This is a genomic window from Sivoneniella epilithica UHCC 1019, assembly GCF_040830845.1.
GTDB lineage: Bacteria > Cyanobacteriota > Cyanobacteriia > Leptolyngbyales > Leptolyngbyaceae > ULC077BIN1.
Genome location: NZ_JBFPDP010000010.1, coordinates 21691 through 79361, shown reverse-complemented (window position 1 = coordinate 79361; position 57671 = coordinate 21691). Strand labels below are relative to the sequence as shown.

51 protein-coding genes are annotated in these 57671 nt (G+C 48.0%); 29 read left to right on the top strand and 22 right to left on the bottom strand.

Translation table 11 applies throughout. From position 1 onward, the window contains the following. Positions 1 to 68 precede the first annotated feature (68 nt). Both AB3R30_RS08780 and AB3R30_RS08775 read left to right on the top strand, forming a co-directional pair. Complete coding sequence (locus AB3R30_RS08780) at positions 69 to 293, top strand: hypothetical protein (protein WP_458648797.1); 225 nt, start codon at positions 69 to 71, stop codon at positions 291 to 293. Next, positions 262 to 540: a type II toxin-antitoxin system RelE family toxin gene (locus AB3R30_RS08775; RefSeq protein ID WP_458648796.1), complete on the top strand. Its 279-nt coding sequence runs from the start codon at positions 262 to 264 to the stop codon at positions 538 to 540. The genes AB3R30_RS08780 and AB3R30_RS08775 overlap by 32 nt, the downstream gene beginning before the upstream one ends. Before the next feature lie 6 nt (positions 541 to 546). Here AB3R30_RS08775 and AB3R30_RS08770 read toward each other — a convergent pair whose 3' ends face one another. Both AB3R30_RS08770 and AB3R30_RS08765 read right to left on the bottom strand, forming a co-directional pair. Then, positions 547 to 690: a hypothetical protein gene (locus tag AB3R30_RS08770; RefSeq protein ID WP_458648795.1), complete on the bottom strand. Its 144-nt coding sequence runs from the start codon at positions 688 to 690 to the stop codon at positions 547 to 549. Between the two features lie 90 nt (positions 691 to 780). After that, positions 781 to 957, bottom strand: coding sequence for a hypothetical protein (locus tag AB3R30_RS08765; RefSeq protein ID WP_458648794.1), 177 nt, complete (start codon positions 955 to 957; stop codon positions 781 to 783). 69 nt (positions 958 to 1026) lie between these two features. On the opposite strand from AB3R30_RS08765, the gene AB3R30_RS08760 reads away from it, so the two are divergent. Continuing rightward, a complete protein-coding gene (locus AB3R30_RS08760) occupies positions 1027 to 2193 on the top strand; it encodes an MFS transporter (protein ID WP_458648793.1) in 1167 nt (388 codons plus the stop codon). A 96-nt stretch (positions 2194 to 2289) separates the two neighbouring features. On the opposite strand, the gene AB3R30_RS08755 is transcribed toward AB3R30_RS08760, so the two are convergent. The 3 genes from AB3R30_RS08755 to AB3R30_RS08745 all read right to left on the bottom strand — a co-directional run bounded on the left by AB3R30_RS08755 (position 2290) and on the right by AB3R30_RS08745 (position 5620). Further along, positions 2290 to 4020, bottom strand: coding sequence for a sensor histidine kinase (locus tag AB3R30_RS08755; protein ID WP_458648792.1), 1731 nt, complete (start codon positions 4018 to 4020; stop codon positions 2290 to 2292). A 276-nt stretch (positions 4021 to 4296) separates the two neighbouring features. After that, positions 4297 to 4848, bottom strand: coding sequence for a peroxiredoxin-like family protein (locus AB3R30_RS08750; protein WP_458648791.1), 552 nt, complete (start codon positions 4846 to 4848; stop codon positions 4297 to 4299). 175 nt (positions 4849 to 5023) lie between these two features. Further along, positions 5024 to 5620, bottom strand: a complete 597-nt coding sequence (locus tag AB3R30_RS08745) for a peroxiredoxin (RefSeq protein ID WP_458648790.1) — start codon at positions 5618 to 5620, stop codon at positions 5024 to 5026. Between the two features lie 504 nt (positions 5621 to 6124). Here AB3R30_RS08745 and AB3R30_RS08740 point away from each other — a divergent pair. Continuing rightward, on the top strand, positions 6125 to 6940 hold the full coding sequence (locus AB3R30_RS08740; protein WP_458648789.1) for a Tic22 family protein: 816 nt from the start codon (positions 6125 to 6127) through the stop codon (positions 6938 to 6940). Between the two features lie 63 nt (positions 6941 to 7003). Further along, positions 7004 to 7945 carry a peptide chain release factor N(5)-glutamine methyltransferase gene (prmC, locus tag AB3R30_RS08735; RefSeq protein WP_458648788.1) on the top strand — a complete coding sequence of 314 codons (942 nt, stop codon included), beginning with the start codon at positions 7004 to 7006 and terminating at the stop codon, positions 7943 to 7945. A 14-nt stretch (positions 7946 to 7959) separates the two neighbouring features. On the opposite strand, the gene AB3R30_RS08730 is transcribed toward prmC, so the two are convergent. After that, complete coding sequence (locus AB3R30_RS08730) at positions 7960 to 8745, bottom strand: class I SAM-dependent methyltransferase (protein WP_458648787.1); 786 nt, start codon at positions 8743 to 8745, stop codon at positions 7960 to 7962. Between the two features lie 50 nt (positions 8746 to 8795). Here AB3R30_RS08730 and AB3R30_RS08725 point away from each other — a divergent pair, with 50 nt between their 5' ends. Together AB3R30_RS08725 and AB3R30_RS08720 are read left to right on the top strand one after the other, a co-directional pair. Further along, the gene (locus AB3R30_RS08725; protein ID WP_458648786.1) at positions 8796 to 9362 is read left to right on the top strand and encodes a zinc ribbon domain-containing protein; all 567 of its coding nucleotides are present in this window, start codon (positions 8796 to 8798) and stop codon (positions 9360 to 9362) included. 311 nt (positions 9363 to 9673) lie between these two features. Next, positions 9674 to 10303 carry a TMEM165/GDT1 family protein gene (locus tag AB3R30_RS08720; RefSeq protein WP_458648785.1) on the top strand — a complete coding sequence of 210 codons (630 nt, stop codon included), beginning with the start codon at positions 9674 to 9676 and terminating at the stop codon, positions 10301 to 10303. Here AB3R30_RS08720 and AB3R30_RS08715 read toward each other — a convergent pair. After that, the gene (locus AB3R30_RS08715) at positions 10296 to 11198 is read right to left on the bottom strand and encodes a tetratricopeptide repeat protein (protein WP_458648784.1); all 903 of its coding nucleotides are present in this window, start codon (positions 11196 to 11198) and stop codon (positions 10296 to 10298) included. The two genes, AB3R30_RS08720 and AB3R30_RS08715, sit on opposite strands and share 8 nt — an antisense overlap. Before the next feature lie 196 nt (positions 11199 to 11394). Between AB3R30_RS08715 and AB3R30_RS08710 the strand changes: the two genes are divergently transcribed. The 5 genes from AB3R30_RS08710 to AB3R30_RS08690 all read left to right on the top strand — a co-directional run bounded on the left by AB3R30_RS08710 (position 11395) and on the right by AB3R30_RS08690 (position 15890). Continuing rightward, positions 11395 to 12501 carry a molybdopterin-dependent oxidoreductase gene (locus AB3R30_RS08710; RefSeq protein ID WP_458648783.1) on the top strand — a complete coding sequence of 369 codons (1107 nt, stop codon included), beginning with the start codon at positions 11395 to 11397 and terminating at the stop codon, positions 12499 to 12501. Between the two features lie 202 nt (positions 12502 to 12703). Next, positions 12704 to 13564, top strand: a complete 861-nt coding sequence (gene crtA / locus AB3R30_RS08705) for a cyanoexosortase A (RefSeq protein WP_458648782.1) — start codon at positions 12704 to 12706, stop codon at positions 13562 to 13564. Beyond that, entirely contained in the window at positions 13557 to 14234 is a 678-nt protein-coding gene (locus AB3R30_RS08700) for a cyanoexosortase A system-associated protein (protein ID WP_458648781.1), read from the top strand. The genes crtA and AB3R30_RS08700 overlap by 8 nt, the downstream gene beginning before the upstream one ends. A 63-nt stretch (positions 14235 to 14297) precedes the next feature. Further along, entirely contained in the window at positions 14298 to 14981 is a 684-nt protein-coding gene (hpsJ-A, locus tag AB3R30_RS08695) for an HpsJ-like protein, cyanoexosortase A-associated (RefSeq protein ID WP_458648780.1), read from the top strand. Positions 14982 to 15131: 150 nt separating this feature from the next. Further along, a complete protein-coding gene (locus AB3R30_RS08690) occupies positions 15132 to 15890 on the top strand; it encodes an SDR family NAD(P)-dependent oxidoreductase (RefSeq protein WP_458648779.1) in 759 nt (252 codons plus the stop codon). Between the two features lie 3 nt (positions 15891 to 15893). On the opposite strand, the gene AB3R30_RS08685 is transcribed toward AB3R30_RS08690, so the two are convergent. Both AB3R30_RS08685 and glmS read right to left on the bottom strand, forming a co-directional pair. Next, complete coding sequence (locus AB3R30_RS08685) at positions 15894 to 16466, bottom strand: Uma2 family endonuclease (protein WP_458648778.1); 573 nt, start codon at positions 16464 to 16466, stop codon at positions 15894 to 15896. 17 nt (positions 16467 to 16483) lie between these two features. Continuing rightward, a complete protein-coding gene (glmS, locus tag AB3R30_RS08680) occupies positions 16484 to 18418 on the bottom strand; it encodes a glutamine--fructose-6-phosphate transaminase (isomerizing) (RefSeq protein ID WP_458648777.1) in 1935 nt (644 codons plus the stop codon). Between the two features lie 264 nt (positions 18419 to 18682). Here glmS and hslO point away from each other — a divergent pair, with 264 nt between their 5' ends. The 6 genes from hslO (at position 18683) to AB3R30_RS08650 (ending at position 25135) form a co-directional block, all read left to right on the top strand. Then, positions 18683 to 19588 (top strand): Hsp33 family molecular chaperone HslO, encoded by a 906-nt coding sequence (hslO, locus tag AB3R30_RS08675; RefSeq protein ID WP_458648776.1) that lies wholly within the window; start codon positions 18683 to 18685, stop codon positions 19586 to 19588. 326 nt (positions 19589 to 19914) lie between these two features. Then, positions 19915 to 20691 (top strand): hypothetical protein, encoded by a 777-nt coding sequence (locus tag AB3R30_RS08670; protein WP_458648775.1) that lies wholly within the window; start codon positions 19915 to 19917, stop codon positions 20689 to 20691. Between the two features lie 136 nt (positions 20692 to 20827). Next, positions 20828 to 21955: an ABC exporter membrane fusion protein gene (locus AB3R30_RS08665; RefSeq protein WP_458648774.1), complete on the top strand. Its 1128-nt coding sequence runs from the start codon at positions 20828 to 20830 to the stop codon at positions 21953 to 21955. Between the two features lie 11 nt (positions 21956 to 21966). Continuing rightward, complete coding sequence (devC, locus tag AB3R30_RS08660; protein ID WP_458648773.1) at positions 21967 to 23124, top strand: ABC transporter permease DevC; 1158 nt, start codon at positions 21967 to 21969, stop codon at positions 23122 to 23124. Between the two features lie 147 nt (positions 23125 to 23271). Beyond that, on the top strand, positions 23272 to 23751 hold the full coding sequence (locus AB3R30_RS08655) for a Dps family protein (RefSeq protein WP_458648772.1): 480 nt from the start codon (positions 23272 to 23274) through the stop codon (positions 23749 to 23751). Positions 23752 to 24004: 253 nt separating this feature from the next. After that, positions 24005 to 25135: a fatty acid desaturase family protein gene (locus AB3R30_RS08650; RefSeq protein ID WP_458648771.1), complete on the top strand. Its 1131-nt coding sequence runs from the start codon at positions 24005 to 24007 to the stop codon at positions 25133 to 25135. A 78-nt stretch (positions 25136 to 25213) separates the two neighbouring features. Here the strand turns inward: AB3R30_RS08650 and AB3R30_RS08645 are convergent, their stop codons facing one another. The 5 genes from AB3R30_RS08645 to AB3R30_RS08625 all read right to left on the bottom strand — a co-directional run bounded on the left by AB3R30_RS08645 (position 25214) and on the right by AB3R30_RS08625 (position 33282). Then, positions 25214 to 25855: a Uma2 family endonuclease gene (locus AB3R30_RS08645; protein ID WP_458648770.1), complete on the bottom strand. Its 642-nt coding sequence runs from the start codon at positions 25853 to 25855 to the stop codon at positions 25214 to 25216. Then, positions 25798 to 26931, bottom strand: coding sequence for a PepSY-associated TM helix domain-containing protein (locus AB3R30_RS08640; RefSeq protein ID WP_458648769.1), 1134 nt, complete (start codon positions 26929 to 26931; stop codon positions 25798 to 25800). Before AB3R30_RS08640 ends, AB3R30_RS08645 begins: the two co-directional genes overlap by 58 nt. A 22-nt stretch (positions 26932 to 26953) precedes the next feature. Further along, positions 26954 to 29473, bottom strand: a complete 2520-nt coding sequence (locus AB3R30_RS08635) for a TonB-dependent siderophore receptor (RefSeq protein ID WP_458648768.1) — start codon at positions 29471 to 29473, stop codon at positions 26954 to 26956. Positions 29474 to 29614: 141 nt separating this feature from the next. Next, positions 29615 to 30742: a PepSY-associated TM helix domain-containing protein gene (locus AB3R30_RS08630; protein ID WP_458648767.1), complete on the bottom strand. Its 1128-nt coding sequence runs from the start codon at positions 30740 to 30742 to the stop codon at positions 29615 to 29617. Positions 30743 to 30744: 2 nt separating this feature from the next. Beyond that, entirely contained in the window at positions 30745 to 33282 is a 2538-nt protein-coding gene (locus AB3R30_RS08625; RefSeq protein ID WP_458648766.1) for a TonB-dependent siderophore receptor, read from the bottom strand. 479 nt (positions 33283 to 33761) lie between these two features. Between AB3R30_RS08625 and AB3R30_RS08620 the strand changes: the two genes are divergently transcribed. The 7 genes from AB3R30_RS08620 to AB3R30_RS08590 all read left to right on the top strand — a co-directional run bounded on the left by AB3R30_RS08620 (position 33762) and on the right by AB3R30_RS08590 (position 41859). Then, positions 33762 to 34400 carry a MotA/TolQ/ExbB proton channel family protein gene (locus AB3R30_RS08620; protein ID WP_458648765.1) on the top strand — a complete coding sequence of 213 codons (639 nt, stop codon included), beginning with the start codon at positions 33762 to 33764 and terminating at the stop codon, positions 34398 to 34400. Beyond that, complete coding sequence (locus tag AB3R30_RS08615) at positions 34393 to 34815, top strand: ExbD/TolR family protein (RefSeq protein ID WP_458648764.1); 423 nt, start codon at positions 34393 to 34395, stop codon at positions 34813 to 34815. Before AB3R30_RS08620 ends, AB3R30_RS08615 begins: the two co-directional genes overlap by 8 nt. Before the next feature lie 119 nt (positions 34816 to 34934). Further along, positions 34935 to 36188 (top strand): energy transducer TonB family protein, encoded by a 1254-nt coding sequence (locus tag AB3R30_RS08610; protein WP_458648763.1) that lies wholly within the window; start codon positions 34935 to 34937, stop codon positions 36186 to 36188. Positions 36189 to 36195: 7 nt separating this feature from the next. Further along, positions 36196 to 37215: a FecCD family ABC transporter permease gene (locus AB3R30_RS08605; RefSeq protein WP_458648762.1), complete on the top strand. Its 1020-nt coding sequence runs from the start codon at positions 36196 to 36198 to the stop codon at positions 37213 to 37215. A 12-nt stretch (positions 37216 to 37227) separates the two neighbouring features. Continuing rightward, positions 37228 to 38019: an ABC transporter ATP-binding protein gene (locus AB3R30_RS08600; protein ID WP_458648761.1), complete on the top strand. Its 792-nt coding sequence runs from the start codon at positions 37228 to 37230 to the stop codon at positions 38017 to 38019. Between the two features lie 407 nt (positions 38020 to 38426). After that, positions 38427 to 40934, top strand: coding sequence for a TonB-dependent hemoglobin/transferrin/lactoferrin family receptor (locus tag AB3R30_RS08595; protein WP_458648760.1), 2508 nt, complete (start codon positions 38427 to 38429; stop codon positions 40932 to 40934). 34 nt (positions 40935 to 40968) lie between these two features. Then, positions 40969 to 41859, top strand: coding sequence for an ABC transporter substrate-binding protein (locus AB3R30_RS08590; protein WP_458648759.1), 891 nt, complete (start codon positions 40969 to 40971; stop codon positions 41857 to 41859). A 36-nt stretch (positions 41860 to 41895) separates the two neighbouring features. Here the strand turns inward: AB3R30_RS08590 and AB3R30_RS08585 are convergent, their stop codons facing one another. Continuing rightward, positions 41896 to 44826: a PAS domain-containing sensor histidine kinase gene (locus AB3R30_RS08585; RefSeq protein ID WP_458648758.1), complete on the bottom strand. Its 2931-nt coding sequence runs from the start codon at positions 44824 to 44826 to the stop codon at positions 41896 to 41898. A gap of 247 nt (positions 44827 to 45073) precedes the next feature. Next, a complete protein-coding gene (locus tag AB3R30_RS08580; protein WP_458648757.1) occupies positions 45074 to 46282 on the bottom strand; it encodes a M20 family metallopeptidase in 1209 nt (402 codons plus the stop codon). Positions 46283 to 46487: 205 nt separating this feature from the next. Between AB3R30_RS08580 and AB3R30_RS08575 the strand changes: the two genes are divergently transcribed. After that, positions 46488 to 47456 (top strand): bestrophin family protein, encoded by a 969-nt coding sequence (locus tag AB3R30_RS08575; protein WP_458648756.1) that lies wholly within the window; start codon positions 46488 to 46490, stop codon positions 47454 to 47456. Between the two features lie 34 nt (positions 47457 to 47490). Here AB3R30_RS08575 and AB3R30_RS08570 read toward each other — a convergent pair whose 3' ends face one another. After that, positions 47491 to 48138: a (2Fe-2S) ferredoxin domain-containing protein gene (locus AB3R30_RS08570; RefSeq protein WP_458648755.1), complete on the bottom strand. Its 648-nt coding sequence runs from the start codon at positions 48136 to 48138 to the stop codon at positions 47491 to 47493. A gap of 52 nt (positions 48139 to 48190) precedes the next feature. After that, positions 48191 to 48439: an Asr1405/Asl0597 family protein gene (locus AB3R30_RS08565; RefSeq protein WP_458648754.1), complete on the bottom strand. Its 249-nt coding sequence runs from the start codon at positions 48437 to 48439 to the stop codon at positions 48191 to 48193. A 398-nt stretch (positions 48440 to 48837) separates the two neighbouring features. Here AB3R30_RS08565 and AB3R30_RS08560 point away from each other — a divergent pair, with 398 nt between their 5' ends. From AB3R30_RS08560 to AB3R30_RS08550, 3 genes are read left to right on the top strand one after another with little or no spacing between them, the layout of a single operon-like run. Then, complete coding sequence (locus AB3R30_RS08560) at positions 48838 to 49260, top strand: DUF1824 family protein (RefSeq protein ID WP_458648753.1); 423 nt, start codon at positions 48838 to 48840, stop codon at positions 49258 to 49260. Positions 49261 to 49274: 14 nt separating this feature from the next. Then, positions 49275 to 50012 carry a VanW family protein gene (locus tag AB3R30_RS08555; protein WP_458648752.1) on the top strand — a complete coding sequence of 246 codons (738 nt, stop codon included), beginning with the start codon at positions 49275 to 49277 and terminating at the stop codon, positions 50010 to 50012. A gap of 37 nt (positions 50013 to 50049) precedes the next feature. Next, positions 50050 to 52281: an ATP-dependent helicase gene (locus tag AB3R30_RS08550; RefSeq protein ID WP_458648751.1), complete on the top strand. Its 2232-nt coding sequence runs from the start codon at positions 50050 to 50052 to the stop codon at positions 52279 to 52281. 163 nt (positions 52282 to 52444) lie between these two features. Here the strand turns inward: AB3R30_RS08550 and AB3R30_RS08545 are convergent, their stop codons facing one another. From AB3R30_RS08545 to queG, 4 genes are all read right to left on the bottom strand, one after another. Further along, positions 52445 to 53083, bottom strand: coding sequence for a histidine phosphatase family protein (locus tag AB3R30_RS08545; RefSeq protein ID WP_458648750.1), 639 nt, complete (start codon positions 53081 to 53083; stop codon positions 52445 to 52447). Between the two features lie 373 nt (positions 53084 to 53456). After that, entirely contained in the window at positions 53457 to 56006 is a 2550-nt protein-coding gene (locus AB3R30_RS08540) for a glycogen/starch/alpha-glucan phosphorylase (RefSeq protein WP_458648749.1), read from the bottom strand. Between the two features lie 246 nt (positions 56007 to 56252). Next, entirely contained in the window at positions 56253 to 56384 is a 132-nt protein-coding gene (locus AB3R30_RS08535; RefSeq protein WP_458648748.1) for a hypothetical protein, read from the bottom strand. Between the two features lie 111 nt (positions 56385 to 56495). Beyond that, positions 56496 to 57434 carry a tRNA epoxyqueuosine(34) reductase QueG gene (gene queG, locus AB3R30_RS08530; RefSeq protein ID WP_458648747.1) on the bottom strand — a complete coding sequence of 313 codons (939 nt, stop codon included), beginning with the start codon at positions 57432 to 57434 and terminating at the stop codon, positions 56496 to 56498. Positions 57435 to 57671 lie beyond the last annotated feature (237 nt).

Below are 57671 nucleotides of genomic sequence, written 5' to 3'. Positions count from 1 at the left end.
CGCGATCGCCCCAAATACCATAGCCGTAATAAAAATGCGAGACTATTGGTGAGTTAAAGTAAAAGAAAATGGAAATTCAAGAGCTAAAAGCCTTAATCAAAGAAAGTGTTCGAGAAGTATTGCGAGAAGAAAGACTGTTGCTCTGTCAGGTTCTCATGCCCTACGTGAGTGATGAAGAACAAGCAGAAATCGAAGCTGAGTTTGGTTCTCCTTCAGAGTACGGCAATGACGAATTAGTTGATATGACAAATTGGGTCAAACATGGCGGTCAAATTTCGCAAGCAGGCAGTTAAGTTTTTGCAGAAGGCGACCCCTGAAGATGCTGCCAGAATTCAAGGTCAACTCAGCCAACTTCTTATCGCCATTGAGGAACAAGGCATTATTCCATTTGCCGATCTCGACATCAAAAAGATGAAGGGAGAATGGGAGGGGTTTTATCGGCTGCGGGTCGGCAAGATTCGAGTTATTTTTACAGTCAGTCTTGATTCTGCTGATCTTGAGATTTACACAATTGGTGCTAGAGGAGATGTCTACAAATAGTGTGGACTACTGCATCAGTTGAGCCGCGATCGCCCAACATCTTAGCAAGGTCTGATATGGCTTCTTCAATTTTGGCGTTGCTGAATCGAGATATGAAATTCGTAGGGGCAATCCCTTGTGGTTGCCCTTCATCTCCGTCAGGGTAGGCACAAGACCTACCCCTACAGTCAAAAATCATGCTTCTATTCAGCAACGCCTCAATTTTCAATCAGCCTTACTGTCTTAATCTTCTAAATAAATTCACAGTCCCCGTGCAGTTTTGGCTAGAGTGCTTGCTGGATTGCCAGCCGCATATCGGGAGATCGCCCCTTCACAAAAAACTGCGATGACCCTACACTCCGCACTCGGTGTTTTCTTGAACTGTACTTGCCCCAGCCACCGTAACTGTATCTGGACAAATTCTGTAGAATTCGGCATGATGGCGGTCTTACTTATTCATCGTGCTAACTCGCGATCGCGTCACCTGTGAACCCAGCTAAAAAAACTGTGCTTCTGCTTGCCCTTTGTCAGGCGATCGCCATGACAGACAGCATTATCTTGTTTACCACTGCGGCATTGATTGGCTCCAGCCTTGCCACCGATAAATCCCTGGCGACTCTACCGCTAGCGATTTTGCAACTGGCAACCATGCTGACTACGATTCCGGCAGCCTTCATTTTGCAGCAGTGGGGACGGAAACTCGGTTTCATGATTGGTGTGCTGATTGGGCTAATGGGCGCAAGTTTGGCAGTCTACGCCATTTTCACAAGTAGCTTTGTCTTATTCAGTGGGGCAACTTTGCTCTATGGCATCTTTAACGGGTTTGTGGGGTATTACCGCTTCACGGCGGCAGATGTGGCAACGGAAGCCTTTCGCAGTCGGGCGATTTCCTTTGTGATTGCGGGAGGCATCATTGCTGCGCTGATCGGTTCTCCCTTGGCAATTTGGACAAAAGACTGGCTACCCGTGACGTTTGCAGGCGGGTTTGTCGCGATCGCCCTGCTCCAAATTCTGACGCTATTGATCCTAAGCCAGATCGATCTGCCACCAGCATCCCGACAAAAACAGCAGGAAGTGGGACGCAGTTTAGGCGCGATCGCGCAACAGCCTGTGTTCGTTGTGGCAGTGTTGGGCAGCATGATCGGCTATGGCGTAATGGCACTGTTGATGACGGCAACTCCATTAACCATGGTTGCGCTACATCATCCCTTTCCCACAGCCGCTTCGGTGCTTCAGTGGCATGTGCTGGGCATGTTTACGCCATCGTTGTTCACGGGATATTTAATTGCTCGGTTTGGTGTGTTGACAATTATTTTGACGGGCATTGGATTCAATGGGCTATGCATTGCCATCAATCTAGCTGGCACTACTGCACCTCACTTTTTTGTAGCACTATTGCTACTGGGCATTGGCTGGAACTTGATGTTTATCGGCTCCACCACATTGCTCACCAAAGCCTACGCTCCTGCTGAACGGGCGAAGACCCAAGCGACCCACGATTTCCTCATGTTTAGTTTTGTGGCATTCACCACGTTTCTGTCAGGCAGACTGCTGAATGAGTGGGGCTGGGCGATCGTCAACTACACTGGATTGGCTCTAATTGGCATTGCCTTGATTGCCTTGCTATATTTGCGGCAACATCACTATGAACAACTCTTAGGGACTAGCAAGTAAATAAGGTATTGATCAGGTCGAGGAAATTAAGATAGCCCATTTAGGCAAGGTTTCAGAACGCTGCCAGTGTTGGCTCTCAAGGTAGTTGTTGGCACTCTATTTTTGAGCGAGTCCCTTGGTTTTAGGATGTTTTAACCAAGTGAAATAGAAAGTTGTTCCCTGATTAGGCTGTGATTCTAGCCAGATAGACCCGCCTTCCGTTTCAATAATTTTTTTGACAATCGATAATCCGATTCCCGTATTTTCTTGCTCATCACGGGCTTTTAAAGTTTGGAAAATCGTAAAAATTCGTTGATGATAGTTCGGATCAATTCCAGCCCCATCATCCGCGATCGCAAACTTATAAACAGACCCTTCATCTTGCACTGAAACAGTCACGCTGCCATCAGCACGAGGATGATGCTTAATCGCATTTCCAATTAAATTAGAAAAAACTTGGCTTAGTAGTAAGCGTTTAGTCGTCAGAGTTGGCATTCCAGGCTCAATTGTGATCTGAAAAGCAGCGGGCGGCGCAAGCGAATCAACAATATCTGCTAATAGTTGTGTAATGTCAACAGGTTCAATCGGCACCTCTTTTCGTCCCGCACGGGAGTATTCTAGAAGCCCATTGATTAAAGCTTCTAATCGATACACGCGAGTTCGCATTAGTTGAAGCTGATGCTGGTTTGCTTCAGGAACTTGATCCCCCAGGTCTTCTTCAACCCACTCTGATAGGTTTGCGATCGCCCGTAACGGTGCTTTCAAATCATGAGACACCACATAGGCAAACTGATCTAACTCTTGATTTCGATCTTTTAGTAAAGCCGTGGTTTGCTCCAACACAGCATTCAGTCGAGTTAGCTCCGTTGCTCGTTCTTGTAATGCCTGTTCAGCGTGTTTGCGGTTTGTCATATCCAAAACCATGCCCACCATCCGGACAGGCTTCCCCGCTGCGTTATATTCTCCCCGCCCAAAGGCATTAATCCAACGCTCCGTGCCATCAGCCAATTGTAAGCGATATTCAAAGCTGTAATCTTCGTGGTTAGCTAAGGCATGATGAACAGCCGCTTCCACCTGTGGCAAATCGTTGGGGTGAACGCGGCTTGCCCAATCGTCGTAGGTATGATTGGGAGTTCCTGTTTCATAGCCAAAAATGAGTTCATGATAGGGAGTCCAGGAAACGTGATTGGTCGTCAGATCCCAATCCCAAGACCCCATTTGGGCGGCGTTCAGGGCTAAGGTGAGTTGATCGGCATAGGTTTGAATTTCAGCTTTAGCACTTTCTGCCTGCGCTCTTGCTTCCTGTTCGCGGTTTAATAAATCTTCCATTTGGCGATTGGAGGCGGCGAGTTGAGCCGTGCGATCGCTGACCAATGCCTCAAGTTGGGTTTGATACTGTCGGAGTTCAGTTTCAATGCCAAGCCGTTCAGAAATTTGAACTTGTAGCGCCTGGTTTGCTTGCTCTAGCTGAGCCGGACTGGGAATCGCCAAAGCAAGGGGAATTATCGGAACGAGTTTAATGGCGGTAAAAACAGACACCAGTGCCGTAATTGCCTTGAGGCTCCCCGCTAGCCAGTAGGTTGGGTGCCACAGCGTCCACACTGCCATTAGGTGAGTCGTGCCACACGCCACAATAAAGCTGCCAAATAGGAGAAAAATCCAATTAAATGGCAAATCACTCCGTCTTCTCACAAAGTAAAGCAGCGTGATCGGAATGGAGTAATAGGCGATCGCGATCAACGTATCCGCAGAGATATTAAGCCAAACTAGACCAGGCTTCCACAGGTAACAGTGTCCATGGGGAATAAACGATCCAGTCCCAAACAAACTACTCCAAAATTCCACCATAACAATTACTATGTTCACGAATAAGAGGATTGCTGAGGCAAAGGGAGAGGGTTATGAAGATTGCTCCTAACGCTGCTTTACCTAACTCTTTAAAAACTAAGCCAAACAAAAAACCTCCCTTTTGTCTACTCTCCTAAGGTATGTCTGTTAGTCCGTGGGAAACTAGCGATCGACACGGGAATCAGACACGGGAAGTATACTTTCAGTCTATCTAACGCGATGTATGACTTTCCTGAAAATTTTGATGTGAGGTCTTTAGTTACTGGGTGAGACATTCTACTGCTTTACTGTCTTTTTAGCTACTTGTAAAAGCGTGTCCACACTGGCATTATGATCCAAAAATGAGAATAAGTGTTTGTAGTGAAGCCGCCCTTGCTGATCAAGCACAAATTGGGCTGGCAATGGTGCCCCTAGTGCTTGCCCAGTATGATATTCCTGAAAAACTTGACAGCCGGGGTTGCTCAGCAAAGGCATTTTTAAGCCGAGATCTTGCGCCACAATTTTGCTTTGATGAAGATCGGTGCTGGTGATCATCAAAAGTTCGATGTTGCGATCGCAAAACTCCTGATAACGATCATTCAAGGCTTTGATGTGGGGAAAGCAAAATGGACAATATTGGTTTTCGGTAAAGATGCGCGTAAACGCTAAAATTATCGGCTTTTGCTGGCGAAAACTGGATAGCTGAATTTCCTGATCGTGGGTCACATTGGGCAGCACAAAATCAGGAGTGAGCATTCCAGTGTTCAAATCATTGCTAGCCGGAATGGGCAAAAAGTTTTTAAAGAAGCGATCGCTGAGCAATCCGCTAAAGTCCGTCGAGGTTAACATGGGGCTAAAGTTTGAGAAAGAGGAAAGCAGCTGGCATTTTCTATTATGCAAAAAACTTTCCGCTGTTAGCATCCAATCATGCCAACTTGTTTTGCGGCAATGAGCGATCGCTGGACAATACACAAAAAGAGGGTAAACAATGCTTACCCTCTTTCCTACATCTAACCCGTCAGTCTTAGACTGCGGCAAAGAATTCTTTAGACTTCACCGGATCAGGATTCATCGTTGCATCACCAGGTTGCCAGCCAGCAGGGCACACTTCATCAGGGTGAGACTGCACATGTTGAAGGGCTTGCAGGGTGCGAAGGGTTTCATCCACACTGCGACCAAACGCAAGATTATTGATGGTGGAATGCTGAACTACTCCGTCTTTGTCGATGATGAACAGACCGCGTAGGGCAATTCCGTCATCGGTCAACACATTGTAAGCGGCACTAATTTCTTTCTTAATGTCAGCTACAAGGGGATAGTTCAAATCGCCCACACCACCCGACTTGCGATCGCTCTGAATCCAAGCGAGGTGAGAAAATTCGCTATCGACTGATGCGCCTAATACTGCAGTATTGATGGCTTTGAATTCGTCGTAGCGATCGCTAAAGGCTGTAATCTCAGTAGGGCAAACAAAAGTGAAATCCAGCGGATAAAAGAACAAAACAACATACTTGCCGCGATAGTCAGACAATTTGATCGTCTTAAACTCTTGATCAACGACTGCCGTTGCGGTGAAATCAGGAGCAGATTGCCCAACTCGCAAGCATCCTTCTTGAGTCATGAGAGGTAGTCTCCTTGAGAGTGCGGTGTTAATTTTGATCAGCCCAGAAACCAAACAGCCAAGCATAGATGCAATATCCACACGCTTGATGACCTGTTCGTTACGAACTGCTACGAGTATATCATAGTCATAACGATTTTGAGTAAGGGTCGATTCAGTCTTGTTGAGTAATATAGAATTGCAGGGAACTTAATAGAAATTCTCAAGTCCTTAATCGAAAGCTTTGGTGCAACTTGAATAACTTGTCTTTTATATTTTGCTGTTAAGCCAGTAGGTTTTTTATGAAGGGAGAGTATTAATACCTGCTCATGGTTCTATAATGTTGCGATGAATTTAGAAGTACGATTAACTATCCTAGGGGTTGGCTATAAAGATTCCTAGTTTAGAAAAGTTCACCTGTGTCGTTGCTATGCCTGATAGCGCTAGCCCTATTCGACAAGCTTTTAGTTAGATAGATCTGTTCGTCTTGTTTGTAACCCTTTTATTTTGATGCTAGGAGCAGTCATGAAGTCATTAATTCGCTGGAGCGCGACTGTGGGTCTCGTGGGTAGCACCCTAGCTGGGTCGCTGCTAATGGGCACTTTGCAAGTGTTGGCGTTGACGCAGGAACAAATAGTTCAAAAACTGCGCCCAATCCCTGTTTTCACCATTGCTAACTCGGATGGCGCACCTTTAGTAGCGGCTCCACCCAGTGGGCAGAAAGGCAACCCTGTTGCGGGAGTTTTTATCACTCAGCAGGATGCTCAAGCTTTTTTGGATGGACTCAAGAACCGTAGCCCTGAAGTTGCCAAGAATGTCCGTGTTGTGCCTGTGTCGCTGGCAGAAGTCTACCAACTGAATCAAGTTAATAAAGAAAAGAAAGAAAAGCTAGAGTTTGCCTTTGTGCCCTCGCGCCAACAGGTGACTACGGCTCAAGCCTTAGTGAAGCAAAGTGAGAAGAAAGATCAGCAATTTACAGGAACGCCGCTGTTTGTGGCGCGAGGGGGTGCTGAGAAAGGCTACCTGACGATTCAACAGGGCAACAAGTCAGTTATTCCGATGTTTTTCAAAAAAGAAGAGCTTCAATCCTTGATGGATCGGTTTAAGCAGCAAGATCCTAAAGTTGCTTCCACTTTAGAAGTTCAGGTATTGAATTTAGAAGGAGTGATTGAAGTATTGAGAACCAAAAATGATCCTCAATTAGAGCAGATTGTCTTAATTCCGCCGCGTGAGTCGATGGAATATGTGCAAACTTTGTTGGAAAACAACAAAAAGCCTGGGGCAACTCCAGCCAAGCCGCAGGTGGCTCCGGCTACAAAGCCTGCAACTCCTAAAAAATAGGCAGACTCAAGGGGTAAAGAGAGCGGTGTAGTATGATTCAGCTTGCTGCGCTCTTACTTTTTTATGTCTGATGCCAATTTAGATCCTCGATCCTCGTTTTCTACCCAGAAGCGAGGATTTTTTGCGTCTGGGCAAGCGGTTTGGCAGTGGTGGCAGGAGGCGCAAGGGGCTGCGATCGCCGCAAATATTCCCGTGGAGGAAGCGACTTGGCTGTTGCAGCAATCATCAGCGCTGTCTAACCTGGATATGCGGTTAGAACGCTTCAAAGATCAGCCCCAGATTGAATTAGTGATGCCGTTAGAAGAATTAGTTCAGCGCTGGCAGCAACGCATTCAGCAACACACGCCTGTGCAATATTTGGCAGGCACTACTCCTTGGCGAAACTTTCAGCTTACAGTGTCCAGCGCCGTCCTAATTCCGCGCCCCGAAACGGAACTGTTGATTGATCTCGCCCTCCGCCTCTCGCCCCTTGCCTCTTGCCCCTCGCCCTCTCATTGGACTGACCTTGGCACTGGCAGCGGCGCGATCGCTCTGGGATTGGCAACCGCGTTACCCCATGCCACGATTCATGCCGTGGATTGCAGCCATGAAGCATTGGCGATCGCCCAATTCAATGCCCAAGCGTATCGGCTGACGGAACGCATTCAGTTTTATCACGGAGTTTGGTTTGAACCACTCGCCCATCTGCAAGGCTGTCTTGATGGAATGGTGTCCAATCCGCCTTATATTCCCAGCCAAATGGTATTGGAACTGGAGCCAGAGGTTACCCAGCATGAACCTCACTTAGCCCTAGATGGCGGCAGCGATGGATTAGACTGCATTCGTCATTTAGTGGCAGATGCTCCTGACTATTTGCGATCGGGCGGTATCTGGCTAATCGAGCTAATGATGGGGCAAGCGGCTAGTGTAGTTGACTTGCTGTGGGCAAATGGGAACTATCGCGATGTGCAAATTCATCAAGACTTAGCAGGCATTGAGCGATTTGTGTCTGCGCTCCGCATCTAACACTTTGCATCCCATCAAGCTTTTTTACCGAAAATCATCACATGCTGCTGGGGCAAAAAATCTTTCGTTTCTAGCCAGTTTAAGCCCACGGATGCCAGTTCTTTTCGGGCTTGGCGTTGGGTCATCTTGTGCAATGGCTTGATTGGCACCAAAGGATTTTCACCGCGATATTCTACCAGCACTACGCGCCCACTGGGTTTGAGGGCTTGGGCGATCGCGCTCATCATTTCGCGGGGATGGTCAAACTCGTGGTATGCATCGACCATAATCGCCAAATCAACACTTGCAAGAGGCAAATTTGGATTTGTCACGCTGCCTAAAACAGACTCGACAGTCTCAATCCGCTTCTCTTGTTTCAACCCATTCAAGATCTCAATCATTTCCGGCTGCACATCTACCGCTAGCACCTTACCGTTTGGTACTAAAGTCGCCATCCGAAAGCTGAAATAGCCTGTACCCGCGCCAATATCTGCCACTACATCTGTTGACTTTAGGTTCAAGGAATTAATTAACTGCTGGGGGCGTTCTTCTCGTTCGCGAGTGGGGCGTTCTAGCCAACCTGCGCCCAAATGTCCCATGACTTGGGCAATTTCTCGCCCCATATAAAATTTGCCAATCCCATCAGGGCTATGATTAGCTCGCTGCTCATAGGTTGAGCCAGTTGATGAATTAGCGGTTGGATCAACATTTGTGAACGCGATCGCATCCAAAATTTTGTTGCCCATGGGCGAAAAAGTTAGTCCAAGGGCAACAACTAACGCCAGCAGCAGCACTCTTCTTAAGGTTTTTTTTACAGTCATCTCAGTCCTGGGATTTGTACACTAGAGCGAACAAGCAAGGGAAAAAGCTCATGGCATATAGTTGTGACTTAGGCAGCGGACAGCGGCTTGATCTGAGCAATCAGGGCACACAAACCACGATCGCGATCGCTAGCAGCAGTATCGGACAACAACAGCAGTCAAGCAACAGCTTGCAAACCGGTGCATGGATTTCTCCTCCTGAAGTCTACCGAACTTCTGAGGGAGTTGTAGTCAAGCTGCAAACCGACGCTGGAAATCAGTTTATCCAAATTCAGGGCAGTCACATGAGCCTATCCGCTACGGCTCTGCCCTTCAGCACTGCGGAAAAATTATCTGTGCAGCAAACTAATATTCCCGCTTCTACCCTGCCACCCATGCCATCTATGCCCCCCATGGAACCAATGAAACCCATGCAGCCAATGACGATGGGCACGATGCAAATGAATTCAAAACCGATGGCAATGACGATGGGCGCTATGGAAATGCGGATGGGATCAGAGTCTGGGGCTGCAAACACGACACCCCCTACTCCCATCCGGCAATTTTGCACTCAGTGTGGCACTTCGGTTAAGCCTAGCGATCGCTTTTGTGCGAGTTGCGGTCACCAACTTGGGTAAATGCTGATACAATCAGAACGGTCTGAAGGGGAGTAGCTGCTGGTTTTGCCAGCCCATCTGAATCAACATACTGGCGCAAAAGCCTGGTTCAGATGACAAATAGGATGGTTTGCAATCAAGTTTTAGCGATCGCGGTTTCTGTTTGAAGAGTACTTCATAGCAAACAGCCAGCTAACCTAACGTTGTTAACTTCATAAAGCCTTTTTGCAAGCGAGACCTTCACTAAGTTCACTGTTGAGTGAGCTTGGTGGAGTCGTTTATCTCTAATCAAGCTCACGCTGCACTTGCACGTTTGATTAGGAATTTGAAAAATGTTTGCTGGTTTCACCTCTGGCTTTTTATTAGTTGGGCTGTCTGAATTAGGCGATAAAACTTTTTTGATCGCGATGTTGCTGGCAATGCGTCATTCCCGTCGCCTAGTGTTTCTAGGTGTAGTAGTAGCGCTAGCAATCATGACGATTCTGTCAGTTTTAATGGGGCAAGCGATTTCACAACTGCCAAAATATCCCATCCATCTTGCAGAAATTACCTTATTTATTGGCTTTGGACTAAAACTTTTATACGATGCGTGGAAAATGTCTCCTCAGTCAATCGGTAGCGAAGTAGCAGAAGCAGAAGCCGCGATTCAACAGTCTACTTTGAAAGTAAAATCTGGCACCGCTTGGAGAGTGTTTCTAGAAGCATTCACCCTCACCTTTATGGCAGAGTGGGGCGATCGCACTCAGTTTGCCACGATCGCCTTAGCCGCGTCTTACAATCCTTGGGGCGTGATGATAGGTGCCATTGCGGGACATACGCTATGTGCGGCGATAGCAGTCATTGGCGGACGGCTCGTTGCCGGACGCATCTCCGAACAAACCATTACTGCCCTAGGTGGCGGTCTGTTTATCGCTTTTGGTATTGCTGCCGCATTGGAAGGTGTCCCGAAAGGACTTACTTAGACGACGGCACTGGAGCGATCGTCGGTTTCACAGTTGGAACGGGGGGAACTCCAGGCGCTGGAGCTACGCCACCTGGTGCCGCAGGAGCGCCTGTTGCCTGCTGATTAATTTGGTCTTTGAATTTGGCGGGGGCAAGCTCAGCCGCTTTCGCAAACAGCGGTTTTGCTTCGTCTAATTTGCCTTGCTCTTTTAACACAGCGGCTTTGCCATAGACGGGGCGGAAGTCTTGTTTGCTGGTTTTAGCGGCTTCGTCATAGATGGCGATCGCTTCGTCATACCGCTTGCCAGTCGCGTATACACCCCCTAGCAGCACTTGAACGGAGGTGACATCCACAGCACCGGGCTGCACCTGATTGGCTTGAGTCGCAGTCTTCAGCGTATCTTGCAACAAACTAACCGCTGCTTCGGGGCGATTTTGCTCTACTAGCAACCCAACCAACCCTTGCAGCGCCATAATTTCTCCAGGCTTGGTGGTCAAAATGGTGCGGTAGGTTTGGGCGGCTCCTTCGCGATCGCCAGTCTGTTGTTTTGCCTGTGCTAGCAACACCGCATAATATGTTTCGTTGGGGTTGAGCTTCGCTAATTTTTCTAACGGCGCGATCGCCCCTTGCACATTGCCCAAGGTTAACTGCGTTTCTAGCAGCCCTCTCAAAGCCGTGGGGTTTTCAGGCTCTCGTTGCAGCACCGCCTCATAGCCCTTCGCCTGTAGCTCCAACTCTTCCTTTTTCACCGCTGGGCTTGCCGAGGCTCCAGGGGTGGGCGAACTCGCAACCGGAGCAGCTTGATTACTCGGAAACAATCCGCTCAGCAGCGGCGCGATCGAAATCCCTAAAAAAGCCAGTAGTGCCAGCCCCATCACAATACTAACGAGCCAGCGATTGCTCCGTTCAGTCACAGCATTAACCCTCGAACTCCAACGCCAATCATTATGAACCAGAAATGAAATTTAGCAAGGAAATAGCGCTTTTCTTTGCATCTAATTTTCTTTGCATCTAAATTTTCTTTGCATCTAAATTGCTACATGACTGCTCACCACTCCCTACTAGACCTATCATTATTTCTTTACAGTGTTTTAACTAGCAACGTTTTAGGTGGAAGCAGGCGTTTCAGCCCATTATCCAGCAGAGGAATTCAACATTGTGAAGCGGCGACACCTTTTGAAACGAGTTTTGCAGGGATCAGGGGGGATGATTGGTGCGAGTCTGCTGGCAAGTTGTGGAGAGCGGGCTTTAGATAGGCTATTTTCGCTCGATTTGGCAAATCCCGCAGAACGCTTGCCTGACCATCTGATTACGTCGCTAAGTGAGTTTTATGTTCAGTCCTATGCTTTGCCTGCCAACGTGGACACAGAACGGTGGAGATTGCAAATCATGGGCGCAGTGGAAATGCCTCTAAATTTTTCCTATGGGGATATAGTGGCGGCACCTCAAGAGTTTTTTCACTTAACAATGGAATGTATTGGCAATCCAACTGGGGGAAATTTGATTGGCAACGCGGAATGGACCGGAACGCCGTTGCTCCCGTTTTTGCAGCAGGCGGGGGTGAAGCCTGAAGCGGTGGTTTTTGTACTGCATGGAGCCGATTATTATGAGACGACGTTGCCTGTTGCGGAAGTGATGCGATCGCAGGTGCAGTTGGTCTATCAAATGAATCGGGCACCGCTGACTAAAGAACATGGCTATCCAGTTCGATTAATTGTGCCGGGATATTTTGGGCAAAAGCAGCCGAAGTGGTTGACCAAAATTGAGGCGATCGCAAAATCCAAAAAAGGATATTGGGAGCGGCAAGGCTGGTCAAACACAGCAGAAATTCCAATCCATGCCTTAATCCAGCAAGTTGAAGAAAGCCGCGTTTGGAATCAGCGATCGCAGGTAACCATTCCCAAAAATGGTGAAACAGGATGGAAGAATGGCATCTTAATTGCAGGAGTTGCGATCGATCATGCCAATCCCATTCAACAGATTCAAATCAGCACCGATGAGGGAAAAACTTGGCAAACCGCTGAGCAAAATCAGCCAGCTTCTCCCCATGAGTGGACATTGTGGCGCTATGGATGGCAACCTACCCAGCCGGGACGCTATACCCTGCTTGCCCGTGCCCGCACTAAAGAAGCCACTCAACCCTTAGACGACACCAATTCCAAAGATGGAAGCTCTGGAGCCTTACGCATTCAAGTTGACTTAGCCCAACAGACCTAGTTGCCTTTCTGTCTTGTGGGCTACCCTTTGAATTAAGATTTTTCTAAAAGGCGATCGCCTCGATTCTCAGGGGAACTCTTTCTAATAGGAGTTATGCATTTTGACCGAAACCTCGGAGGTTTGCGTAACTCCTATCTCAATAAGTTGATAAGCCTATATCGGAAGCTCTTCGGAAGCTCTAACGTTGCTGAGTTGATTACTTATGGAATGGTCACAAACCCTAAAAGAGCCAAAATATTGGCTATTAGCCTTGGTTGCAGCACTGGCTGCGATTCATCTGACGTTGCTCAGTCGGATCGATAATTCAGAACTATTTGCAACTTGTCTGTTGTTTTGGATTGCCGCAGGTTCACTGATCTGGGATCGATACCAGACTTTAAATCTTGAAAGTAACTGGATTGCCAGTCTGCTTGGAGGCTTGATTGTAATTGGCATGATTACCAGAGCAAGTTTATCGCCCGACTCAGTTTCTTCTGCTTGGGCGCTGCCGTTGGTAGCAGGCTTAGGCACCGGATTACTGGCTTCAGGGTTCAAAGGGCTAAGGCAGTACTGGCGGGAGTTTATTATTTTTGGTCTGTTAGCGGTGTATCCTCTGCTACGGCTGACCTTGGAAGCGATCGATTTGTCAGAAATCACAGCAAAGGCAGCATCTTTTATGTTGTGGTATTCTGGGTTTCCAGTCCGGCTACAAGGAGTTTTCTTGCAGTTGCCCAAGGGTCGCGTGGAAGTCTATGGCGCATGTTCTGGCATTCAAAGTATTCTCCAATTGCTAAGTATTTCAATCTTGTTTTTGCTAATGTTTCCGTTGCGATCGCATGTTCAAAAAGGGTTGTGCATCGTGGCAGCAGTAGTCATTGGCTTTGTGGTGAACGCTTTGCGCGTCGCACTGATGGCAATGCTCACGAATTCAGGTGACAAAAGTGCGTTTTACTATTGGCACGAAGGACAGGGTTCTTTAATTTTTTCGGCGATCGCGGTTCTCATCTTTGGGGTGTTCTGCTGGTTCTTTTTCTTGCGTAAACCCGACCAGAAACCAGATTCAGGAGCCGAAAAAAATGCTTAACTTAACCTGGAAACCGATGCGCCTGTCTCTACTGGCACTCACAACGACTGGGACATTGCTGGTTCTAGGAAAATTGCTGACATTACCAAAAGTAGATAAAGCTGCGGCTCAGCCAGTTAACACGCTACAATCGGCAGTGCCTTTGCCGGGATGGCAATTGCTGACTCATTCTGAACTGAAGGCAAATAAGGACTCTCGGTTTGGTCGGAGCTATCAGTTTCAGCAGGACAACACTCGCCTAAACGCCGACCTACACTACATGACCAGCGATGGCAATGTGAGCCGCTATCTATTTGTCTACAGCCCTATTTATACGGCAAATGCTAATCTCAAAGTGAAGTATCAACCCGAAACTGGCTTTTATGGAGTGTTATCTGACAAAGGGCAGGCTTTCTTAACAGCCTGTATTAACCCGCGTGGTAAAAGTACCGTGACAGAGCAGCAGTTTACTCACAATCGCTATGCTTACGATTTGCAACCCAATCGACTTTTACCCTGGGTTTTAGGTAAAGAATCGTTAATTGATCGGCGGTGTTTGTGGACGGTATTATCGACTCCTGTGCAACCAAACACTACGCCTGAAGCTTCCGAAGCAGCGGCTTACAAAACGTTGGAAACCACCTGGATTTCATGGCATCAATGGTGGCAAACAAACTATCCACCTAATTGATTGTTCCTAGGTTTTTTGATTTTATCTTGAACGAATTTTACATTTACTGGGAGATGCTGAGCGATGGCGATATCAAGTGGTGGTGATGCAAGCGAAAATCTTTCCGTTTATCGGTTGCGTTGGGTTGGATATGGGTTGCTGTTGTTTGCGCTGGTCGATACGGTTCATTCGTTTGCGATCGCAAACCCAGCCGATCCTCGCTTTGGGATTAACCTGATTGGACAGTTTGTGGAACGGGTAGTCGTGCCATTGTTGGGGTTTGCGCTTGTGTTTTTTGGCGAGTTTTATGGACGAAAAGCACCCGAAAAACTAATACTTCGCTTTTTATCCTGGCTGTGTCTGCTGTTGGCAGTTGCATACTTTCTCATGATTCCACCGCTACTGCTGCAAACTTTCGGGTTGAAAAGCCAAGTCAATGCAAAAGCAAAAGAGTTTGAAACCGCCCAGCTTGCCCAGCTTAAAAAAGTAGAAGATCAGCTTAAAAGCAGCAGTCCAGAGGATATTAAAAAAATCGCAACTCAGTTAAGTTCCATGGGGGCACCGGTCGATCCCAACAAACCCGATGCAGTTAAAACCCAAATTGAAGGGCGAATTAAATCGATGCGTGACCAAATTCCTGCCCAAGTGCAACAACAAGTGAGCCAATTTAGAGGATTGACGCGAAATGCCGTGAAATGGACTCTTGGAGCCGTTATTTCTGGCGTGTTGTTTATCTATCTTTGGAAGAGTAGCCGCTGGGCAAGATAGGAAGTTTTGAGTTTTGAGTTTTGAGTTTTGAGTTTTGAGTTTTGAGTTTTGAGTTTTGAGTTTTGAGTTTTGAGTTTTGAGTTCTAAATTGTGGGGAGATGGACAATGCCAATCTCCCCTATTTTTTAAATCAAGGATGAGCTTTAGGTTGTGAATCAGGAAATAGAGAAAGCTCCGCAAGTTGCGGCATTAGTGGTTGGGGCAGGTCAGGGGATTGGGCTAGGATTTGTGCGCCAGTTATTGGAGGGCGATCGCGCCACTCCTCTTTATGCCACCTATCGCAATCCCGATTCTGAGCTATTGCAGATTGCAGATTCCCGGCTGCATTGCTTGGCACTAGACACGACAGACGAAACCCAAATTGCCGCCGTAGTGCAAAAAATACAGGTAGAAACATCAGCATTGCACTGTGTAATCAACTGCGTTGGAGTGCTGCATGATGGCACTATGCAACCCGAAAAAAGCCTGCGTCAACTCAATGCTGACCAATTACTGTACTATTTTCAGGTGAACAGCATTGGCGCAGTGCTGCTAGCAAAACACATTCAACCCTTGCTCAAACACCGCGATCGCGCTTTATTTGCCACGATTTCTGCAAAAGTAGGCAGCATTGGCGACAATCAACTAGGCGGCTGGTATGGCTATCGAGCGTCTAAGGCAGCGCTGAATATGTTTATGCGAAATGTGGCGATCGAATATAAGCGCACCTGTCCACGGGCGATCGTCGTCACCTTGCATCCCGGCACCACAGACACCGAACTATCGCGCCCGTTTCAGCGCAATGTGCCCCCCGAAAAGCTGTTCTCGGTCGAGCGTACCGTTCAACAACTGCTCACCGTCATCGACAGCTTACAAGAAACCGACAGCGGCGAATTCTTTTCTTGGAACGGCGATCGCCTGCCCTGGTAGCATTCACGCGATCGCAGATCGTAATAGATTTTGGACAGTAATCACGCAGTCTGGAAACGCAAGCGGGGCAATGGTCAGCGCTTCCGCCAAAATGGTTTCGCTTTGATAGCCGTTGGCACTGGGAGATCGATAGACATGCAGTTTGCGATCGTTGACATCCAACACCCAATATTCCGCAATGCCGGAACGACTGTAGGCAAGCGCTTTCACCTCACAATCAAACTTCAAGCTCGTATCAGCCACCTCAATGAGCCAAAAGACCTTAGCAGGGGTGGGATGGTGATCTTCGTAATACAGCGGGTCTGGGCGCACCACGGCAATATCGGGTTCTGGCTCAGAGTAGTCGTCTAGTTGAATCGGATCTTGCAGGCAAATCAGAACGCGATTGCCCAAACGCTCTCTCAATAGATGCTCAATCCGTCTGACTGCGGCACTGTGAGCCGTTCCCTTTGCTGCCATTTTGATAATTTGCCCTGATAACAACTCCACGCGCTCATCTGGGCGCAAAATGCCAGATTTTGCCATCTGGTGATAGTCTTGGACTGAAATTTGACGAACCGCGATCGCTGTATTCATACAAAAACCGAGTAGATTTACTCAACAGTAACGCTCTTGGCAAGGTTTCTAGGTTGATCCACATCCAACCCGCGCCGCGCTGCAATATGGTATGCCAGCAGTTGCAGCGGAATCACCGTCACTAGGGGCGATAGGATCTCATCCACATGGGGCACCGGAATCAACGTATCAAAGGTGTCTTCTGCGTCTTTCTCATCCATTGGGGTAATGCCAATCAGTTGAGCATCTCGCGCTCTGGCTTCCTGGGCATTCGACAGCACTTTTTCAAACACGGTTCCTGGCATGGCGATCGTCACCACAGGCACTTTAGCATCCAGCAACGCGATCGGACCGTGTTTCATTTCCCCAGCGGGATAGCCTTCTGCGTGGATGTAGCTGATTTCCTTAAGTTTCAACGCACCTTCGAGGGCGATCGGAAAGTTGATGCCGCGTCCCAAAAAGATAAAGTCCTGGGTTTCCGCAAAATTATGTGCCAGTTCTTCGATGTAGCGCTCTTGACTTTCCAAAATCATTTCAATCTCAGCCGGGAGTTGCCGCAAGCCATTCAGCAGCTTTTCTAGTTGATCGATCGCAAGCGTGTTACGGTGATATGCCAGGTCGATCGCCAGCAAATAGAACGCCACCAACTGAGCCGAAAAGGTTTTGGTTGCTGCCACGCCAATTTCAATGCCAGCGTGGGTATCAATAATATTAGGAATCAAATCTCCCAAAGAACTTTCAGGACGATTTGTGATGCCTAACAATCGCGGTTGATAGTCAATAGCCAACGCTTGCCGCCGCCGAATTTCCATCTCCAACGCTGCCAATGTATCCGCCGTTTCGCCAGATTGGGTCACACCAATCGTCAGCGTGTTTGGAGTCAGCGGCGAGGGGGCATAGCGAAACTCCGAGGCATATTGAACTTGGGTCGGAATCTCTGCTAATTGCTCTAGCAAATACTTGCCCACCAAGGCTGCATGCCAACTGGTGCCACAAGCGACAATCTGAATTTGTTGCAAATCAGTGTAAAAGTCGGCAGGAAGGTTGAGGCGAATGGGAGAGTTTTGAGTTTTGAATTTTGAATTTTGAATTTTGAGTTCTTCTTGCTCCCACTGATCATTCAAGTAGGCTTCTAAACAGGCTCGTACAACTCCGGGCTGCTCGTAAATTTCTTTGAGCATGAAGTGTTTAAAGCCTTGTTTTTCCACCATGACGGGGTTCCAGTTGAGGGTGCGGGGCGATTTTTTGAGCCGCTGTCCTTCAAAGGTGTAAACTTCTACGCCTAGGGGGGTCAGGCGGGCAATTTCGCCATTTTCTAGGGTTAGCACGGCGCGGGTATAGGGTACTAGTGCTGGCGTATCGGAGGCGCAATAAAACTCACCCTGCCCAAAACCGATGACAAGGGGCGCTTGCTGACGAGCGACAATTAGTTCATCCGGGTAGTCAGCGTTGATGACGGCGATCGCAAAAGCACCCCGAAGTGTGTTCACCGCCCGACGCACTGCCTCAAAAAAAGGAGAATGAGATCCAGCGTGGGGCGTGGAAGCCTCTTCTACTTGTTTCATCTCCTCAGCAATTAAGTGAGGAATGGTTTCTGTGTCCGTTTCGGAGCGAAACTCATGCCCCAGTGCTTTCAATTCTTCTCGCAGTTCGCGGTAGTTTTCGATGATGCCGTTTTGCACCACCGCAATTCGGCGTTGCGTGTCGGTGTGAGGATGAGCGTTGTATTCTTCCGGTTTGCCGTGGGTTGCCCAGCGAGTATGACCAATGCCAATTTGAGCAGGATTTTGTTCGCCTTCTAGCTTTTCTTGCAGGTTGTGGAGTTTGCCTTTCGCTCGAATGCAGTGAATTGTGTTGTTCAGGATAGTGGCAATACCCGCCGAGTCATACCCCCGATACTCCAGCTTTCGCAGCCCTTCTAGCAAAATTCCGCTGGCAGCTTGCGTTCCGATATAGCCGACAATTCCACACATAGACTCTTACTCCACCCAATACCACGCTGGTTTATACACACTCACACGTTGCAATTTCGGATAGCGATTTTGATCACGCATCCGTGCTGCCTGTTTTAACGGATTTAGCTCGCTTTCGCAAGAGCCACTATCAGGTTGTAGTCCAATTGATAGACTGCTGAGTGAGCGATCGCACTCTGCACCCCTAACCTAAACTCCGCACGTTGCTTCCCCCTTCCCTTTAGAATAGAAGCATACTCTGTAACGAAATGTTTTAAGGTTTTCATGGTAGATCAGCTTATTCGTGCAACCGCCGCTAATGGTGGAATTCGAGCCGTTAGTGTCATTACTACTTCCTTAACAGAAGAAGCTCGACAACGACACAAACTTTCCTATGTTGCCACGGCTGCTCTAGGGCAGACAATGACAGCAGGACTTTTGTTTGCTTCCAGCATGAAACGTCTAGGGTCGCGGGTCAATATTCGGATTGAGGGCGATGGTCCTTTAGGCGGTATTACCGTTGATGCAGGCTTAGATGGCACCGTTCGCGGCTATGTTACCTACCCTGAAATTGAACTGCCAACCACAGAAAATGGCAAGCTAGATGTGGGGAGCGCAGTAGGTTCCAAAGGCTATGTATATGTGATTCGAGATGTGGGTTTTGGCTATCCCTACTCCAGCACGGTGGAGCTAGTGTCGGGGGAGATTGGCGATGATCTCACTCACTATTTGGCAACCTCTGAGCAAACGCCCTCGGCGCTGATGGTTGGGGTGTTTACCGATATGCAGGGGGTTTCGGCTGCAGGAGGGTTGCTGATTCAAATTATGCCTAAAGCTGCACGAGATGAAGCGTTAGTGGAGTTACTAGAATCTCGACTTAGCACTTTATCCGGTTTCACGTCTTTGCTCCAAGCTGGCAAGACTTTACCTGCTATTTTTGATGAACTTTTGGGCGATATGGGCTTGGTCATTTTGCCAGAAGTGCAACTGGTGCGCTTTCACTGTGGCTGCTCTCATGAGCGGGTGTTAAATGCTTTGAAATTATTTAGTCAGGCAGAACTAGAAGAAATGATTCATGATGATCAGGGTGCTGAAGCAACCTGCGAGTTTTGCAGTACGGTTTATCATGCTAGCGAGGGAGAATTAACTAAGCTACTGAGTGACTTTCAGAAAGATGCGATTTCTAGCTAAGGGTTTTCTGGCAGAAGTTCCTCCTATACTTATGTCAACGGCGTTGCTAAATGCAAGTATGATTTCTGACTGTAGGGGTAGGCTTGTGCCACCCTATCGGAGATCGAGGGCAACCAGAGGGGATTATCCCTACAAAATTCACCTCCAGATTCAGCAATGCCATGTCAACCAAGTCAACGCATAATTGGACGTAAACGCTACAGCCTATTTCTTAAAGTTTGATACATCTAAGATGGAGATATGTAGACCACGCTTCTATTTTGGGCACTCTTTTAAATAGAATCAAACCTTTTGTAAAAAGCGCTATGTCCGTTCCTATTTTTCTTATGAACCCTTTGCTAGCCCAAGCTTCTAGTAAGGCGGCGAAACCAAGTTCCACTGCGATCGCGCAATCTGCAAAGTCTGCCGAGGCTGGCTCCAATCTTTTGTGGTTAGCTACATCTGGCGGATTGCTTTTGCTTCTCGTTGCCTTAGGCGTTTTTACTAAAGTAAGCCTTGATAAAGCGGCGAAACAACTAAAGTTTGAAAATTTCAAGAACCGCGAACTGCAAAAAAAGCTGAAGTATGCCGTTGAGACTATCGGCAAAATGGAGCGTAACCCCGATCTAATTCACTCTCGTGAGTTTAATTTAGACTATCTGCGAATGCGGATGGATGAGGAAGTTTTTCACTTTGCAATTTTGAACCAAATTAAAATGAAAGTGAAAGATAAAATTACGATGGCGTTGCGATCGTCTCAGCCCCATCAAGGAGAAATTGGCATTGCCAGCGGCGGGCGACAGGTCGATGAAGTGTTTGATGTGGAATATGAACCCGGCGATTTGCCAAAAGGCACGAAGCGCGTGTTATTTCGGATTGAAATCAAAATTCTTAAACTACCAACCCAGCCGACCTCTGTAACCATCAATCAAATCATCGACTGTATTGAAACATTTCTTAGCCCTACCAGCAATCACGATAGCTGGCAGCCCACTATTCAGGGTCGCATTGCCAACATGCGCTGGGATCAAAAAGCAAAACCAACGCCGCTTCTCGTACTAGAACAAACTCAAGAAGGCTCAAATGTAACGTTTAGAACGACTCGCATGGCGCAAGGTGCCTAAACTTGCCGTCAGTGATAAGTTGAATGAACACAGGTGAGTGAACAATTGACAGGGTGCATGAATACTTTCACGGGTTTTCACGAGTTGTGTAACAATCTGTCTTATATTGTTTGCACACATCAACGGGTAGAGCGAATTGGGTGAGAAACAGCTATTAAAATCTCCAGGGACGCTGATTGCCGTGTTAGTAGCTGCGGCGTTAGGAGTGGCAGGATTGGGAATTTATTTGGCGTTGCGCCCTTCATCCACCAGCCAGTCCAGTTCTTTGCCTCCCTCTCCAACGGTTGAACAGTCAGCCACTATCACTGCGCTAGGGCGTTTAGAGCCAGAAGGTGAAGTGGTGAGGGTTGCTGCGCCTTCTACTTCGGGATCTGCCGTTCCAGTATTTGGGAGTCCACGGGTTGCTCGGTTGTTGGTTCAAGAGAGAGGACAAGTGAAGGCAGGGCAACCGATCGCGGTACTCGACGTGTACGATCGCCTGATGGCAGCAGCACTACAATCTCAAGCGCAGGTGCAGGAAGCCCAGAGTCGGCTGGCTCAAGTGCAGGCAGGTGCTAAGCGAGGCGACATTGCAGCCCAGCAATCTGCTGTTGAAGCTAGTGTCGCCACAGTTCTGCGATTAGAGGCTGAGCTGAAAAAAGCCGATTTAGAGCTAAGGCGCTACACCGAGCTACGAAAAGACGGCGCGATTACCCAGCAAGAATTGGATAACCGCAGTTTGACCTACGCTACCGCTAGTCAAGAAGTCGAACGTGCACGGCGGGAGCGAAACCAGGCGAGAGCCACTTTAAATAGCGTGGCGGAAGTGCGCCCAACGGATGTGCAGCAAGCGCAGGCATCCGTAAATGTGGCGATGGCAGGGATACAGCGCGCTAAGGCGGATTTAGAGTCGGCAGTGGTGCGATCGCCGATCACCGGGCAAATCATCAAAGTACACGCCCGTGAAGGCGAACAGATCGGCAGCGATGGACTCGTAGAAATTGGCAAAACCGATCGCATGTATGCCGTTGCTGAAATCTATGAAACCGACATTCAAAAAGTGAAACGGGGACAAAAAGCAGTGATTACCAGCCCCGCCTTTTCGGGAGAAATTTCTGGAGTAGTAGATCAAATTGGGCTTGCTATTCGCAAAAACGACGTGTTGAACACTGACCCCGCTGCCAATACAGATGTGCGCGTGGTGGAAGTAAAAATCCGTTTAGATGACAGCCAACCTGTGTCTGGATTAACGAATTTACAAGTTAAAGTCACCATTACGCCCTAGAGAAATTCATCATGTTTGCTATTCCTCTAGCCTGGTTACAGCTTAAACGCGAAAAAATGCGCTTGCTGATTGCCTTAGCGGGAATTGGGTTTGCGGTAATTTTGATGTTCATTCAGCTTGGCTTTCAAGATGCGCTGTTTGATAGTTCCGTCAGTATGCACCAAGAGCTACAGGGCGACATTTTTCTAATTAGCCCCCAATCGACCTCCATGATTGCGATGAAAAGTTTCTCGCAGCGGCGGCTATACCAAACGCTGGGGTATGGCAGCGTCGAGTCGATTAGTCCAGTTTATTTAGATTTTGCCCTGTGGAAGAATCCAGAAAATCAGCGTACACGAGGAATTTTGGTGATTGGATTTGACCCCTCTAAACCGATCTTTAGTCGTGAACTGGTGCCCGATCTCACTCCAATTCGTCTAGCGGATGTGGTGTTGTTTGATGAAAAATCGCGATCGGAATTTGGTCCTATTTCTCAGTTATTCGCCACGGGCAAGCCTGTTGTAACCGAAGTGGCAGGGCGGCGATTAACAGTCGGCGGGTTATTTGCGCTAGGGGCATCCTTTGGAGCCGATGGCAATATTATCACGAGCGACACAAATTTTCTCCGCATCTTTAGCCGTCGCACTAGCGGCATGATTGATGTGGGCATGGTGACGTTGAAACCGGGTGCTGATTTAGATAGCTTAATCAAGCAGATGCGACGAGATTTGCAAGATCCGTTTGAAGATGTCAAAGTCCTCTCAAAAGCAGAATTTTTAGAGTTTGAGCGGGATTATTGGCGGAGCAGTACGGCGATCGGGTTTATTTTTACCTTGGGGACGGCGATCGGTTTTTTGGTGGGCACGGTGATTGTGTACCAAATTCTCTACACGGACATCACCGATCATCTAGCAGAATATGCCACGCTGAAAGCCATGGGATACCGCAACTTTTACTTGCTGTCGCTGGTATTTCAAGAAGCAGTGATTTTATCGATTTTGGGCTTTATTCCGGGATTTCTACTGTCTTTAGGGCTGTACAATTTGACCCGGAATGCGACCTCGTTACCAATCTACATGACAATAGATCGCGCTATTCTCGTGTTGTGTTTGGCAATGACAATGTGTATCATTTCGGGAGCGATCGCGGTTCGCAAAGTTCAAGATGCCGACCCTGCCGATATCTTTTAGGTATCGATTTTAGTCACCAACCAGTTTTGCGCTTAGGATGCGATCCTCCTTGCAAAACGTACTCATAACGAGTATGATTAAGAGGTTCGGTAAAGCCGTACTCAACTCAAGTAGCCGAAACAATCCAACGTCTTTAAAGGGGATGCTATGACAACCACGTTGCAAGCTTCACAAACAGCCTTAGTCAAAGCGCTCAACCGCAATCAGGCAAATGCGCTAGTTGCCTACCTCAACTACAAGAAATATCACTGGCTTACCTTTGGTCCACTCTTTCGCGATTTGCATCTATTGTTTGAAGAGCAGGGCGGCGAAGTTTTCGCCATGATTGATGAATTGGCAGAACGCAGCCTGATGATTGATGGCGTACCTGTTGCCAATCCTGCTGATTATTTGCCGACGGCTTCAATTCAAGGTTCCACGGCTGAGATGTCGGTGCGAGAAATGATTGAGGAAGCGATCGCCACTCACGAGCAAATCATTAGCGAGATGCATGAAGATGCAGAGGTATCGGCAAATGCCGGAGACATTGGCACCGCAGATCTGTATACCCGACTCGTACAAGTTCATCAAAAGCACCGCTGGTTTTTGAAGGAACTGCTAAAAAAGGGTAATGGTTTAACTGTGTAGATAGTGCAGGTTAGAAAATAACTCAGTACACCTTGGCTAAAATCGGTCTTAGCCAAGGTATACCGATGTTTAGGAATTTTATACAAAATATTTTCTTAAGTGTAGAAAAGGTTAACTGACGATTAGGGTTACGATTAATGTCAATCTAGCTTTGATTAGAAGCCAGTAAATCTAACCTCAAAAGTGAGCGTTACTTTGCTCAAAAATCACGCAAAATTGATCTAATACTCTTTAAAGGAACTTACAAAGATTTATGAGTTCCATTGACCCGATCGCTTGGATGACCCAAGCAGACTACGCAAAAAAACTGCGTCCTCTCCTTCCACCCGAGGCGTTTCTACCCAATCCAGATAAAGTTTGGATTCTGTTGATCAATCTGGCGATCTTGCTTGCAGGGTGGGCGATCGCTGACCATCTTGATCAGTGGCAATGGTATTTTCTCTGGCTCTATTTGCCTTTCACCTTGGTCATGGGAAATAGTGTGATTGTGCTTCTATTTAGCACTCACGATATCGCGCATACCCGCACTATTCCTAATCCTTGGGTTAGGAAAGTCATCAGTATATTGGGTTTAGCTATGCTGTGGATGCCGCCAACCTTATGGAAAGCGGTACATAATCGCGAACATCATGGGAAGACGAATTCTTTGCAAGATCCCGATCGCAATTACTTGCAGTCTCAACCCAACACTTGGGGAAAATGGATTCAGAATGCGTTCGTGCCCTCGGCTGAGGTAAATCCTATCTTATTAACGATTGGGATGGGTCATGCGTGGGGAGTTCATACCTTTCGGAACCTCACTTCAGTGCTGCTGTTTAATGACGGCAAAACTAACTATCCGGTTGTCGCTTTTCAGGTGAGCAATAAGGAGCGGCAGGCGATCGCGCTGGAACTCTTGGGAATTTTAGGGCTTCATCTAAGTTTGCTAACCTATTTGGGGTGGCATCCTGTGAAATTGCTTTTGAGCTATTTTCTGCCCATTTGGATTGGCTATGCTGGCGTGATGTTTTACGTCTACACAAACCATATGGCGTGCCGAATGACGAGCATTAATGATGTTCTGGTGAATAGTTTATCGATTCGTGTGCCCAAACTGTTCGATTTGCTCCATTTAAACTTTTCCTATCACACCGAGCATCATATTTTTCCGGGTCTCAGTTCTGACTACTACCCTATGGTTCAAACCCTGCTGCAAACGCACTATCCAGAGCGGTTTAACTTGCTGGATGCTGGCAAAGCATGGCAAATCATGCTGCAAACCCCTCGACACTATCAAGATGAGACCACTTTCACAGATTGGTCTGGCGAGAAGTCTGTCGCCTGCCCTGCTTTAAATGAAGATCCGTTGGCTGATAATGCACGTTTAGAGGTGACGGCTAGTTGAGGCGCATGTCCGCAAAACTGGCGGCGATCGCGTTGTCTTGATAATCAGGCGATCGCATCTTCATAGAGCGTGACAAGTTCACCGGTAAACCCAATGCTTTCTAGGGTATAAAGTGCGATCGCTTGCCACTTCACCATATCCCTGCAAAACCCAAAGTCCATTTTCTCCCCGCCGAAAGCATTCCACCCGTTGCCGCTTGGCACTCACCAGCACATATTCTTGCAAGCTTTCTAGCTGGCGATAGTCAGCAAATTTATCACCGCGATCGTAGGCTTCTGTCGATTCAGATAGCACTTCCACAATTAGTTTAGGAAATCGCTTGTAAGCGTCTGTTTCCTGATCTTGTGGGTCGCAAGTGAGCATCACATCAGGATAGAAAAAGCGATTGATCGACTCAACCCGCGCTTTCATATCGCTGATGTAAACTCGACAACCAGACCCCCGCAAAAATTGCCGCAGTTCCGCTGCTAAATTGAGCGAGATCGTGACGTTTTCATCCACCGCTCCCGCCATTGCATACACGTCGCCATCTCGATATTCGTGTTTTTCAAGGCGTTCTGCTTCGTGTTTAAGATACTCATCGGGCGTTAGATGGACAAAATCAGGGCTGGCAATCATGGGTTTTCCTAGACGTTGACTCCTGGGCTTCTCCATTTTAGGGTTTATCGAGTGGGGTAAGCGATCGCTGCTTTCCCCTTCTGCTTGCGGCGAAACCACCACATGATAACCCCTGTGACAAATAACATCAGCGGTGACAGACCCACAAACACATAAAGAATGCGAGAAGGTAATCCCCAAAAGGTGCCAAAGTGAAGCGGTATAAAGGCGTTGAGGATGAGATCGCCAAGTGCCGCTCTGCGCTCATCATCTACACGCAACACCTGACCGTTGAATTGATCGATATAAACAGCACCGCCATAAGTACTCCCACCAGGTATTTGTTTGTAAATGCTGAAAGCGGCTTTTGGCTCGTCTGGTAGCGAAATAATTGTGGTTTTGCTGTCAGGCAGAGCAGTGTCCGCTTTTACCAAAACTTCTGTTAATCCCACTGGGGATTTACCCGCGATCGGTTTAGATTCTGGATTAGGTAGCGTTGGTGTCGCAGTCAATGCGTAAATGGCAGGTTGTGTAAACTCATAAAAATTCCAACCTACACCAGTAATAGCTGTCAGTGTTAAGAAAATGACAGCAACGATTCCCGCAACCTTGTGAATATCAAAGCTGACTCGTTTAGGATGAGCCTTCCATTTGATTTTGAAACCATTAATCAGCTTGCGCCAACCTGTCCATAGCACCAATCCACTGATACAGAGGATAAACAAAAGCAAACCAGCAATTCCTACAATCTTAATCCCTATGTTCTCGGCAAATAGCCTGTAATGGAGATTTAGCAGAAAACGGTAGAAGGAGTATCGTTCAGCGCGATCGCCCAAAACAACACCCGTATAAGGATGTACAAAGACTTCATGATCACCATGCAGATATAGATCTGGATTAGCGTCTGGTGCTGTCATCCGAAGTTTATAGGGATGATGATCATCGCTAGGTATATAGAGGTTTATGGCTTGCCAATTAGGATGGGCAGCTTTCGCAGTGTCAAGAACAGTTGCGGGAGCAAGGCGTTCAGCTTGGGGAATAATTACCCCAAACTGCTGTGTATTTAACCAATCACTAATCTCTTCTTCAAAAATCAACAAACTTCCTGTAATACCGATCAGAATGAGTAGCAACCCGATCGCAAGTCCAAGCCAGCGATGTAGGTGAAAAGCAACATTGCGCCATTTGAGAGTTTTCATGACAGAGGCTTTTGGAGATTGCTTAAAACTGATAGGAAATTGTTCCCAACACTGTAAATGGTGTACCGGGAATGACTTGAGTACGGTCTTGTGATCCTTCAAAGTACCGAGTATTAGCAAGATTCTTGAAGTTCAGTGCAACTCTAAATCGATCTCTTTGATAAAAAACAGCGGCATCCAAACGGGTGTAACTGGGGACTTCAAAGCTATTTGCTAAATCGCCTGCGCGATCGCCCACATAAAAGGCTCCGGCTCCAATCCCTAATCCTTTCAAATCACCGTTTTGTAGGGTGTAAGTTGTCCATAGGCTGGCACTATTGCGCGGCACATTGTTAAGTCGATTACCAACGGTTAGCGAGTTATCTTTCGTAATCTGTGCATCGGTGTGGGCGTAGGACGCAATGAGCTTCCAACCCGGAAGAAGCTCCCCCGCAATATCAAACTCAATTCCACGACTGCGTTGTTCTCCAACTTGAACCGAAAAGCCAGGATTATTCACATCCTCAGTGAGGATATTTTTCAGCGTCGTATTGTAAAACGCCAATGTTGACGATAGTCGCCCGTTGAGAAAATCCGTTTTAACTCCAACTTCATAGCCTGTGCCACGTTGAGGATCAAAGGGTTGATTGCTCACACTTCTACCGCCGTTTGGGGTAAAAGATTGGCTGTAGCTGGCATAGAGTGATACCTCCTTAATTGGTTGATAAACAACGCCTACACGCGGGGTAAATGCCTCCGCCTGGTCGGGCGTACCTGCAACATCGGCTGAAGTGAATTTATAGCGGTAGGTATCAAATCTTCCACCCACCAGCAGTTTGAGGTTATCTAGCAAGGTGATTTGATCTTGCACATAGATGCCAAAGGTCTTGGTGACATCATCAAATGGGTCGAAGGCTTCAAATTCACCGAAGGTAAAGTCATAGCTGGGGTTGAAGACATCAATGAACCCGGCTGAACGACCTGCGCCAGAGAAAAAGCTATTTTGACGAGAGAGTTCAAAGCCAACTAGTGCAGTATGTTGGATTGAACCTGTGTTGAATTTGGCAACAAAATCATTTTGCCAGTAGTAAGTTTCATAGTATTGATCGCCAATGAAATCTGATAGCGGGAAGGTGCGATCGTCTTCCGTATCACCGTCGATTTGCAAGGTAGCACCCGGTCCAGTTTCGGTACTGGCGGTATAGCGAAACAGAGACCGGAGCGAGAGATTTGAATTGAATTGATGATTGAGAGTGAGCGATGCTAAAGTTTGGGTGAATTTCTCTTGTTTTGTCGGATCGCCAAGATAACGACCGATCGGAATATTAGGAACTTTATTGTTGCTGAGAACAACCAAGCCCCGATCAACGGGTCGCGCATCGCGTAGATAGGAAACCTCCAGGTTTAAGCTGGTGTTGTCGCCCAGTCGATGAGTGAACGATGGTGCAAAAAGGAAGCGTTCGGTCTGAACGCGATCGCGAAAGCTGCCTGCATTCTCATAGGCAATGTTCAAGCGGTACGCCAAAGTTTTATCTTCTGTCAGCGGACCTCCAAAGTCCAAAGCGGGACGATAAAAATCGTAGCTTCCTGCTGTAAAACTCAGTTCGTAGAAAGGCTCAAACAGTGGCTTTTTGGTGACCCGATTAATGATTCCAGACGGGTCTACTTGTCCAAATAAGATAGAGGCAGGACCTTTTAGCACTTCAATCCGATCAATGTTTGCCAGGTCTTCTTGCGTTCGAGATGAGAAAAAGTCATTGCGAAAACCATTCAAAAAATTATTTGCCGAAAAGCCACGCACGATAAATCTCTCTGAACGATTGCCAGAAGAGGATGCATAAGTTACGCCACTTACATTCCGCACTGTTTCTCTAATGCTGGTTGCGTTTTGATCGCGGATCACCTCGCGGGGAATCACTTGAATCGAAGCAGGAACATCGCGGATCGGAGTATCCGTTCGGGTTGCAGTGCTGGCATTTGGGACGCGGTAGCCTCTTTGTCCTTCGCCCGTCACCACAATTTCTTCATCATCTGCATCATCTTGGTTCAAGGTATAGGCAAGTTCTCCCACCTTCAACACCACTTCAGTTTTCGGCGGCGCTTTGTCTCCTAGCACACTGATGCGAATGCTGGTTGGGTCTAGTTGCGTCACCGTAATATTCGTCACATCTTTGGCGGGATTGGTTGCTGCAAACGGTTGACCATCTGGCAATACCAGCACCGCATTCGGAATGTCGGCAATCAGGTTATTCCCCTCAGTTCTAAATTTGCTGGCATCGATCGCCAACGGCTTACCATCGGCAGTTTCCAGGGTGATGTCGAGACCAGATTCGGTGCGATCGCCTTGCGGTTCGGAACGAACTTCGACCTTTACGCCTGTCACTTGAATGATCGCGGCTTCTACCTGTGCCCTCCACTCTTTTACCGTTTTAGTAGGACGATTGAATTCTCGTATGCGAGTAACGTCTGAACGGGTTGAAGCAATAGCTTGTGCTGAAACTACTGGTGCTCCAAATAACAATGCAACATGAACTAGAAACAGGGAATGAGCAAATTGAGACATGATTGAGCAAGACCTTTGGAATGAGTGTAGAAATAAATTCAGAGGAGCGATCGCATTAGTGCAGGCTTGATTCAGTCTGTGTGGCAGTGGATGACTTCAAGATTTTGAGGAAGTTGAGTGTTTGGCTTTTTGAATTTGCTTCTAGGATTTAGCATTTGTCCTTTGGCTGTGCTGAGTTGCTTCCTTACGGTGAGCAAAGAGCCAACGCCGACGGTTCCATAGGGCAAAGCCAGTGATTAGTAGGACTAGTGGAACAAGTCCAATCAAGAAATATAGAATGCGGGTCAACCCGCCACCATAGTTGCCAACATGCAAGATGTAAGGGGCGCTGAGGAGGCGATCGCCCAAAGAGTCATTTTTCCAACCGCTAGTATGCAAGACTTCACCCGTGTATTGATCTAGCCGCAAGTAGGGATTCTTGTTGAACTCATGCTCGTGAGGCACATCCATCCAAACATTAAAAGTTGCATCAGGCGTTTTTGCCGGGAAGAACTTGAACACTTTGCCCTCTGGCAGGGTAGTTCCAGCTTTTTGCAACAATTCATTAATGCCCATTGGGGCAGCATTGGGGATGATTTTGGAGGTGAATTCTGGTGGTTTTGGCGATCGCGTCAAGCTATACACGGCTGTTTCAAACGGAGTCCAAAACACCATTGCCATCCCTGTCACCGCAATCAGCGACAGTAATGCCACAGATAAAACCCCGATCGCTTTATGCAGATCATAGTTCACCAGTTGCCAGGGAGCTTGCCAGCGAATTTTGAAACCGAAGCGTAGCTGCTTCCAGCCATTCCAGAGCAGTAATCCAGTCATGCCCATGACCAGAAAAACGCCCCCGCAAATTCCAACCAGGTTCATGCCCCAATCGCCTGCAAATAAATGAACGTGCAGATCAATGAGCCAACCTACAATACTCTGCTTCCAGGGAAGAGAACCCAACACTGCTCCACCATACGGATTGACATAGATATTGGTGTACTCATCGTTGGGAGATAGCATCATGACTGTGTATGCCTCATTGGGCGATCGCGGCATCGTGATCCGGTGAGGCTTCAAACTGGGTTGAAATGCCTGAGCAATGTCTACCACTCGTTGCGGTGAAACTTGCTCAGCTTGAGGCGCAACCTGTAATAGCTGAGGGTGAACTAGATGGTCAATTTCATGGGAAAACACCAGTAGGCTTCCTGTCAAACCAATGACCACCAGCAGGATTCCGGTAATGATGCCGATATACCCATGCAAACTTAGAGCCAGACGACGCGGTTTCATGATTAAAACTCCACTGAAACAGTTGCAAGTACACTCAGTGGAGCACCCGGTGTAACCTCAACTCGACTACCAAATGAAGAACCTACATAGTGCTCAACATTAAATAAGTTCCGAACATTCAACTGAACCTTCCAATTGTTACGTCGATAAAATAGCGAAGCATCTGTTCGGAAATAACTGGGTAACTGGAATGTGTTATCTAAATCACCTGAGCGATCTGCAACATAATATAGCCCCAAACCTCCTCCAAACCCTCTCCAACTGCCCGTTTGAATTTCATAGGTCGTCCACAAACTAGCTGTCCATTTGGGGATATTGTCAAGGAAATTTCCTACAGGCAGCACATTATCTTCTGTAATGCGGGCATCGATATAAGACGTAGATGCAATGACATTCCACCCAGGAGTAATTTCACCCAACACATCAAACTCGATGCCCTTACTCGTCACTTCCCCAGTTTGAATTTGAAACAATCCAGAGGGATCACTAGGATCAGCCGTTGTAACGTTTTGTTTGGTCAGGTAATAACCCGCTAGAGTTGCAATCAGTTTGGGTGAAAGTTGTGCTTTGACTCCAATCTCAAACTGCTCTCCAGTTTCCGGTTTAAACGTAGAATTGTCTGCATTTCGAGAAATTCCAAACGAAGGATTAAAGGAGCGACTATAGGAGCCATACACAGAGAGCGATTTTATAGGTTGGTAGACAATACCAAAGCGTGGAGTAACATCACTATCTAATTGTTCAAATTCTTCCTTCGGATCGGGTAAAAATTGGGTACTTCGCTGTTGCTTAAAGGTGTCGTATCGAACGCCTAAGAGTAATTTGAGATTGGGTAGTAATGAAATTTGGTCTTGCAAGTAAATACCAGTGGTGTAGGTTGTGTCATCCCGGAAGAATTCAGGTTCCTTGGGATAGCGCAGTCTGGCATACACAGGATTGAAAATATTGATGGATGGATACTCATTACTGAATCGAAATTCAGGTTTTTCAAGAGTTCGGCTGCGCTCAAAACCTACTAGCAGTTGATGTTGAATTGAACCCGTAGAAAATTTCCCAATCAGGTTGGTATCGGTGAAAAGATTTTCGTAATATCCACCTGCCCAATACTCTGTTCGAGTTAGGTCTCCTGTTAGTTCATCCAATTGATTCTGTTGGGGACCGTAGCGATCGGGATTTTGGCGTTGAAACCGAAAGTTATGCCGCAGTGACCAGTTATCACTAAAGCGATGGCTCAATACGTAACCAACACTCAACTCCTCTCTGCTGACATTACTGAATGGTTCGTTGAGGAAGCGTCCAATGGGAATATTTGCGGGTCGTTTGCCGATCGCCACTAAACCTGTATCGTAAGTCGAGGAATCATGAATATACTCGGCATCAACCGTGAGCGTGGTGTTTGGACTCAGTTTCAGTGCCAGGGATGGGGATAGGAAAAACCGCTTCTTCTCGGCAAAATCTCGAAAGCTATCTGCCGTTCGATAAGACGCATTCAAGCGATATAGGATTGTTTTTTCCTCATCCAAGGGTCCTGAGAGGTCGATCGCGCCCTCATAGGTATTGAAATTGCCAGCACTGAATTGCCCGAAGTAGTAAGGGTTTGATAGGGGTTGCTTGGTCACCAAGTTGACGATACCACCGGGTTCTACCTGCCCAAATAGGATCGATGCAGGTCCCTTTAACACCTCAATGCGCTCTAAATTTGTCAGGTCTGGCGAACCAAAGGTAAAGGTTCGCACTCCATCCCGAAAGAAGCTACCCTGAAACGTCGAAACCTGAAACCCACGCAGGAAAATCAAATCTTCGTAGCCCTGATACTGCCCTAAATTGCTAACTCCACTCACGTTTTGAATTGCATCTCCAACGCGAGTGACCCGCTGATCCTGCAAAACCTGACGGGGAACGATTTGAACAGAGCCGGGAATATCCAGAATTGGCGTGTCGGTTTTCGTTGCCGTAGAGCTACTTGGTGCAAAGTAACCTGGTTGTCCTGCCCCTGTAATCACCAATTCATCCTCTTCCGCGCCACTATCAGGACTGAGGCTATACGCCAATCCTCCAGTTTTCAGCGTCACTTGAGTTTTGGGTACTGCTTGAGTTCCCACCACGCTGATGCGAATACTAGTTGCATCTTGTTGCGTCACCGAGATGTTAGTCACATCTTTAGCAGGATTGGTTGCTGCAAACGGTTGACTGCTTGGTAACGCCAACACTGCATTGGGGATGTTGGCAATCAGGGTGTTTCCTTCCGTCCTAAATTTGCTGGCATCGATCGCTAACGGTTTGCCATCCTGCGTTTCTAAAACGATTTCTAATCCAGTTTTTGTTTGATTCAGCTTGACTCCAACCACTTGAATTGGAGACTCGCTTTTCGTGTCTTCAACCTGCGCCAACCATTCTTTCACCGTCTTAGCAGGATGATTCTCCTTGAGAAATGCAGCGCGTTTTTTTACTGGCATAGTCTCTGCTACAACAGGCAGAGAAACGCTGGCTGAAAACAGGCTTGCGATTAAACTCAACACACTCAACTGCAAAAATTTCACAAAAATCTCCTCACACTCAAACAGAAAAAAGCAAAAAACTTCTATCGTCCTAGCAAAAATCTTGCAGGACAAATCAAATGAAAAAACTATAAATATTTTTATACTTAAGAGTATCTCTCATTAGTGATCTCAAAAAATAATATGTTTAGTAGCCAAAGTCAATCTTCATCTAAACAAGCATGGACTTTGGGGGCAGATTAAACCCCTTTTAGTGGCTGTTTGCAGGTGCTTCCATTTAGTTTGCCTCCAGCTATGGCTTCAGACTTATTGAAAATTCTTCTAGAAATCTATTGTTAAAGTTGATTATATTTATCAGTAGTTTTAGACTAACTTGTACAGAGATGGCGATCGCGTCAAAGCAGTTTACTTACTTAGACCACTTGCTCTTTATTCTCATTAAGCTTTATAGTGCTGTTGGAATATGAAATGACCGCAACTGACCGCAACTTTTTTTTCGTAACAGTTTTCAATACATTGCCATGTCTAAATTCATCGACATTCTGATCTCAGGTGGGGTTGTGATGATTCCCCTGATTTTCCTCTCCATAACGGTCTTGGCACTAGCGATCGAGCGTTCTCTTTTTTGGCGGAAAATTAAGAAAGAGCAGAAACGAGTAGCTCGAAAAGCGCTGCAACTGTATCAGGAAGACCCGGTGCTAGCAGAGGAAGCGCTTAACAAGCAAATTGACCTACCGATCGCACGTGTATTTTTGGAAGCCCTTTCGATTCCGAATGCCACACCGACTGAATTTCGGCTAGCGCTCGATGCGGGAACCCAAACCGAAATACCGAGCCTCAAGCGTTTTAACAATGTGTTTGAAACGACCGTTGGCTTAGCTCCACTGCTGGGATTGTTGGGAACGGTTACTGGCTTAATTCAATCGTTTGGGTCACTGACATTGGGTGAAGTCGGCGGCTCCAAGACCTTGGGGGTGACCGCTGGAATTAGTGAAGCCTTGGTTTCAACGGCTGCTGGTTTGATTGTGGCGGTCGTAGCCCTCATTGCCGCCAATATTTTTAGGTCGTTTTATGCTCAGCAACTAGCATACATTGATGAGTCTTGTACTCAGTTAGAACTCCTGCACCTGAGATCGCAGCGAGAGGTTGTCCATGTCTAAACGTCGTCGCTTTGATCCTGATTTGTTGGATCAACCGCTTGAAATTAAAAACGTCTTGCCTTTATTAGATGTGATGTTTGCGTTACTCACGTTTTTCATCATGTCTACTCTGTTTCTGACTCGCACTGAGGGGTTGCCAGTTAATTTACCTCAAGCGAAATCTGCCACTGAACAGAAAACCCCTTCCCGCGCCACGATTACGGTGAATGAGAAGACTGAGGTGTTTTTGAATAAGCAAAAAATCGGTATTGAAGATGTGGGCGATCGCGTTCAGCAACTCATAGAACCGAATCAAAACCTAGTTGTGGTTTTAAACGCCGATCGCACAGTGGAGCATGGCGAAGTGGTTTTAATTATGGATCAACTGCGTCAAATTCCTGGCGTAAAAATGGCAATCTCAACGAAACGGATTTAATATAAAAATCTGCTTTTTCTATTAGTCTGAAGATGATAAGAATCTAGTAAAAAACTAATTTTCATCATAAGCTGTTGTTTGCTAAAAACTCTCTCACCCGCTATTGAACAACTTGTATTATGGGCACCTTAGAAATCACCACTGCACAGCGGGAAAAAGAACGGAAGTTGTTGTTCAAATTCGTGTTGCTTAGCTTACTGGGGTCGGCGATGCTACACGCGATCGCGATGGCAGTTCCCACTCCCGGCATTTGGCGACAGGCAGAAGCCGAAGACGACGAAATGGAAGTCGTGATTGAGAATGTCGAAGAGCCGCCCAAAATAGAAGAACCCGAAGAAATTGTGAAAGAGCCGGAGCCAGAGATTGCACCGGAACCCCAAGAGGTCGCTTTTGCGCCAGATATTGCACCGCCGCCGCTCGCCCCGGATACTCAGGCTCCCCTAGCGCCCGGTGAAGATGCCCCCAGCAATCAACCGCCTGCCCCAAATAGTGACCCAACCTCTCCCCTCACTAGCACCACCGGAGATACGGCGGTTGCTACCGGGGGCGGACCTATCACCAACCCTGACGGGACAGGCGACGGGTTTGGGTTTGCTAAGATGCCCACGGGGTTCAATCCATTCGGGAAACCGGATGGGGATACTAAAGGAGTTCCGGGCGGAAAACCAGGTGGTACGACCGGTGGCACAGGCACACAATCCACTTCAGCGCGCCCCACCTCTCCCCCACCGATCGCGCCAGTCAGCAAGCCAAAGTTAACGTGTTTAGAATGCCCTAAACCAAAATATCGAGGTGCTGAAGGCGATCCAAAAGTGACTTACGATATTGCCCCAGACGGCAGAGTAATCAATGTGCGCTTGCGGAAATCGAGTGGCAATGCAGACACCGATCGCGAAACCTTGGAAACAATGGGTAAATGGCGGTTTGATCCTAAAACCGTGCCCGAAGGTGGACGCAGCAATGTCCGGGTCAGAGTCACTTTTGAAGAAGAAGGATCGTCTTTTCAGCGCCAAAATGAGCAGCGGCGACGAGAATCAGAGCGGCAACGAGTCGCTGAAGATGAACGGCAACGGCGCGAAGCAGAACGAAAAGCTCCGGCACCCGCAGCGGCGATCGACCCTCCTGCTAAACCTGCGCTTGCCCCCGTCGTGGCTCCTGAACCTGTCGCTCCTGAACCTGTCGCTCCTGCGCCTGTCGCTCCTCCGCCCCCTGCCGCCTATGAGCCACCGCCAGCACCCGCCTACGAACCTCCCCCCGAACCCGTTTACGAGCCACCTCCGGCACCAGTATATGAGCCACCGCCAGAGCCAGTATATGAGCCACCGCCTGCCCCTGAGCCTATAGCGCCCCCTCCTGCCGCTTCAGGCGAATAGTGATGCTATGACATTTCAACTTAATAAAGGAACTGCACATCAACAGCCTTTTATCCAAAATCGCGTCTTGCTGACTGTGGGCTTTTTGCTGGCTGGTTTGCTGCTGACGGTGGGCATATCTCTCTGTCAGGGCACCATTCCCATGAGCCTGACTCAACTGTGGCAAGCCTTTCTGCATCAAGGTGATCCGCTTTATCAAACGGTGATTTGGGAATTACGTTTACCCCGCATTCTGGCGGCATTGGTGGTCGGTGCCGCTTTGGGCATGTCGGGAGCGTTGTTGCAGGGAATGCTGCGAAATGGATTGGCAGACCCGTTTGTGTTGGGCATTTCCTCTGGAGCAGGTTTAGTGGCAACCCTGTTGTTTGCCATTGGAGGGTTGCAAAGCTGGGTGCCTGTTGCTGCTTGGGTTGGGGCAATGTTGACAGCGGCGATCGTCTATCTATTGGGGTTCACTCGTACAGGCATCGCCATTGAACGACTGCTGTTAGCTGGGATTGCGGTCAGTTCCCTATTAGGAGCCTTCCAAGCGGTTTTGCTGCTCATGACCGAAGAAGGACGAGTGCAATCGGTATTGAATTGGCTACTAGGCAGTTTGAACGGGCGGGGTTGGAACGAAGTATTAATGGTGGCTCCTTATATTGCGATCGCGCTGCTCGGTGGCTGTCTCCTTGCCCGGACTCTCAACGTGATGAATTTGGGCGATGAAATGGCGACGGGGTTAGGGATCTCCCTAGGGCGATCGCGGTTGCTGATTGGGGCGATCGCCAGCCTACTCGCCGCCAGTGCCGTCAGCATTTCTGGACTGATCGGTTTTGTCGGCTTAGTCGTTCCCCATGGCATTCGATTATTGATTGGCAACGATTACCGCTGGGTGCTGCCGCTGTCTGCCTTGGGTGGCGCTTGGGTGCTGACCTTTGCCGATTGGCTAGCACGGATTGGGGCGATCGAACTGCCCGTAGGAGCCGTCACCGCCATCTTGGGTTCTCCCCTATTCATTCTGTTAATTTACCGTCGTCGCCAGTAGAAAAGTAAAGTCATGACATCGCCCACTACCGCAGCGCTGCTAGAAATTCAGGGAGTCGTAGGAGGCTATCACGCTCAGCCTGTTGTCACGGATATTTACTTTGCACTTCAACCGGGGGAGTGGCTTAGTTTGGTGGGGGCAAATGGGTCTGGAAAATCGACCTTGTTAAAGCTGGTTAGTCGAGTGTTGTTGCCGCAAAAAGGCGTTGTGTTGTTAGATGGCACGGCGATTCATACTCAATCTGCCCAAGCAGTAGCCCAGCAAATGGCACTATTACCTCAGCAACAAACCATTCCGGCGGGGCTAACGGTGCAGCAGTTAGTTAGCTTAGGGCGATCGCCCCATCAACCCTGGTGGCAATGGGATCTCACTGAAGTGGATCAGCAGTATGTGACCACCGCGATCGCAGAAGTGCAGCTAGAGGATTTTCGCGATCGCCCCGTTGAGCAACTCTCTGGCGGTGAACGGCAACGGGCGTTTTTGGCATTGGCACTGGCGCAAAATCCTAGAGTGTTGCTATTGGATGAACCGACTACTTATTTAGATGTCCGCTATCAATTGGAACTATTGGAACTGCTCAAACGGTTGAATCAAACGCAGAGACTTTCCATCATTACAGTGCTGCATGATGTCAATTTGGCAATTCGCTATAGCGATCGCATCGCCATGTTGCATCAGGGTTGTTTGTGGGCGATTGGCACTCCGTCTGAGGTAATTACACCCCCCAACCTACGTCAAGTGTTTGAGATTGAAGCAACTTTACTACAAACCCCAGTAGGTTTGCAGATCTGTCCATTTCTTTAACGAATTCTTTAACGAAGATTCTCAACCATTGGGGCATTGCTGATTGCAGCTATGATTTCCCTCATCCTCAACCCTTCTCCCCAAGGAGAAGGGAGCTAGAAATCTTATTCCCTCGCCCGTTGGGAGAGGGCTAGGGTGAGGGCAAATTTAGGCGTTCATAGATCATTCAGCAACGCCGATTCTCAACCATTGGAACCTAAAGTTTTACTTCCAATTAACTTGACATTTACTCTCAATTAATTGAGAATCTATTTCAATAGACTTTCGGTGCTAATCAATTGTATAAACTGTTAGCATCTTTGCCACATCGCATGCAAAAGGGTATTTTAAGCTAGCTTTGGGACAGTGCTAGGACTGTATCTGTAATACAGTCCCCCAGTTTTTCATGTTTTGCTATGAGGATTATTGTGAATTATTTGTACTTTAGCTATATCTTTTTGATTATTAGTTTCATTTGTAGTTTATCGATTCAGCCAGGGCGATCGCAAGAATTTGCGTCGGGACAACCCACGACCCAAAGCAGCGACGATAATTCATCTTCATACAAGCTTGAGGAGGCATCCCCGCAACACCCTCAATCCCCTGATGCCGCCTCTTCCTCCCCAGCGATCGCTCAGCGCTTGAGAGAGTTTCAGCCTGCACTCACTCGCGCCCAGTGGCTTGTACAGACTCCTGCATCCCCAACACAAACACCAGACCCGATCCAATCAGTAGACAGCGATGAAGATGAAGACGAAGACGAAATTACCGTAACTGGAACCCGCACCCCGCGTCCCGTCCGACTTTCTCCGGCTGGCATTTCAGTGATTGATGAGCAGGACATCGATCGCTTTTTGATGCAAGACCTGCGCGATTTATTCAAATATGAGCCAAATGTTTCTGTGGGTAATAATCGTCGCTATGGGCTGCAAGATATTACCATTCGCGGCATTGGCGGCAATCGCGTTTTGCTGCAAGTGGATGGTATTCGCTTACCGGGACAGTTTCAATTTGGTACGCCCTCCATTGGTCGCGATTATGTAGATTTGGACGCACTCCAGCGCGTGGAAGTGATTCGCGGTCCCGCTTCGGCACTCTATGGCAGTGATGCGCTCGGCGGTGTGGTCACGTTTAAAACGCTTGATCCTGCTGAGGTGCTAGAGCGGTTTGGTCGGCAGGATGCGCTGACAACGTTCTCGACGCAGTATGACACCAGCGATCGCAGTTGGGTCAACACTGCTGCGATCGCCTTTCGCGTGGGCGCATTTGAAGGGTTATTTGGCTATACACGGCGCGATGGCAACGAGGCAAGAGTGCCAACAGATAACGAGTTTGTAGATTCGCGCACCAACAGCCGCAACAACTATTTGATTAAGCTGAACTACAACCTTAGCACCACGAGTAAATTCACATTTGGCACCGAAATTTATCGGAATGAAGATGACTTTAGAGTGGCGGATATCATTGCCAATGACTTAATCGGGCCGGTTGGTTTTCGCGGTCAGGATGAATCCTTAGAAAACAAAACTCGCCGCGATCGCGTTAGCCTCGGTTACACCTTTAATGATCCGAAAAGCACAGGATTTTTATCCGCAGCACGGGTGCAAGTTTACTTTCAAAATGCTCAGGTGGAAGAAGAACGCATCCAGGATTTTGTGCGAACGGGAGCAGGCAACGATCGCCGTCGAGTCCGAAATTTGACCAATGAATTTAGCGATCGCGTATTTGGCGGCGAGATTCAGCTACAAAGCAGCTTTCGCTTCAGTGATAGCATCCTCAACAAGCTCACCTACGGCATTGATGTTTCCTCCACCCACAACGATCGCACCCGCGACGGCATCGAAACGCAATTCAACGCCGCCGGAAGCGTATTACGCACCACCAGTGCGATCGGTGCCGATAACTTTCCCGTTAAAGACTTTCCCGACTCCACCACCACCCGTTTAGGCATCTACGCTCAAAACGAAATCGAATTTGCCAATACCTTCATTCTGATTCCCGGCATTCGCTTCGATTACTACAGCCTCAAAACTTCACCCGATGACATCTACGCGCGGAATGTGGGTGCCGTTGCCGCCGATCTAACCGCATCAGCCGTCTCGCCCAACTTGGGTCTCGTCTGGCGCGTCACGCCGGAAGTTTCCCTCACCGGACGCTATGCACGCGGCTTTCGGGCACCGCTGTATAGCGAAATCAACGCTGGATTTACCAACCTAACTAGCCCAACTTTTCGCTATAAAACTCTTTCTAATCCCGACCTAGAACCCGAAAACAGCGACACTTTTGAACTGGGCGTGCGCGGTGGGTTTCGTCAAGTCAACTTCAGCGTCACAGGCTTCTACAACAATTACAAAAACTTTATCGAAACCTTTGCGCCTGCTGGAACCGATTTCGCGATCGTGCCCGGTCGCCCAGTGCAGCTATTTCAATCCCAAAATGTGGGTAAAGCTAGAACCTACGGCTTTGAATTGAGCGGTGAATATCGCTTTAGCCCAGAGAACCACGGCTTTAGCATTCTGACGGCGATCGGCTACACGATTGGAGATGATTTGACTCGAAATCAGCCATTGGAAAGCGTCGATCCATTTAAGGCAGTGGTAGGTTTGCGATATCGTGCGCCTGCAAATCAGTGGGGAGCCGAACTCGCCGCCACGTTTGTGGGCACCCCCCGCACCCGCGATTCGTTCCACGATCCCAACGGGAATCGTGCCTCTGGTCTCTATCAACCGGAAGGCTATGCCACTGTCGATTTAGTCAGCTATTACAACTTCACGCCGCTGATTAGCCTCAACGTCGGACTGTTTAACCTGTTCAATACCCAATATTTTCAATATTCCGATGTGCGATCGCTACTCGACACCCCCGAACCCCGCGACATCGGGCGCTATGCCCAACCTGGCTTGGGCTTTCGCGTGGGTTTAACTTGGCGATTTTAACGTTAGTTTCAAGCTTTATATTAGGACTTAAAAAATGCGTGTAAATCTGAAACAGATAGTGGCGATCGCCCTAATGGTTGCATCTTTAAGCGGCTGTGCAGCCCCCTCAGTCCAAACACCGTCTACCTCCGCATTGCCCACAGCCAGCCAACCCTCGCCTGCCGCCGCTAACCGAGTGGTTGCTCTCACTTCCCTCTCCGCCGATATTCTTCAGCGGCTCGACAAAACTAAACTGGTGGGAATGCCCGGTAGTCGTCTGCTTAACAGCAATCCGGCATTCAGCCAAGTCACCAAAGTCAGCGAGGGGCGCGTTCAACCCAACCTGGAAAAGATTGTGGCACTCAAACCCGATTTGGTCGTGGGTGCAAAAGGATTTCATGATCAAACGATGACCAAACTTGAGGGCATGGGCATTCGTACTTTGCTAGTTGACGTGAATAGCTGGAGCGCGTTGGAAGACCTGACTAAAACCCTGGCAACTGCCATTCAAGCTGATCCAACGGCACTGTTAGCCTCCTATAAAACCTTTATCGACCCGACTGACCAACCATCATCGACACTGGTGTTAGTCAGTCGGCAACCGTTGCTAGCTCCCAATAAAACCAGTTGGACGGGCGATTTATTAACCCAATTTCAGGCAAAAAATCTAGTAGCAGATCTCCAAGGCAGCAGTTCCTTTAGCGGCTATGTCACTCTTTCGCCCGAAAAAGTTTTGCAGAGTAACCCCGATATTCTGCTTGTAGTAGATACCGGGCAGGGCGAAGTGGAAAAAATGAAAACCGAACCCTTTTGGAACAAATTGAAGGCAACTCAAGGCGATCGCGTTTACGTGTTTGACTATTATGGCTTAGTCAATCCCGGCAGCATTGATGCCATTCAAGCAGCCTGCAAAAAACTCAAGCAAGCCCTCGATCGCCCTACCTAAACCACAACCGCATTCAGGACTACGTAATACTAGCGACTACAAGTGAAGGGCAAAGGTGGTCCAGCCTTGGTTGCTTTCAACGTGAATCGAGCCGCCTAGTACAGCCACAAGTCGCTGTACTAACGCCAATCCTAAGCCTGTGCCGCCTTGCCGCCAGCGATCGCCATTGGGCACCCGATAAAATTTGTCAAAAATTCGTGCTAACTCTGTCGCTGGAATTTCTACTTGATTTTGTACTGAAAAGGCAATCTGAGCGCCGCGATCGCCAGATGGGTTCTCTAAGTGCTTTACGCTCAAAATTACCTCGCCGTTGGGAGGCGTATATTTACAAGCATTATTCAGCAGTTCAGCCAACACCCGTTCTAAGGTGGGCTGGTCAGCGATGATCGGTGGCAGGTTGGCTGGAATGCAAACTTGCAAATTTTGTTTGCGATCGTGTGTTCGCGATCGAAAGGGTTCTACTAAATGAGCCAGACACTCTTGCAGATTTATTTCTACTGGATTAAGCGAATAGGCAGCCGCTTCTAGCCGTTGCAGGTCGAGCAAGTCATTAATTAACTCAATTTCTCGAATGCACTCAGATTGCAAAATATCTAAATATTGCTTTTGGCGTTCCGGGCTGGTCATGGTTTTCAACATGTGGATCGCCATCTTCATGTTAGACATGGGAGTCCGCAGTTCATGGGACACGGTGCTGAGAAAGTCGTCTTTTAGCTGGTTAAGCTCCTCCAATGCGGCAACCTGTGCGTGAGTTGCTTGATAGAGGCGGGCTTGACGAATCGCGATCGCGCATTGATTGGCGACCTGCTGCACCAACCGAATCTCTAAATCTGTAAAAAACTCATCTGCCCGTCTAAACAGCCACAAATCGCCCATGACGCTTTGGTCATCCACAATAGGACAGACAAAAGCGGCATGGATTCCCGCCAAGGGGCGCATCCCGATATCGCGAATGCGGCAAAACTGAAAGTATTGGGTTTGCAAAAGCTGATCATACAGATGGGCATGATCTGCCATCTCCACGGTGCAACCTTTGGCGGCTGGAACGTCATAGCGAATATATTCATAGCGAATGGTCGAAGTGCCTTGCTTTAGATCATAAATACCCGCATCACACCCCGCAGTTCCTAACCCTAAAACTAGCTCTTGAACAGCATTTTGAAGAATTTGATCTTCGTCTAAACTATCACGTACTGAGTCTGTAATTCGCTTGAGCAGGGCTTCATAGGTCAAAGCTTGCTGAAGTTGAGTCGTCCGTTCTCGCACTTGTTCTTCTAAGTTGGCGTTGAGTTGACGCACTTGGCGGTAAAGCTCGGACTGTTGAATGGCGATCGCCACCTGAATCGCCAGTTGCTCCAATAGCCCGATTTCATAGGCTGCCCAGAACCGCGTCGCACTACACTGATGGGCAACGAGCGTTCCCCACAGTTCATTTCCATGCAAAATTGGCACCGCCAAAAAAGATTGAATCTGCCACTGTGCCATAAACGCTTGCAGTTCGGGAGACTGCTGTTGTTGATCATCCACAACAATATGCTGTCCCTGGCGATAGGTCAGATGGCGCTGCCCAAAAGAGGTGTCATTTACGGTTAAACCCAAGAGAGACGGATAGTTGGGCTGCACTGATTCGGCGGTGACAATGCGATCGCCGCTGGCAAGACTGCGATAAATCACGACCCGATCTGCCATTAAAAATTGGCGCACCTCCAAAACCGTGGTGTTCAAAATTTCTTTTAGGTTCAACGATTGACGAATTCGATGGGAAATACTGGCTGATAACTGCGCCAATCCTGCCATTAATCGTTCTCGTTCTGCCTGTTGCAACAGGGCTGCTTCCGCCAATTTGCGTTCACTAATATCTCGTGTAAAGCAGTGATGCCCAATCAGTTGGTCGTACCAATCATAGGCAGCTACCATTACGACTTCTTTGTAAAAGTTCGAGCCATCTTTACGAATTGCCCGCAACTCTGCCTCAGCTTTGCCATGCAGCAGCATGTGCTGGTAGCTTGCCTCTGCGATCGCCACATCGTCTGCATAGATTGTGTCCTGCCAAGCCATGCCAATCATTTCTGCCTGCTCATAGCCCAATGACTCAGCGTAAGCCCGGTTCAGCGCAATGTAGTGTCCTTTCGTATCTAAACGAGCGATCCCTTCCACGGCATTTCCAAGCGCCGTACTCATTTCTAAAAGTTCAGCTTGGGCGTGTCGCCGCTCAGTCACATCGACTAAAAATAGAGACAATCCATCTGCCGTGGGAAAAACACGCACCTCAAACCAAGTTCGCAGGAAGGGATAAAACTCTTCAAAGCTGACTGGAATTTTTTGGGAAAGCGCTTTGTTGCATTCTTGATCTAGAGTTGAGCCAATAAAATCGGGGAACGTTTCCCAAAGATTTTGACCTAATAATTCTTCTCGCGATCGCTGAATCAGTTGTGCCGCTTGATGATTCAGGTAGGTAAAGCACCAGTTTTTATCTAGAGAAACAAATGCATCTGTGACGCTTTCGAGAATAATAGCAATCTGCCGATTTGCTCCTCGTAGGGCTTCTTCTACCCGATTGCGTTCGGTAATATCATGACAATTAACCACTACTCCCCGAATGGCAGGATCGTCCAATAAGCTAGTCGCAACGGCTTCAAAAGTCCGCCAACAGCCATTTCGATGGCGCACCCGATATTCGATCGCAGATTGTGCAACGTGGGGATTTTGTACTGCATTTTGCAACACTTCTATCACTACCGCCACATCATCAGGATGAACTAATTCAGTTGCAGATTTTCCACTGACATCTTCTAAGCGATAGCCCAAAACACGCTCTGCGGAAGGACTAGAGTAGCGAAAAACACCCGTTTCATCCAAGATCACAATGATGTCAGTGGCATTTTCAATCAATGAACGAAAGCGGCGATCGCTCTCTTCTAGATTAATGTCCGCTAGTTCGCGTTCCAACTTATTCACCTCTACCATCCGTTGTTAGCGACTACCCACGTTAATCAATCTTCAACCGTCCGCTCAAAAGCCCCAAAGTTGAGATCAATACCCCAACCATAGATACAACCCAGATTTTCCATAGTGGAACTGATCATTCTATGACGTAACCGTATTTCTGCTGAGCGCTCAGAAGTTTTTCGGACTAATCTTCTCTAACCGTAGAAATAACTGAAGCTTTGATCATAAATCACATTCTATAAAACCTGTAGGATTGGGCAAAGGGTTAAGACAAAGTAACGTCTTCATAGGAAGTCGGCATCTGCTGCCAATATTGCCACGCCGCATAAGCAAGGGTGACAATGCCCGTCACAATGGATGTTTCATCAACAGCAAATTGAGGATGATGTAACGGGTAATTGTGGCGATCGCGAAACCCAACCCCTAGCCGAAACATGCTCCCCGGTGCATGTTGCAGATACATCGAAAAATCTTCTGCACCCAACGATGGTTCCTGAATCATCACAATGCCGCCATCACCCCAAGCTTCTCTCGCCGCCGACTCCAGCAATTGGGTCAACGCCAGATCATTTTGCACCGAAGGCACCCCCCGCTGATAGTTCACCTCATAGCGGGCACCGTAGGGCTGACAAACCCCCGCCACAATCCGCTCAATCCAGTCTGGCAAAGCCGCGCTCGTTTCTGGATGCAGCGATCGCACCGTGCCCAGTAGTTTCACCTGATCCGCAATCACATTCGGTGCCCGCCCGCCGCTAATTTGCCCGATCGTCAGCACCACAGGACGCAGGGGATTTTGGGTACGGCTAATTGCCTGCTGCACCGTGGTGATCACCTGGGAAGCAATCCAAATGGCATCTACCGCCTCATGGGGACGCGCCCCATGTCCCGACTCGCCCAAAATCGTAATCTCCAAATCATCTGCCGCCGCCGTCAATGCCCCGTAGCGAATGCCCACCATTCCCGCCTGAATGGACGGAAACACATGCACAGACAATACGCCTGCTACGTCTTTCATTGCCCCATCGTTGATCATCCAGTTTGCACCCTGCGCCACTTCTTCCGCAGGCTGAAACAAAAATCGCACGTTTCCCGGCAACGGTTTTCCCAGTTGGGCGAGAACCATCGCCGTTCCCAATCCCACAGTGGTATGAACATCATGTCCACAGGCGTGCATCACCCCCAATTGCCGGGAAGCAAACTCTAGACCCGTGCGCTCATGAATCGGCAGTGCATCCATATCCGTCCGAATCGCCAGCGATCGCGCACTCCTGTTCTCACCGCGCAATTCTCCAATCACTCCAACTTTACCGACCCCTTCTTTCACCTGTAACCCGCAGGAGGAAAGCACTCCAGCGACATAAGCGGCAGTTTGATGCTCTTGACCACTCAGTTCTGGATGACTGTGTAAATGGCGACGAATTTCAATAAATCGAGGAGCTAAATTTGCAGCAATATCCTTAATTTGAGTCAGCATGAGGCGATGTGTTGTGCTTTACCCTCATGATACGAGGTGCAACAAGAAAGGGCGAGGGGCGAGGGGCAAGGGGGAAATGTGGACAGGGACTGGATAGATAGTAGATAGTAAACAGGGCATCCATTCGATGCACTACCTCATAGACTCAAAAAACATAGAGGTGTCAGTCAATCAGCCCTCGCTCCTGCCCTCTCGCCCCTCGCCTATGCCTATCTCGCCTATGCCTATCAAAGACAAAAACTGGTTCCAGACGGCATTTCAGCTTAAAGGCTCTGTCATTCCATCGATTTTGGGACGCACTATTATTTGTGGTTTGTTTGGAGTCTTGATCTCTGTTTTTGCCTACTTTAAGCATCCCGTAGCGCTGCCAACCCTTGCCAGTTTAATTCCTAATATTGTGTTGGGGTTGCTGCTGGTCTTTCGGACAAACACGGCGTATGAGCGATTTTGGGAGGGGCGAAAATTGTGGGGATCAATTGTGAATACAACTCGCAACTTGGCTCGTCACATTTGGATTGTGGTGCCGGTAAAACAGCCAGAAGAGCGAGATGATAAAATTGCGGCGTTGAAGTTGCTGGTAGCGTTTGCGATCGCCACAAAGCAGCACCTCCGACAGGAACCGCTGGGTGCAGAAGCGGAAAAATTGATCCCGCCTGACAAATTTCGCAAGCTGCAAACAATGAATCATCCACCGCTAGAAATCGCCTTTTGGATTGGAGACTATTTGCAGCATCAATATAGCCATCAACAGTTTGATAGCTACCAACTGATGGCGATGCAGAACTTGCTCAATGGCTTAGTAGACTATTTGGGTGGCTGTGAGCGAATTTTGAAAACACCCATGCCAATAGCATATTCGATTCATCTCAAACAGTTGCTATTGCTCTACTGTTTGTCCTTACCCTTTCAAACCGTGGGTCAATTAGGCTGGTGGACTGGGGCTGTGGTCGCGCTGATTAGCTTTACGCTATTTGGCATTGAGGAAATTGGCATCGAAATTGAAAACCCATTTGGGCATGATGCAAACGATTTGCCGCTTGATACAATCTGCGCCACAATGCTTCGCAACATTGAGGACTTAATGACGCTAACTCCAGGAATGGAAAGGAGATTTGAGGAGAGTTTAGGAGACACAGACCTTCCGCTTGTCGGTTTGAACAATACTCCTGTTTAAGCTGATCCTGGTTCAGAAATTGGCAAGCAATGATTTAGAAGATGGCGCTTTCTGTAGGAATAGCTTCACGACTTGGAGTAACGGGAAAATGCTGAGCAATCATTTGGGGAATTTCTTTTGCGGTAAAGCGACTGTAGCGAGTTTTGTCAGGCATAACCAAGTTTGGACCTGCTTTACACTGTTTCATGCAGCCCGTCCCCTTTACTGTCACTTGATCCTGCAAACCGCGATCGCTCAAAGTTGCTTGTAGTGCTTGACAAACCGCTTTTCCACCCCGCTTCATGCAGTCTGACTTTTGACACATGAGAATCGTTTCCGAACGCTGTGCCTTTGGTTTCCCAGCCCCATTCCCAGCCATATTGGTTGCAGGGAGCGATATCTCAGGGCTTGCCATCGTTGGTTTGCTGCCTTGTCCAAGAGCCACCTGTTTAATTAAAAACGCTTTGTATTTAACGTCTCCAGTTGCTAAATCAACCGATCGCTCTCCAAATACTCTAATCCAGTTTCCTGGAGCTAGCACACCTGTTACGGAAGCTCTTGACTCCTTGGAAAGTTTAATGCAAAGCTCACCCTCCGCAGTTGCCACCGATAAATACTTAATCTTGTAACCCTCTTCCAAAATAAAGCTGAGGAAGCGTCCTTCAAGACTAAATGTAGAGATCTGCTTATTTTTTTTGCTCATGATGATTTAAGTGGCAAGGGCGATAGGCGAAAAGTCAAGTAGCGTAGACTAATTAGCAATTAGCGTCTAAACATCTTTCTAGCCAGTCTACAAGCTCTAGACGGGATGCAGTAATCTGCTGGACAACACTCCGAAGCTGCAAGATGGCAATGGGATGGGTGATTTCTACCTGAAGATAACCATCGGAGTGACACTGACAAGAAATATTAAGGTCTTGCAACCGTTGACAGGCGAGCCAGCGATCGCAGCGAGAAATGCTTCCTACGGGAACAGTTAACGTCATTGAGCTAGATAAATTCATTAGTTTAGCTAATGCAAATGATTCTTAGAGGTTATAAAAGCCTGAGCGATCGCGGTTCTGCGGCAAACCATCTGCCACAGGTTCAAACTGATCAAACCTAGTGTTCCCCTTAGTTAAGAGCAAAGACACAAAGATTTGTCTAGTAAAATTTAACCTATTTGACTCAACATCTTTCTGAAAGAATACTAATCATAGTTGCGAAAGAAGTTCAACAGCTTATGTATTAGCATACACCATCCTAAATCACTTGCATATTATTCTCAACAAGCTACTCATTTTCTCAGCGTCCGGAAAAACGGATGAATCGGAAGGAGCCTGAATAGGAGATAGTGGAGTGTGGATAGAAAACCATCGCGCCTGTTTTTACCTGCTAAGACTCACTATTGTCTTTTTTACTGATGAATCTTGACACGGCTCAAACGCTTTTAAGGCAGTTTCTTTGCATTGAACAAGTGCCTATAGACCAACTGCCTACTGTAGAGGCGATTCGGTTAGCCATCCGACAGGTCTGCGATCGCTCCGATTATCAAATTTTTGGTATTTGTGCAGACACTGCGCCTCAAGCGATCGCAACTCTGCATTGCTATCTCGCTGCACTAGGATATTCTGCTAGACCTCAGCCCGATGCGATTCGTAAAACGATCCCTACGGGAATCGCTGGCTCCGTCTATCTCAAGTTCAACCCCAAAACTAACCGCTGTCTCCTAGATGTTTATACAGGAACTCATCGCGGGGTGCTGGTGTCTTGCCAATCGGCTGACGATGAAGACGTGAACGAAACCTATGGACACTTACCCTTGAATTTATTTAACAAACCGTAGCGACTCGATACCGCATGAAACAACTCATTCCTGCTTCTTGGAGATTGCGCCTCAAAGTGGTTCAAAGAGATTGGTTTGATTGGTCAACGGGGCAGTCCAATCACTTTGTTGATTCGCAACATTTATGGCATTCAGAAAAACAATTATTTCAACCTCAAATTCATCTAACTCAAGCCATTTTCACAACGGAATATTCTGATAATAAAAAACACAACTTGGCATTGGCGATCGCTCATATTCAAGACGTGCTAATTTCACCCAATCAAATTTTTTCGTTTTGGCATTTAGTTGGATGCCCCAGCCAAAAAAGAGGATATTTAGCAGGACGAGCGATCGCCAAGGATCAGCTTACGGCAGAGATTGGCGGGGGGTTATGTCAACTGTCGGGATTGATTTACTTTCTTATCTTAAAAGCTGGCATTACGCCCTTAGAGCGACACCCTCACTCCAAAGATATTTACACAGAGACCAATCGCTTTGCACCCCTCGGTTCTGATGCAACCGTGGTGTATGGCTATAAAGATCTGCGGTTTAGAAACCCCTATTCCTTTCCTTTTTATTTTCAATTGGATCTGCAATCCCAGGCGCTCCAAGCGGCAATATATGCGCCTGAATCATTTCCTCAATTACGCATAGAATTTAAGCAAGCAGAATTACTCGATGGCGTGCAAATTCAAACGGTTCGCCATCGATTAGACGAGTCCCATTATGAAGTAATAGATTCCACCTTTTACCCAAAGTTGCTCTGCTAAATGCTTTACAAGTTTTCACCCCTCCACCCCTCTACTTATGCTTGCTTCCCCTCCAACTACCCTTGACGATCTGCGTGCCATGCTGCGAGTGGGGCAGCGAGAACTGGCGGATTGGCAGTCGGGCGTGTTGGCAGTGTCGGCGGTGCCAGGATCGGGTAAATCCACTGGAATGGCGGTAGCAGCCGCGATCGCGATCGCAAAAAACCAACTCAATGCCCGACGACAGTTGATCATAGTGACGTTCACGCGATCGGCAGCCGCAAACATCAAAGCCAAAATTCGTGGTTACCTCAAGCAGCTATCCTTACCGCAGCAAGGTTTTTCAGTTTATACCTTGCATGGTTTAGGATGGGCGATCGCCCGGAGCCACCTTGAGCGATCGAGCTTAAATTCTGACACGCTGCTGGTTACGCCCAACCAAAACCATCGCCTAGTGCGCGCCTGTGTGGAACAGTGGATTGCCACCAATCCGCGTCTGTTTCAAACCTTGCTAGAAGGACGACAGTTCGACGGGGAAGAAACCGAGCGACTGCGGCGACAGTCTGTTTTGCGAACGGAAGTATTGCCCACTCTCACAACAACCGTGGTGCATGAGGCGAAAAGTTCTGGATTGCAGCCCGATGATTTGCGCCGCTTCAGTGATGCTGCTGCCGATGAATATTCGGTGCTGGCGATCGCGGCAGGGCTGTATGAACTTTATCAAGAGCAACTCCAGCGGCGGAACTGGATGGATTACGACGAAATCATTTTGGCAGCGTTGCGCGTGTTGAATGACTCCACCGTGCGGCACTATTGGCAACAACAAGTGTTTGCCGTGTTTGAAGATGAAGCCCAAGATTCTAGCCCATTGCAAACTCGCCTATTAGAAATTATTGCCGCTGATCCGGCTCAATCCGATCCGCTCAATTTAGTGCGCGTCGGTGACCCCAATCAAGCGATTAATTCTACTTTTACGCCTGCCGACCCCATTTTCTTTCGCGAGTTTTGTGATGTCTGCGATAGCCAAAATCGGTTGGCAACCATGACTCAAGCAGGACGCAGCACGATCGCGATTATCAATGCTGCAAACTTTGTGTTGGAGTGGGTGAATCGCTCCAAACTTGCCGAAACCGAACAGCCGTTTCGTCTGCAAAAAATTCAGCCTGTGCCTCTTGGCGATCCGCAGCTTAACCCGAAGCCAGAAGGACGTGGACTGGAGCTTTACACACCAGACGATGTGTTTCAAACAGTGGAATTAATCGGGCAGCGATCGCTCCAGTTATTTCAAAATAACCCGGAAGGTGCCGCCGCAGTATTGGTGCGAACGAATGAACAAGGGCGGTTTGTGGCGCGAGAACTGCAACGCTGGTACGGTGACACGATTCCGGTGTATGAAGTAGGGCAACAGGAGCGCCAATCCCATGTGCCTGTCGAGATGCTGACGCTGCTGCAATTTTGCGATCGCCCCCATTCACCCGATAACTTGAAAAGTGCCCTCGCGACTTTAGTTCAGCGCAAACTGATTCCGACGCAAGATTTGAACGCGATCGTCAGTTTTCCTGAACAAATGCTGTATCCCGGACCGCTCGATCCCATTCAATCCGATCCGGTTCGCCAAGCCCGACGCTATTGCACCAGTCTCCTGCGCGCTCGGCTAGAACTGCCGCCCTATCAACTGATTTCCTTCTTTGCGTTTACTCTGGGCTACAACCAAAGCGAACTCGCTACGGCGGACAAATTGGCTGACCGCACCACCCAGCAAACCCAAGGCGACCCAACGCTACCTGCTATTCTCGCGGCACTGAATGACATCGTGGCTTCAGAACGGTTTGAGCCAGTGGATACCGAGAATGCGGACGATCGCTACACGAAAGCCGGACAGTTGACCATTATCACCATGCATAAAGCGAAAGGGTTGGACTGGGACTGGGTATTCATTCCCTTTTTACATGAAAATATGATTCCCGGTACGCCTCGCATTCCGCCCCAAGCCACCTTTTTAGGGAATTTCACCTTGGCAGAAGTCGCCCGTGCCCAAATTCGCGCCCACGTCCACAATCAGCCTGGGTTTCCCGATACGCTAGCCGCCTGGAACCGTGCCCAAAATCTGAAAACTGCCGAGGAATTCCGCCTACTCTATGTGGCGATGACCCGCGCCAAACGCTTGCTGTGGATGTCTGCGGCTGCCAAAGCGCCCTATACCTGGAATAAACCCGACAACCTCAGCGATCGCAACCCCTGTCCAGTGTTTCCAGTACTGCAAGAGCGCTTTCCAGAAGCAATAGTCTAGTGGTCGTTGCTGAATCTAGATATAAAATTCGTAGGGGCAATCCCTTGTGGTTGCCCTTATCCCAGTAAGGGTAGGCACAAGGCGCTACCCCTACCAATGAAAATCATGTCTGCATTTAGTAATGCCGCCTAGTGAAACTCACGATAGACCCACGATCGCTCCATCAAGTACCGGGTCGATTGCGGATATGTTCAGGAATGTGATAGCGATCGCCCAACACTTCTAACATCGGACCGTGTTCATTCAATTTGACGATGGTGATGGAAGTAGTCAGGACATTAATGCGATCGCGGTAACGCCCTAAGTCAATTCCCAGCAGGCTACACAGCATAATCCGAATGGTGGCTTTGTGGGAGACAACCAGCACATTGCCAGATCGATGTTTTTCGTGAATTTCAGTAAGCACCAATGAGGCGCGGTTGGTAATTTGCACGGAGGTTTCGCCGCCAGTGGGAGCATTCCAGGCAGGTTCCGCCCGCCAGCATTGATAAGCCTCGCCAAAATGCTGCTTTACGTAGTCTAATGTGTGCCCTTCCCACTCTCCATAGGAAATCTCCCTTAACCCAGGGCGAATCTGCATATCAATTCCCACTGCCTCGCACAAAGGTTTTGCCGTGGCGATCGTGCGTTTCTTTGGGCTAACATATACCGCTTCCCAGGGAATGGATTTGTAAGCATCTGTAAACGCCTTTGCCATTTCTACCCCTTCAGGCGTAAGTTCAGCATCCAGATCACCACAGTAGCTACCAGTTTGGCTGAATTCGGTTTCGCCATGACGAAGAAAATAGATTTTGAGGCTCATGATAATTTCCTACAATTTACTTCGCACTCGATATCACTCACTTTGCACATTCCAACTTTATCAAGCTGTTTGCTCCTGCGCTTGGGTAGGCTGATCACGATGAAAAGGTGCTATGAGTGACCTTATCGCGGAAATAGGAGTTATGGAAGTAGTGATGTAACTGGGCGACCAGCGAAGTAACAGACTGGTTCACGGCGAGAAAGCTGGGTTCTTTGCTGTTCATAGTTAAGACAATCAAGTGGCTAACTTTCCTAGAACTATACTTGATTCTTTCAAGTTGCAGTCAGAGGTTTGAACTGTAGACAGGGATGGGGCACTACTGAGCGCAATGCCCCAAGGTGAGATCGCCTACTTTAGCGATAAAGAACCTAGCTTATAGAGAAACTCCACTCGGAGTATCCATCAAACTACCGCCTTGCACATACTCCTTCAAATCAATTGAAACAGGCTTGGTATGCCAGATGTTATCGATATAGTCCTGAATGGAACGATCAGACGAAAATTTTCCGGTTCGGGCGGTGTTCAACAACGTCATGCGAGTCCAGAGATCCTGATCACGATAGGTCAAACCGACTCGATCTTGACAATCGATGTAGGAGCGGTAATCAGCAAACAGCAAATATTGATCGTGATACATCAAATCATCGATCAGTGGCTTAAACAGTTCAGTATCTCCATGGGAGAAAAAGCCGGATGAAATGCGATCGATGACCAGCTTCAATTCAGGATCGGTACTGTAGAAATCCTGGGGATTATAGCCTGCTGCTTTTTTCTGAGAAACTTCCTCAGCCGTCAGACCAAACAGAAAGAAGTTTTCGGCTCCGACTTCTTCTAAAATCTCGACGTTGGCTCCATCGAGGGTGCCGATGGTGAGCGCACCATTCATCGCAAATTTCATGTTGCCTGTACCAGATGCTTCCTTACCAGCGGTAGAGATTTGCTCAGATAAATCCGCTGCTGGATAAACTCGCTGGGCAAATTTAACGCTGTAGTCTTTCATAAACAACACCTTCAAGCGATCGCGCACATCAGGATCACGATTCACAACATCGGCGATCGAATTGATTAGTTTAATAATCAACTTTGCCATGTAGTAACCCGGAGCCGCCTTACCGCCAAACAAGAAAGTACGCGGTGTGATGTCGATATCAGGATTTGCCTTGATCCGGTTATATAACGTCACAATATGTAGCGCATTCAGATGTTGGCGCTTATACTCATGAATCCGTTTCGATTGGATATCAAACAAGGAATTAGGGTCAACATTGATGTCATATAACCCTTTGATGTAGTTCGACAAGTCCTGTTTAATCTCGTGTTTGATTGTGCGGAACTCGCTACAAAAACCCGTATCGTCTACATATTTTTCTAATTGGCGTAAGTCATCTAGATGTTTAATCCAATTTCCACCAATTTTGCTAGTAATCAAGCGAGTCAGACGCGGATTGCTCAGTGCCACAAAACGGCGAGGCGTTACGCCATTCGTCACATTGACAAATTTTTCTGGATACATTTCTGCAAAATCGTGCAGCACGTCTTGCTTCAGCAATTTGGTATGAAGCGCCGCCACTCCATTAATTGCATGGCTGCCCACACAGGCTAGATGCGCCATTCGCACATAGCGCTCACCACTTTCGTCAATTAGCGACATGCGGCTCAGGCGATCGAGATCATCAGGAAATTTGATCCGAATGTCATCTAGAAAATGACGATTGATTTCGTAGATAATTTCTAGATGGCGGGGCAGCATCGAGCCAAATAGACTGATGGGCCAACGTTCGAGCGCTTCGGGCAAGAGGGTATGGTTGGTATAAGCAAAGGTGCTGGTTACAATGCTCCAAGCTTTATCCCACTCCATGCCATACTCATCCATCAGCAGACGCATCAGTTCGGCAACTGCGATCGTTGGGTGAGTATCGTTTAATTGAATGGTGAACTTTTCATGGAACCGCTCGATCGCAATATTTTGCCGTTTCAAAATGCGGAACATATCTTGCAACGAGCAGGACACAAAGAAAAACTGCTGCTCTAACCGCAGGATTTTACCCTGGGTCATGTTGTCATTCGGATACAGCACCTTAGAAATAGTTTCCGACTCCATTTTTTTGAAAACCGCGCCGGAGTAATCCCCCGCGTTAAAGGCATCAAAATCAAACGAATCGGTTGCTTCGGCAGCCCACAGTCTTAAGGTGTTGCATGAGTTGACTTTGTACCCAGAAATGGGCGTATCGTAGGGAACGCCGCGCACCACCTTGTCAGGCACCCACAGCACCCGATAGTTCCCGTGTTCATCGGTGAAGGCTTGGGTGTGTCCGCCAAATTTAACTTCTACTTCCCATTCAGGACGGGCAACTTCCCAAGGATTGCCGAACCGTAACCACTTGTCTGTCACTTCCACTTGCCAGCCATCTTTGATATCTTGGTCAAAGATACCAAACTCATAGCGAATGCCATAGCCAATGGAAGGGGTTTCCAGGGAGGCGAGAGAGTCTAAATAGCAGGCAGCCAACCGTCCTAAACCGCCATTGCCAAGACCCGGTTCTTCTTCTTTTTCAAATAGTTCGTCTAAGTCTAACCCTAGTTCAGTCATTGCCTGCTTGACCGTATCAAAAATGCCCAAGTTAATCAGGTTGTTACCCAGGTGAGGACCCATTAAAAACTCGGCTGATAGATAGCAGACGGTACGTGCGCCCTGTTTACTATAGGTTTCAGCGGTGTTTAACCAACGACGAAACAGGCGATCGCGCACGGTGTAAGCCAGCGCCATATAGTAATCATTTTGGGTCGCAATTTCTGGAAACTTGCCCTGAATGTAGAACAAATTGTCCAAAAATGCCCGTTTTAGAGTTTCAATATCCAGCCCGGTACGGTCATCTTCTACACGAACCGTAGGACATTCGGGGGGGATGGGCGCAGTTTGCATCGTCTCAGTTCCTTAGTATTGCCTGTAAATTGCCCGAAGGTTGCGATTCAACAGCAGAGTTCAGTTGAACGGAATAGGTCGCTTGAATAAATAAACCAATATGGAACAGATTCGCTCAGAAGTAAAGATTACCAGTAGCATTTTGCTGATTATGGAGCAGTTAAGCATAGGTAGACGATCTTACAACCTGACATAAATCAGCAAGTGTTGGGTTGGATACCCCTTGCTGATCCACGCCATGCTGTATTAGTTAGACCATTTCCAATTCACTACATCGGGGCGATCGATACCGTGTTCATAAGCATAGCTAGTGCAATAAATCTGTTCATCTTTGAGCATTTCCTTTACATGGGCACCAGCAACCCTGAGTTTAGGCACTCAGTCAATTACATCGATCGCAATGCTAAAGCGGTCAATCTCATTTTAGATGCATCTCTAATGCAACAAATTTTCAAGCTTTTTCCCAGGGTCGCTCTGTTTTCCTATTCTTTATTCCCTAGCCGCATCTAAATTTGCTTGGGCATTTCGTCGCAGCATGGGGGGTTTAATTCGACGGAGAGCAGAAGCAGGAAAACGGTGATCGCACTCTTCATCAGATAAAGTCGCTAGTTCAGTCAGCAACGGCGCTACATTTTCAGGATAGGGCTGAAATTCGACAACATGGGTAGGTTGAGCAAAGCGCTCATTCCAAGGGCAAACATCCTGGCAAATGTCACAGCCAGCGACCCAGCCTTGCATATGAGATGCGATCGCCATTGGCAAGGTTTCCGCTCGGTTTTCAATCGTGTGATAGGCAATGCAGCGGTTAGCATCCACAACAGCAGGCTGCGGAATTGCCCTCGTTGGACACGCATCCATGCAGCGGGTGCAGGTGCCACAATGAGCCGTGTGTGGGCGATCGGCGGTCAACTCCAAATTGGTTAACACTTCCCCCAAAAAGACCCAAGAGCCATAGTCTCGCGTGATCAGGTTGCCATTTTTAGCAATCCAGCCAATGCCTGCCTGTTGTGCCCATGCCTTCTCCTGCACGGGTCCCGTATCGGCATAGTAGCGCGCCTGCACAGTGTCTCCTTGCGCTTGTAGCCAGGTAGACAATGCCTTGAGTTTTTTGTGCAGCACCCGATGATAATCTCGCCCCCAGCCATAGCGAGAAATCTTGCCATAATCTTTGCTATCAGGGCGAGAAACAGGCACATAATAATTGAGCGCCAGACAAATTACAGACTGTGCCGTTGGCATAATCTGCTGAATCTCCTCACGTTTGGGATTCGCCATCCACATCATGTCAGCGTGATAACCCTGAGATATCCAAGATTGCAATGCAGAAGTGGCAGACGCTAAAGGAGGTTGGACGGAAGCAATACCAACTTTGTTAAAGCCTAACTCCAGCGCTTTTTGCTTAATTTGCCCGGTGATGTCAGTTGCCATGGGGTCAGGGATCGGGAATCAGATTTTGACGTTGCTGAATCGAGATATGAAATTCGTAGGGGCAATTCCTTGTGGTTGCCCTTCATCTCCGGCAGGGTAGGCACAAGACCTACCCCTACAGTCAAAAATCATACTTGCAATCAGCAACGCCCAGATTTTTGACGTTGCTGAATCGAGATATGAAATTCGTAGGGGCAATTCCTTGTGGTTGCCCTTCATCTCCGGCAGGGTAGGCAC

What these genes read in the sequence shown, in the direction of transcription:
- AB3R30_RS08640 (WP_458648769.1), bottom strand. Translation starts at nt 26,931, where the DNA reads ATGAAAACTCTCAAATGGCGCAATGTTGCTTTTCACCTACATCGCTGG.
- AB3R30_RS08550 (WP_458648751.1), top strand. Translation starts at nt 50,050, where the DNA reads ATGCTTGCTTCCCCTCCAACTACCCTTGACGATCTGCGTGCCATGCTG.
- AB3R30_RS08610 (WP_458648763.1), top strand. Translation starts at nt 34,935, where the DNA reads ATGGGCACCTTAGAAATCACCACTGCACAGCGGGAAAAAGAACGGAAG.
- AB3R30_RS08605 (WP_458648762.1), top strand. Translation starts at nt 36,196, where the DNA reads ATGACATTTCAACTTAATAAAGGAACTGCACATCAACAGCCTTTTATC.
- prmC (WP_458648788.1), top strand. Translation starts at nt 7,004, where the DNA reads ATGTCTGATGCCAATTTAGATCCTCGATCCTCGTTTTCTACCCAGAAG.
- AB3R30_RS08570 (WP_458648755.1), bottom strand. Translation starts at nt 48,138, where the DNA reads ATGAGCAAAAAAAATAAGCAGATCTCTACATTTAGTCTTGAAGGACGC.
- AB3R30_RS08600 (WP_458648761.1), top strand. Translation starts at nt 37,228, where the DNA reads ATGACATCGCCCACTACCGCAGCGCTGCTAGAAATTCAGGGAGTCGTA.
- AB3R30_RS08685 (WP_458648778.1), bottom strand. Translation starts at nt 16,466, where the DNA reads ATGAATACAGCGATCGCGGTTCGTCAAATTTCAGTCCAAGACTATCAC.
- AB3R30_RS08630 (WP_458648767.1), bottom strand. Translation starts at nt 30,742, where the DNA reads ATGAAACCGCGTCGTCTGGCTCTAAGTTTGCATGGGTATATCGGCATC.
- AB3R30_RS08585 (WP_458648758.1), bottom strand. Translation starts at nt 44,826, where the DNA reads ATGGTAGAGGTGAATAAGTTGGAACGCGAACTAGCGGACATTAATCTA.
- AB3R30_RS08650 (WP_458648771.1), top strand. Translation starts at nt 24,005, where the DNA reads ATGAGTTCCATTGACCCGATCGCTTGGATGACCCAAGCAGACTACGCA.
- crtA (WP_458648782.1), top strand. Translation starts at nt 12,704, where the DNA reads ATGGAATGGTCACAAACCCTAAAAGAGCCAAAATATTGGCTATTAGCC.
- AB3R30_RS08575 (WP_458648756.1), top strand. Translation starts at nt 46,488, where the DNA reads ATGCCTATCTCGCCTATGCCTATCAAAGACAAAAACTGGTTCCAGACG.
- AB3R30_RS08775 (WP_458648796.1), top strand. Translation starts at nt 262, where the DNA reads ATGGCGGTCAAATTTCGCAAGCAGGCAGTTAAGTTTTTGCAGAAGGCG.
- AB3R30_RS08740 (WP_458648789.1), top strand. Translation starts at nt 6,125, where the DNA reads ATGAAGTCATTAATTCGCTGGAGCGCGACTGTGGGTCTCGTGGGTAGC.
- AB3R30_RS08670 (WP_458648775.1), top strand. Translation starts at nt 19,915, where the DNA reads ATGAACCCTTTGCTAGCCCAAGCTTCTAGTAAGGCGGCGAAACCAAGT.
- AB3R30_RS08580 (WP_458648757.1), bottom strand. Translation starts at nt 46,282, where the DNA reads ATGCTGACTCAAATTAAGGATATTGCTGCAAATTTAGCTCCTCGATTT.
- AB3R30_RS08590 (WP_458648759.1), top strand. Translation starts at nt 40,969, where the DNA reads ATGCGTGTAAATCTGAAACAGATAGTGGCGATCGCCCTAATGGTTGCA.
- AB3R30_RS08655 (WP_458648772.1), top strand. Translation starts at nt 23,272, where the DNA reads ATGACAACCACGTTGCAAGCTTCACAAACAGCCTTAGTCAAAGCGCTC.
- hpsJ-A (WP_458648780.1), top strand. Translation starts at nt 14,298, where the DNA reads ATGGCGATATCAAGTGGTGGTGATGCAAGCGAAAATCTTTCCGTTTAT.
- AB3R30_RS08620 (WP_458648765.1), top strand. Translation starts at nt 33,762, where the DNA reads ATGTCTAAATTCATCGACATTCTGATCTCAGGTGGGGTTGTGATGATT.
- AB3R30_RS08765 (WP_458648794.1), bottom strand. Translation starts at nt 957, where the DNA reads ATGCCGAATTCTACAGAATTTGTCCAGATACAGTTACGGTGGCTGGGG.
- AB3R30_RS08725 (WP_458648786.1), top strand. Translation starts at nt 8,796, where the DNA reads ATGGCATATAGTTGTGACTTAGGCAGCGGACAGCGGCTTGATCTGAGC.
- AB3R30_RS08780 (WP_458648797.1), top strand. Translation starts at nt 69, where the DNA reads ATGGAAATTCAAGAGCTAAAAGCCTTAATCAAAGAAAGTGTTCGAGAA.
- AB3R30_RS08750 (WP_458648791.1), bottom strand. Translation starts at nt 4,848, where the DNA reads ATGTTAACCTCGACGGACTTTAGCGGATTGCTCAGCGATCGCTTCTTT.
- AB3R30_RS08565 (WP_458648754.1), bottom strand. Translation starts at nt 48,439, where the DNA reads ATGAATTTATCTAGCTCAATGACGTTAACTGTTCCCGTAGGAAGCATT.
- AB3R30_RS08540 (WP_458648749.1), bottom strand. Translation starts at nt 56,006, where the DNA reads ATGCAAACTGCGCCCATCCCCCCCGAATGTCCTACGGTTCGTGTAGAA.
- devC (WP_458648773.1), top strand. Translation starts at nt 21,967, where the DNA reads ATGTTTGCTATTCCTCTAGCCTGGTTACAGCTTAAACGCGAAAAAATG.
- AB3R30_RS08545 (WP_458648750.1), bottom strand. Translation starts at nt 53,083, where the DNA reads ATGAGCCTCAAAATCTATTTTCTTCGTCATGGCGAAACCGAATTCAGC.
- AB3R30_RS08555 (WP_458648752.1), top strand. Translation starts at nt 49,275, where the DNA reads ATGAAACAACTCATTCCTGCTTCTTGGAGATTGCGCCTCAAAGTGGTT.
- AB3R30_RS08745 (WP_458648790.1), bottom strand. Translation starts at nt 5,620, where the DNA reads ATGACTCAAGAAGGATGCTTGCGAGTTGGGCAATCTGCTCCTGATTTC.
- AB3R30_RS08560 (WP_458648753.1), top strand. Translation starts at nt 48,838, where the DNA reads ATGAATCTTGACACGGCTCAAACGCTTTTAAGGCAGTTTCTTTGCATT.
- AB3R30_RS08615 (WP_458648764.1), top strand. Translation starts at nt 34,393, where the DNA reads ATGTCTAAACGTCGTCGCTTTGATCCTGATTTGTTGGATCAACCGCTT.
- AB3R30_RS08720 (WP_458648785.1), top strand. Translation starts at nt 9,674, where the DNA reads ATGTTTGCTGGTTTCACCTCTGGCTTTTTATTAGTTGGGCTGTCTGAA.
- glmS (WP_458648777.1), bottom strand. Translation starts at nt 18,418, where the DNA reads ATGTGTGGAATTGTCGGCTATATCGGAACGCAAGCTGCCAGCGGAATT.
- AB3R30_RS08700 (WP_458648781.1), top strand. Translation starts at nt 13,557, where the DNA reads ATGCTTAACTTAACCTGGAAACCGATGCGCCTGTCTCTACTGGCACTC.
- AB3R30_RS08730 (WP_458648787.1), bottom strand. Translation starts at nt 8,745, where the DNA reads ATGACTGTAAAAAAAACCTTAAGAAGAGTGCTGCTGCTGGCGTTAGTT.
- queG (WP_458648747.1), bottom strand. Translation starts at nt 57,434, where the DNA reads ATGGCAACTGACATCACCGGGCAAATTAAGCAAAAAGCGCTGGAGTTA.
- hslO (WP_458648776.1), top strand. Translation starts at nt 18,683, where the DNA reads ATGGTAGATCAGCTTATTCGTGCAACCGCCGCTAATGGTGGAATTCGA.
- AB3R30_RS08635 (WP_458648768.1), bottom strand. Translation starts at nt 29,473, where the DNA reads ATGTCTCAATTTGCTCATTCCCTGTTTCTAGTTCATGTTGCATTGTTA.
- AB3R30_RS08755 (WP_458648792.1), bottom strand. Translation starts at nt 4,020, where the DNA reads ATGGTGGAATTTTGGAGTAGTTTGTTTGGGACTGGATCGTTTATTCCC.